Origin of the sequence: uncultured Maricaulis sp. (assembly GCF_905480005.1) — a bacterium.
Lineage (GTDB): Bacteria > Pseudomonadota > Alphaproteobacteria > Caulobacterales > Maricaulaceae > Maricaulis.
The window spans coordinates 1-45,856 of the sequence record NZ_CAJQOO010000020.1 but is presented as its reverse complement, the minus strand read 5'-3'; the positions used below and the strand labels follow the sequence as shown (position 1 = coordinate 45,856).

The 45,856-nt window shown below is 62.3% G+C and carries 31 protein-coding genes and 1 pseudogene; 18 read left to right on the top strand and 14 right to left on the bottom strand.

The annotated features are described in order from the left end of the window. On the top strand, positions 1–946 hold a 946-nt coding region (gene glk / locus QZ266_RS03070), incomplete at its 5' end, for a glucokinase (protein ID WP_295691556.1). Further along, entirely contained in the window at positions 943–1,575 is a 633-nt protein-coding gene (gene eda, locus QZ266_RS03065; protein WP_295691554.1) for a bifunctional 4-hydroxy-2-oxoglutarate aldolase/2-dehydro-3-deoxy-phosphogluconate aldolase, read from the top strand. The genes glk and eda, both read left to right, overlap by 4 nt. 97 nt (positions 1,576–1,672) lie before the next feature. Here the strand turns inward: eda and QZ266_RS03060 are convergent, their stop codons facing one another. The 3 genes from QZ266_RS03060 to QZ266_RS03050 form a co-directional block, all read right to left on the bottom strand. After that, entirely contained in the window at positions 1,673–3,298 is a 1,626-nt protein-coding gene (locus tag QZ266_RS03060; protein WP_295691552.1) for a sodium/solute symporter, read from the bottom strand. Between the two features lie 111 nt (positions 3,299–3,409). After that, a complete protein-coding gene (locus tag QZ266_RS03055; RefSeq protein WP_295691551.1) occupies positions 3,410–4,666 on the bottom strand; it encodes a glutamate-5-semialdehyde dehydrogenase in 1,257 nt (418 codons plus the stop codon). A 46-nt stretch (positions 4,667–4,712) separates the two neighbouring features. After that, positions 4,713–5,492 (bottom strand): pyrroline-5-carboxylate reductase, encoded by a 780-nt coding sequence (locus QZ266_RS03050; RefSeq protein WP_295691549.1) that lies wholly within the window; start codon positions 5,490–5,492, stop codon positions 4,713–4,715. A gap of 317 nt (positions 5,493–5,809) precedes the next feature. Between QZ266_RS03050 and proB the strand changes: the two genes are divergently transcribed. Both proB and QZ266_RS03040 read left to right on the top strand, forming a co-directional pair. Further along, a complete protein-coding gene (gene proB / locus QZ266_RS03045) occupies positions 5,810–6,967 on the top strand; it encodes a glutamate 5-kinase (RefSeq protein ID WP_295691548.1) in 1,158 nt (385 codons plus the stop codon). 152 nt (positions 6,968–7,119) lie between these two features. Then, complete coding sequence (locus QZ266_RS03040) at positions 7,120–8,037, top strand: acyl-CoA thioesterase II (RefSeq protein ID WP_295691547.1); 918 nt, start codon at positions 7,120–7,122, stop codon at positions 8,035–8,037. 3 nt (positions 8,038–8,040) lie between these two features. Here QZ266_RS03040 and QZ266_RS03035 read toward each other — a convergent pair whose 3' ends face one another. Both QZ266_RS03035 and QZ266_RS03030 read right to left on the bottom strand, forming a co-directional pair. Continuing rightward, positions 8,041–8,610 (bottom strand): carboxymuconolactone decarboxylase family protein, encoded by a 570-nt coding sequence (locus tag QZ266_RS03035; protein ID WP_295691546.1) that lies wholly within the window; start codon positions 8,608–8,610, stop codon positions 8,041–8,043. Positions 8,611–8,614: 4 nt separating this feature from the next. After that, positions 8,615–9,787 (bottom strand): acetyl-CoA C-acyltransferase, encoded by a 1,173-nt coding sequence (locus QZ266_RS03030; protein WP_295691545.1) that lies wholly within the window; start codon positions 9,785–9,787, stop codon positions 8,615–8,617. A gap of 424 nt (positions 9,788–10,211) precedes the next feature. On the opposite strand from QZ266_RS03030, the gene QZ266_RS03025 reads away from it, so the two are divergent. From QZ266_RS03025 to QZ266_RS02990, 7 genes and pseudogenes are all read left to right on the top strand, one after another. Continuing rightward, on the top strand, positions 10,212–11,672 hold the full coding sequence (locus tag QZ266_RS03025; protein WP_295691544.1) for an MFS transporter: 1,461 nt from the start codon (positions 10,212–10,214) through the stop codon (positions 11,670–11,672). Then, positions 11,669–12,826: a thiolase domain-containing protein gene (locus QZ266_RS03020; protein WP_295691542.1), complete on the top strand. Its 1,158-nt coding sequence runs from the start codon at positions 11,669–11,671 to the stop codon at positions 12,824–12,826. Before QZ266_RS03025 ends, QZ266_RS03020 begins: the two co-directional genes overlap by 4 nt. After that, complete coding sequence (locus tag QZ266_RS03015; protein ID WP_295691540.1) at positions 12,823–13,233, top strand: OB-fold domain-containing protein; 411 nt, start codon at positions 12,823–12,825, stop codon at positions 13,231–13,233. Before QZ266_RS03020 ends, QZ266_RS03015 begins: the two co-directional genes overlap by 4 nt. 2 nt (positions 13,234–13,235) lie before the next feature. Further along, the gene (locus tag QZ266_RS03010) at positions 13,236–14,444 is read left to right on the top strand and encodes an acyl-CoA dehydrogenase family protein (RefSeq protein ID WP_295691538.1); all 1,209 of its coding nucleotides are present in this window, start codon (positions 13,236–13,238) and stop codon (positions 14,442–14,444) included. Positions 14,445–14,461: 17 nt separating this feature from the next. After that, positions 14,462–15,574 (top strand): annotated as a pseudogene (locus tag QZ266_RS15310) (acyl-CoA dehydrogenase family protein). 59 nt (positions 15,575–15,633) lie between these two features. After that, positions 15,634–16,926 carry an MFS transporter gene (locus QZ266_RS02995; protein WP_295691532.1) on the top strand — a complete coding sequence of 431 codons (1,293 nt, stop codon included), beginning with the start codon at positions 15,634–15,636 and terminating at the stop codon, positions 16,924–16,926. Positions 16,927–17,047: 121 nt separating this feature from the next. Beyond that, entirely contained in the window at positions 17,048–19,984 is a 2,937-nt protein-coding gene (locus QZ266_RS02990) for a TonB-dependent siderophore receptor (RefSeq protein ID WP_295691530.1), read from the top strand. Between the two features lie 64 nt (positions 19,985–20,048). Here QZ266_RS02990 and QZ266_RS02985 read toward each other — a convergent pair whose 3' ends face one another. Further along, positions 20,049–21,305: a TetR/AcrR family transcriptional regulator gene (locus QZ266_RS02985; protein WP_295691528.1), complete on the bottom strand. Its 1,257-nt coding sequence runs from the start codon at positions 21,303–21,305 to the stop codon at positions 20,049–20,051. Between the two features lie 264 nt (positions 21,306–21,569). On the opposite strand from QZ266_RS02985, the gene QZ266_RS02980 reads away from it, so the two are divergent. From QZ266_RS02980 to QZ266_RS02970, 3 genes are read left to right on the top strand one after another with little or no spacing between them, the layout of a single operon-like run. Next, positions 21,570–22,616 (top strand): phosphotransferase family protein, encoded by a 1,047-nt coding sequence (locus QZ266_RS02980; RefSeq protein WP_295691526.1) that lies wholly within the window; start codon positions 21,570–21,572, stop codon positions 22,614–22,616. A 47-nt stretch (positions 22,617–22,663) separates the two neighbouring features. Next, positions 22,664–23,488 (top strand): SDR family NAD(P)-dependent oxidoreductase, encoded by an 825-nt coding sequence (locus QZ266_RS02975; RefSeq protein ID WP_366523931.1) that lies wholly within the window; start codon positions 22,664–22,666, stop codon positions 23,486–23,488. Then, positions 23,488–24,264: a thioesterase family protein gene (locus tag QZ266_RS02970; RefSeq protein WP_295691522.1), complete on the top strand. Its 777-nt coding sequence runs from the start codon at positions 23,488–23,490 to the stop codon at positions 24,262–24,264. The genes QZ266_RS02975 and QZ266_RS02970 overlap by 1 nt, the downstream gene beginning before the upstream one ends. 40 nt (positions 24,265–24,304) lie before the next feature. On the opposite strand, the gene QZ266_RS02965 is transcribed toward QZ266_RS02970, so the two are convergent. After that, entirely contained in the window at positions 24,305–26,068 is a 1,764-nt protein-coding gene (locus QZ266_RS02965) for a class I adenylate-forming enzyme family protein (RefSeq protein WP_295691520.1), read from the bottom strand. 226 nt (positions 26,069–26,294) lie between these two features. Here QZ266_RS02965 and QZ266_RS02960 point away from each other — a divergent pair, with 226 nt between their 5' ends. After that, positions 26,295–28,334: a 3-hydroxyacyl-CoA dehydrogenase NAD-binding domain-containing protein gene (locus tag QZ266_RS02960; protein ID WP_295691519.1), complete on the top strand. Its 2,040-nt coding sequence runs from the start codon at positions 26,295–26,297 to the stop codon at positions 28,332–28,334. A gap of 35 nt (positions 28,335–28,369) precedes the next feature. Here the strand turns inward: QZ266_RS02960 and QZ266_RS02955 are convergent, their stop codons facing one another. Together QZ266_RS02955 and QZ266_RS02950 are read right to left on the bottom strand one after the other, a co-directional pair. Then, positions 28,370–29,545: a CaiB/BaiF CoA-transferase family protein gene (locus tag QZ266_RS02955; protein ID WP_295691517.1), complete on the bottom strand. Its 1,176-nt coding sequence runs from the start codon at positions 29,543–29,545 to the stop codon at positions 28,370–28,372. Further along, positions 29,542–30,012 carry a MarR family winged helix-turn-helix transcriptional regulator gene (locus QZ266_RS02950; RefSeq protein WP_295691516.1) on the bottom strand — a complete coding sequence of 157 codons (471 nt, stop codon included), beginning with the start codon at positions 30,010–30,012 and terminating at the stop codon, positions 29,542–29,544. Before QZ266_RS02950 ends, QZ266_RS02955 begins: the two co-directional genes overlap by 4 nt. A gap of 374 nt (positions 30,013–30,386) precedes the next feature. Here QZ266_RS02950 and QZ266_RS02945 point away from each other — a divergent pair, with 374 nt between their 5' ends. The 3 genes from QZ266_RS02945 to QZ266_RS02935 all read left to right on the top strand — a co-directional run bounded on the left by QZ266_RS02945 (position 30,387) and on the right by QZ266_RS02935 (position 36,654). Next, the gene (locus QZ266_RS02945; protein ID WP_295691514.1) at positions 30,387–32,927 is read left to right on the top strand and encodes a TonB-dependent receptor; all 2,541 of its coding nucleotides are present in this window, start codon (positions 30,387–30,389) and stop codon (positions 32,925–32,927) included. A gap of 146 nt (positions 32,928–33,073) precedes the next feature. Beyond that, on the top strand, positions 33,074–35,032 hold the full coding sequence (locus tag QZ266_RS02940; RefSeq protein ID WP_367178200.1) for a sulfotransferase: 1,959 nt from the start codon (positions 33,074–33,076) through the stop codon (positions 35,030–35,032). Positions 35,033–35,040: 8 nt separating this feature from the next. Further along, on the top strand, positions 35,041–36,654 hold the full coding sequence (locus QZ266_RS02935; RefSeq protein WP_295691511.1) for a BCCT family transporter: 1,614 nt from the start codon (positions 35,041–35,043) through the stop codon (positions 36,652–36,654). 213 nt (positions 36,655–36,867) lie between these two features. Here the strand turns inward: QZ266_RS02935 and QZ266_RS02930 are convergent, their stop codons facing one another. The 5 genes from QZ266_RS02930 to QZ266_RS02910 all read right to left on the bottom strand — a co-directional run. After that, complete coding sequence (locus QZ266_RS02930) at positions 36,868–37,845, bottom strand: zinc transporter ZntB (RefSeq protein WP_295691509.1); 978 nt, start codon at positions 37,843–37,845, stop codon at positions 36,868–36,870. Position 37,846: 1 nt separating this feature from the next. Then, positions 37,847–38,815, bottom strand: coding sequence for a mechanosensitive ion channel domain-containing protein (locus QZ266_RS02925; protein ID WP_295691508.1), 969 nt, complete (start codon positions 38,813–38,815; stop codon positions 37,847–37,849). A 96-nt stretch (positions 38,816–38,911) separates the two neighbouring features. Then, complete coding sequence (locus QZ266_RS02920) at positions 38,912–42,997, bottom strand: translocation/assembly module TamB domain-containing protein (protein ID WP_295691507.1); 4,086 nt, start codon at positions 42,995–42,997, stop codon at positions 38,912–38,914. A gap of 2 nt (positions 42,998–42,999) precedes the next feature. After that, positions 43,000–44,718, bottom strand: coding sequence for an autotransporter assembly complex family protein (locus QZ266_RS02915; protein WP_295691505.1), 1,719 nt, complete (start codon positions 44,716–44,718; stop codon positions 43,000–43,002). A 70-nt stretch (positions 44,719–44,788) separates the two neighbouring features. After that, positions 44,789–45,856, bottom strand: a 1,068-nt coding sequence (locus QZ266_RS02910) for a radical SAM protein (protein ID WP_295691503.1), incomplete at its 5' end; no start/stop codon positions are given.

The following is a 45,856-nucleotide window of genomic DNA, read 5'->3' as shown; positions in this document are numbered from 1 at the left end:
CGGCGGCACGAATGCCCGTTTCGCCATTGCGCGCGGAAACGTGACGCAGGGGTTTGAGCTCGATCAGGTGCGTCGCCTCAAGAATGAGGACTTCGAGCATCTGCGCGATGCCGCCATGGCCTATCTGGAAAGCTGCGATGGTGATCGTCCGGACCGCGCCTGTTTCGCGGTCGCCTCGCCGATCCGTTCCGGCCGGGTCCAGCTGACCAATGCGACCTGGAGTTTCCGGCCGGACGAGCTGGGCGGAGAGCTGGGTATGGCAACCCTGATGGCGGTCAATGATTTCGAGGCCCAGGCCCGCGGCGCCCCGCTGACACCGACCGCTGACATTGTCGAGATTTCCAACGGACGCCCCGTCGATGGCACACCGATTGCCGTTCTAGGCCCGGGCACCGGACTTGGCCTGGGCCTGCTGGTTCCGGACGGGGATGCGGTCAAGGTCGTCGCTACCGAGGGCGGACATGCGGGTTTTGCGCCGCGCACGGATCTGGAGATTGAAGTCGGCCGTGTCCTGGCGCGCGAATACGGATTTGTGTCCTGGGAGCGCATCCTGTCGGGTCGCGGTCTGGTCAACATCCATCGTGCCCTGTGCCAGATCGAAGGCAAAAGCTGGCCGGGTTATCGTCCGGAAGACATCACCCGTGAAGCGCTCGCCGATCCGGAATCGATGGGCGCCCAGGTGGTGGAATTCTTCTGCGCGGCACTGGGGGGCTATACCGGTGATGTCGCGGTTCTGACGGGCTCGCGTGCCGGGATTTATCTCGGCGGCGGTATCCTGCCCCGCATTCGCAGCCTGCTCGAGGCCAGCGCCTTCAAGTCGCGCTTTCTGGGCCGTGGCCCGATGACGCGATATGTCTCCGATATTCCAATTCGTCTCATCCAGTCGGACGGGGCCGCCCTGCGTGGTGCCGCCGCGCTGGCAGAACAGGGCAATCGTCTGTCATGACCCCCATCACGCTTGAAACTCTCGTCCGCGCTGCCAGCGTCATCCCGGTTTTGACCGTGGGTGATGTTGAAAAGGCCGCGCCCCTCGCACGGGCGCTCAAGGCGGGTGGCCTGAGCGTGCTGGAAATGACCATGCGGACCCCCGCGGCTCTTGAGGTGCTCGCGGAGATGAAGCGCGCCGAGCCGGACATGATCATCGGCATGGGCACGATCCGGACACCCGAGCAGGTGGCCGATGCCATGGCGGCCGGCGCCGATTTTCTGGTTTCGCCCGGTCTGTCGCCGCAACTCATTCCTGCCTTGTTGGGCTCGGGCCTGCCGGTTCTTCCAGGCGTGGCCACGGCCGGTGAAGCAATGAGCGCGGTCGAAGCCGGTTTCGAAGTGCTCAAATTCTTCCCCGCCGAACAGGCTGGCGGTCGTCCCTATCTCAAATCCATCGCCGGCCCGCTGCCCGATATCCGCTTCTGCCCAACGGGCTCTATCACGCGTGAGATGGCGCCGGACTATCTGGCTCTGCCCAATGTCGTCTGTGTCGGAGGCTCCTGGATTGCGACCGGAGCGATGATCGAGGCGAATGACTGGGAGATGATTACAGCCAATGCCGCCGCGGCAGCCGCGATGAAGACCTGACGGTCCTTTTCCCGCCGGCTCCGGGCCTCCCGGGAACAAAAAAAGCGGCGACCCGACAGGGTCGCCGCTTTCTTGTTGGGCGGAGTGTTGTCCGCGACTAGCCGGCTTTGACGCGCTTGCGCATCTCGTCGAAATAGTCGGTGACGTCCGGCCCCGGCTTGGCGGTCGCCTTGGAGACGACAAACAGCGTCACCAGGCAGGCGATGAAGCCCGGAACAATCTCGTACATGACGCCCGAGAGCTGCAGGCCGTAGATCCAGACCAGAACTGTCACGGCGCCGGCGACCATGCCGCTGATCGCACCGATACGGGTCATGCCGCGCCAGAACAGGCTGGCCAGGATCACCGGCCCGAAGGCGGCGCCGAAGCCGGCCCACGCATTCGACACCAGGCCGAGAATGTTGGAGTTCGGATTGAAGGCCAGCCCGATCGCGACCAGCGAGACGGCCAGGACCGAGAGTCGGCCCACCAGAACCAATTCCTTCTGGCTCGCATTCCGGCGCAGGAAGACCTTGTAGAAATCCTCGGTCAGAGAACTCGACGAGACCAGCAATTGGGACGAGATCGTACTCATGATCGCTGCCAGGATGGCGGCGAGCAGGAAGCCCGCAATATAGGGGTGGAAGATGACCTGGGAGAGCAGGATAAAGATCGTCTCCTGATCACCCAGCACCACATCGCCATCGGCGAAGGCGCCGGCGGTGTCGAGCGCGTCCAGCTCCCCCATCGTGGTCGTCGCATCCGTCGGCGCTTCGACGACGCGGGCCACATTCAGGCCTTCAGCCGTCTGGATGCCCTGGCTTTTGACATAGGCAAGCCCGGCGGCACCGGTCAGCACGGCGCCAATCACCGTGATCAGCATCCAGCTCATGCCGATACGGCGCATGATCTTGACGTCCTTCAGAGACCTCACGGCCATGAAGCGAACGATGATGTGGGGCTGACCAAAATAACCAAGGCCCCAGGCCATGGTCGAGATGATGCCGATGACCGCCAGGCCCATACTCTCTTGCGGGATCATCGACAGATAGTCCTTGTCCCATCCATTGACGTCGACGCTGAGCGTGCTCAATGCGTCAACAGTCGGACCGAAGCCGCCCAGCTGCATGATGGTCACGACCGGGACCAGGATCAGCGCGATGAACATGATCACGCCCTGCACGAAGTCGGTCAGGCTGACCGCGAGGAAACCGCCAAACAGGGTATAGGCCACCACGACGCCTGCGGTCAGGAAGAGACCAAGCTGGTAGTTGAGGCCGAAGGAGGCGTCGAAGAGTTTGCCGCCAGCAACCACACCGGCCGAGGTGTAGATCGTGAAGAAGACCACGATCACGATGGCGGAGATGACACGAAGAAGACGCGACTTGTCGGCGAAACGCTTCTCGAAATAGTCCGGAATGGTGATCGCGTCGTCGGCAATCTCGGTATAGACGCGCAGTCGCGGTGCCACGAGCTTGTAGTTGAAATAGGCACCGATCATCAGGCCGATCGCAATCCAGGATTCCGAAATGCCTGTCAGCAGGATCGCGCCCGGCAAGCCCATCAGCATCCAGCCCGACATGTCGGACGCGCCTGCGGAGAGCGCGGCAACGGCAGGGTGAAGCTGGCGCCCGCCCAGCATGTAGCCGGACACGTCATCCGTTGACTTGCGATAGGCGTAGAGGCCGATCGCCATCATCAGGACGAAGTAGAGCGCCAGCGAGATAAGAGCTTCAATATCCATGGACTTGCCTTGGGTTCAGCGAAACGAAGGGTGGAAAGTCGGGGTATTCGGTGTGCGGCTCAAGGGGGCGTCGCTTGCCCCCCGGGTGCAGGCCGGTGATCGGGCCAGTGCTCAGGGCCTCGTCTGGCCCTCGCCGTGCACCAGGTATTTGAACGAGGTGAGCTGTTCGAGGCCGACCGGGCCACGCGCATGCATCTTTCCGGTGGCAATTCCGATCTCGGCCCCCATCCCGAATTCGCCGCCATCGGAGAACTGGGTCGAGGCATTGTGCATGACGACAGCGCTGTCGATCATCGACAGGAAGCAGCCGGCTGCGTCCATGTCTTCGGTGACGATTGCATCGGTATGGGCCGAGGAATGCGCGGCCACGTGATTGATGCCCTCTTCGAGACCCTTCACGACCTTCACGGACAGGCAGGCGTCGAGATATTCGGTATCCCAATCGCTCTCATCCGCCGGCTTGATGCGCGGGTCGATCGCGACGGCGGCGCCATCGCCGCGGAACTCGCAATCGGCCATGCGGTCAACCAGACGCGGCAGGAGATCGGCCGCGACGGCTTCGTCGACGACCAGGCTCTCTGTCGCCCCGCAAATACCGGTCCGGCGCAATTTTGCGTTCTCGACAATGGCAGCAGCCTTGTCGAGATCAGCCGCTGCGTGGACATAGGTGTGACAATTGCCGTCCAGGTGGAGAAGCGTCGGCACGCGCGCCTGGTCCCGAACCAGCGAGACGAGACCCTTGCCACCGCGCGGGATGACCAGGTCAACATACGCCGTGCATTGCAGAAGGTGCTGAACGGCGGAACGGTCCGAGGTGTCGATCATCTGGATCGCGTCTTCCGGCAGGCCGGCGTCGCGCAGGCCTTCCTTCATGCAGTCGACAATGATGCGGGTGGAGTTCAGGCTCTCCGAACCGCCACGCAGAATGACCGCATTGCCGGACTTCAGACAGAGCGAACCGGCGTCGGCGCCAACATTGGGGCGCGATTCATAGATCATCCCGATAACGCCAAGTGGAACCGCGACGCGTTCGATACGCAGTCCGTTCGGGCGATCGATCCGGGCCAGGATGCGTCCGACCGGATCGGGCAGGGTGGCGATGGACTCGATCGCCGAGGCAACGCCTTCAATGCGTTGGTCGTCCAGCATCAGGCGGTCGACAAAGGCGGCCGGCTTGCCGGCTTCCTTGACGCTGTCGACATCAATGCGGTTGGCCTCGAGCAAGCTACCCGCCCGTGACCGCAAGGCGGATGCAGCAGCAATCAGAGCGGCATTCTTGCGGTCCGTGGACGCGGTCGCGAGAACGCGAGAGGCCTCGCGAGCCTGACGGCCGAGTTGTTCGATATAGGCTTGCATACGATCTGACATGGTTTCCTTGGGGTCGGATGGTTGTTGTCTAGCGGGTTGCGACAAATCAGCGAAGCTCGACGGCCCGGTCATAGGCAGCGCGGATGGTGTCCTCCAGCAGCGTGTCCAGAAGTCCATCGCGTCGCAAGGCATTGATGCCCGCTTCCGTCGTGCCTTTCTTGCTCATCACCGAATTGCGCAAATCGGTGACATCGTCCTGGGAGCGCGTGGCCATCTCGACTGCCCCGCCCATGGTTTCCAGAACCAGGGCCCGCGCGGTCTCGGGCGAGAAGCCCATCGCTTCGGCGGCCGCGATATAGCTGCGCGTTATCTCGAAGACATAGCCCGGGCCGCTACCGGCGACGGCGGTCAGGCGATCGAGCTCGTCTTCGCTGTCCAGCCACACGGCGGTGCCTGTGGCCGTGGCCAGTTGGTTGGCGAGCTCGCGGTGCGCCTCACCGCATGCGGCATTGGCGTAGAGCCCGTTCACACTGCGTCCGATCAGGGCCGGCAGATTGGGCATGATGCGCACGACAGGCTTGTCGCCGACGATCTTTCCGATCGAGGCTGTTGAAAAGCCAGCGGCGATCGAGACATAACAGCCATCCTCGGCCAACAGGCCGGTATAGGCGGGCAGGGCGTCCGGAATCTGCTGCGGTTTGACGGCGATGACGATGGCGTCAAAGCGCCGGCCATTCAGCGCATCAGAACCGGTCGCATGCTCCGTTCCCGGCGGCAGGGCGCGACCGCTCCGGTTCACGGCGGCAAACCGGGCCGGCATGGCGTCGAGCCAGCGACGCAGCATGGCACCGCCCATTTTCCCGCATCCGACCAGCAATATGTCCATGCCCGGCTCCTTCGATGAATGTTGGTCTGGCATCTGTTTGGCGCCGTCCACACATGAAAATGCCCGATCCGCCTGAGCGGGTCGAGCTCTGTCGGAGCGGTGTATAACAAAAACAATTTCGAATTCAAATTATATATGCGGTCGCAAGATCAGACCGGTATCGGCTGCCCCGCACAAGAAATTAGGTTTAATGCGGCAGCAATGCGGCACCCTGAAAAAGTCTGGTGCATAATTCGGGGTTGATAAATTTTGAATGCTAAATACTTTGCGCCTCAGTTTGCGCCGCACCATTCCGGCGCTTCGATCAGGAGATAAGTGTGAGCCAGCGTAAACGCATCGTCGTGAAGATCGGGTCCAGCCTGCTGGCCCATGATTGCCGGCTGACCCTCCGCTATGCCTTCATGAATGAGCTGCTGGCGGACATCGCCCGTCTGCGTGACGAGGGGCATGATGTTGTCCTGGCCTCGTCCGGCGCGGTCGCGCTCGGCCTGAACGCCATCAATACGTCGCCGGAAGAGGCGGGTGTTCTCGACAAGCAGGCCGCGGCGGCCTGCGGTCAGCCACTCTTGCTCAACGCCTACAAGCAGGTCGCGCACGAGCATGGGTTCGACATTGCCCAGATCCTGGTCACCCTCGACGATCTGGAGGAACGTCGTCGTTTCCTTAATACAAAGAACACGATCCAGCGACTGTTCGAGCGCGACGTCATGCCGATCGTGAACGAGAATGACACCGTCACCACCGAGGAAATCCGCGTCGGCGACAATGATCGCCTCGCAGCCAAGGTGGCACAGATGATCCAGGCCGATCACCTTGTCATACTGACAAGTATTGATGGCCTGTATGATCGCGACCCGTCGGACCCCGAAGCCGAGTTCGTCGATACAATCGAAGATGTCACTGAATATCTGGAGGTCACCTCCGGCACGAGTTCGCTCGGCTCGGGCGGCATGTTGACCAAGATCCAGGCTGCCAATCTGGCCCAGAATGCCGGGTGCACGACTCTGATCGCCGAGGGGACGATTGACCGCCCGGTCTCGGCCGTCCTGTCCGGTGAACGCCGACACACAAAGTGTGTGGCAAAGGGGACGCCAGCCTCGTCCTGGGCCGTCTGGCTCACCAACCGTCTGCAGCGTGCCGGTAGCCTTGTGCTCAACGATGTCGCTGCCGAAGTTCTGGCGACCAGCGCAAGCGGGGTCAGTCACGAGGATATCGTGAAAATACACGGCGCCTTCACCAAGGGCGATGTGCTCCACATCTATTCCGAGAGCGGCGACGAAGTTGCGCGCGGTCTGACCAATTTTTCCTCGGATGAAACAATGATGCTGGCCCGTCATACTGATCAGGACGTCAAGGAATTGCTCGGTTATCACGCCCGTCCGGAGATCGTGAACCGAGCCAATATGGTCATCCTCGATGAGCAGCACCTGCCCTGGGATGCGCCGACCAAATCCTTGCGACTGGTCTCGTCCTAGCCTGTCGCCAACCGGCATTATCGGCTGAAACAGGGTTGGCTCGGCCCGGGCCGCCGCGTTTCTCTGCTTGCCGCCGTACCGAAAGCTGGAAATTTATGCGGCCGCGGTCCAGACTTGTCAGCACGCACGAAGATCGAGCTGAGGATGCCGCCATGGATGGGGCTGACACGTCGCAAGGCGAAAAGAAGAAACGCCGGGATTACACGTCGGCCGAACTGGCCTCGGGTCTGGTTCACCTGCTCGATGTGGAGGAGATCGATGTTGATCTCTATCGTGGGAGACGCAATCCGGGTGGCAGGGGCCGGGTGTTTGGCGGTCAGGTGATCGGCCAGGCACTCAATGCTGCCGTAGGCTCGATCGATGATGAGCGCCAGGTCCACTCGCTTCACGCCTATTTCATGCGCCCAGGCGATGAGGACTTTCCCATCATCTATCGCGTCGAGCGCGATTATGACGGTGGCAGTTTCTCCAATCGCCGCGTCATTGCCATGCAGCGCGGCAAGCCCATCCTCAACATGACGGCCTCATTCCAGCGACCCGAAGCGGGCCTGACCCATCAGGTCGATCTGGGCGATGTCGCCATGCCGGACGAGCTCCCGACGGAGGTCGAACTCCTGCGCAAGATGAAGGATCAGATTCCTGAGCCCTTCTATCGCTTCATGACCCGGCCACGTCCGATCGAGATGCGTCCGGTCGACCCTTGGTCGCCGGTTGATCCGCGAAAACGGGAGCCGCGGCGGCAGATCTGGATCCGCGCCACCGATCTGGCCAGCGACAACCAGGTGATGCATCGCGCCATTCTCGCCTTCGCGTCGGACATGGCGCTGCTGAGTACCTGTATGCAGCCCCACGGCATCAGCTGGATGACCCGCAAGATGCAGTCGGCCAGCCTCGATCACGCAGTCTGGTTCCATGAGGATGTCGATATGGCTGACTGGCTGCTCTACGACACGGACAGCCCGTGGTCGGGCGGTGGTCGTGGTTTCAATCGTGGCCAGCTCTTCACCCGCGATGGCAGGCTGGTGGCTTCAACGGCCCAGGAAGGCTTGATCCGGGTCCGCGACGACTAGGGATCAGCCGCGCCGGTCGAGATCCGGGTCCAGCGACTGGCCCTTATCGAGCTGGACGCCGAAACTGTTCAGCATCATCGAGACCTGCGTGTACTGGGCCGTGGTGAAGACCACATCCATGCGCTGCTTTTCGTTCAGAAAATCGAGCGCTGACCAGCTGCGGTCGCTGATGAAATGATCGCGGACCAACTCGTCCGTCGCTTGCAGGAGGGCGACGTCGCGTGCGGACCAGGCCGCGGCTTCAGGGCCGGCCTTGATGCGCTCGACCTCGTCTTCGGTGAGGCCTTCGCGCAGGCCGATCGTGACGTGCTGGCTCCACTCATAGCCTGAACCGCACAGATAGCCGGTGCGCAGAATGACCAGCTCGCGATCACGCGGCGTGAGAGCATTCTTGTCGGACATCACATAGCCAGCCCAGACATTGAATCGCTTCAATGCCCGGGGGGCCCGGGCAAGGGTCTTGAAGATGTTTATGACCCAACCCGACTTTAAAAACGGCGCGAGCGCCTCGCGCTGATCCTCGGTCAGATCATCAAGATCGACCGGGGTGATGCGCGGGGCGCTCAACCGCATCGGACTACAGGACCTCGAACAGGCCGGCCGCACCCATGCCGCCACCAACGCACATGGTGACGACGACGTATTTGGCGCCCTGGCGCTTGCCTTCGATAAGGGCGTGCCCGACCATGCGGGCGCCGGACATGCCATAGGGGTGGCCGATCGAGATGGCGCCGCCATTGACGTTCAGCTTGTCGGCGGGGATGCCCAGCTTGTCGGCGCAGTAGAGCACCTGGACGGCGAAGGCCTCATTGAGTTCCCACAGGCCGATATCATCGACCTTGAGACCGAAGCGCTCGAGCAGTTTCGGCACGGCCACGACCGGTCCGATGCCCATTTCGTCCGGCTCGGTGCCGCCAACGGCCATGCCCATATAGCGGCCGAGCGGGGCGAGGCCGCGCTTGGCTGCCAGCTCGGCTTCCATGACCACACAGGCCGAGGCGCCATCGGAGAGCTGCGAAGCATTGCCGGCGGTGATGGTGCCGCCTTCGATGACCGCATTAAGGGCCTGCAGCCCGGCCAGCTCGGTCCCCGGGCGGTTGCCCTCATCCTTTTCGAGGAAGACCTCCTGCTGGGAGGTTTCACCGGTGGCCTTGTCGACGACGATCTTGGTCGACTTCATCGGCACGATCTCATCGTCGAACTTGCCGGCCGCCTGGGCCGCGGCGGTGCGCTGCTGGGATTGCAGGCCGTACTCGTCCATACGCTCACGCGAGATGCCGTAGCGCTTGGCCACGATCTCCGCGGTCTGCAGCATGGGCATGTAGATGTCCTTGTGCATGGCCAGGAGTTCCGGGTCAGGCTGGACGCGCATCTCCTTGGTCTGCACCATGGAGATCGACTCGACGCCACCGGCGACGACCACATCCATACGGTCGACGATGACCTGTTTGGCGGCGGTGGCGATCGTCATCAGGCCGGAGGAGCACTGGCGATCCATCGACTGGCCGGCAACGGTTACCGGCAGGCCGGCCCGCAGGGCGGCTGTGCGGCCGATCGTGTGCTGCACACCCTGCTGCAGGGCGGCGCCGACGATCACGTCCTGGATTTCGGCCGGGTCAACCTTGGAGCGCTCGACGGCCGACTGGATTGCGTGGCCGCACAGCGTCGGCGAGGGCGTGGCATTGAAAGCGCCGCGATAGGCCTTGCCGATCGGGGTGCGGGCGGTGGAGACGATGACGGCATCACGCATTGTGGGATCTCTTTCATTGCGGAAATGGAGCGTTCGGGGAGGGTGTGGCGACGGGATCTGGGCGCGCGACCTTGTCAGCTTCGAAGACCCGGCTTGTTGGGTCTCTTGCTTGCAGATTGCTGTTTGCCTGCGCCCACTCTCTCCTCTGCGCCAACGGATTGTGATGAAGTTCTAGTCGCCTGCACTGGTGCAGGGCAAGAGAAAACCGGACCAGCTTCTCAAATTTGGTCAGTCTCGCCGACTTTCATAATGTCAGGCCCCTCAAAGCGCTTGTTATCTCTGACTCTTGTCGCTTTTCAAAAAACAAGTATGCTCATACCGCACGCATGAAAGTGTGAAGTGCCTCCTTTGCAGAACGAGGCGGTCCTGACATCAAGTGCGGCATGGGGCAGACGTCGAAACGACGCGCCCGGACGGAGGATGAATGACCGAAACTGCGACGCCCATTTCGGCGCCACCGATAAAGTACGTCACCAAGTTGCTGTATGGCGTGGGATCGATGGCATACGGCGTCAAGGACGTCGCCTTTCGCGCCTATCTGCTGTGGTATTATAATTACGTGATTGGCGCGGACGCGGCGATGGTGTCGCTCGCCATCCTGGTCGCGCTCGTCTTCGACGCTGTCTCCGACCCGATCGTCGGGCAGTTTTCCGACAGTTTGAGAACGAAGTGGGGCCGTCGGCACCCGCTCATGTACATGTCGGCCATTCCCGCGGCGGCGTCGTTTTTCTTTCTCTGGCATCCGCCCGAGGCGCTGGATGGTTGGGGCCTGTTTGCCTATCTCGCTGTCCTGTCCTCGGCAGTCCGGACCTGCATCACATTCTACGAAATCCCCAGCTCGGCCCTCGCGCCTGAACTGTCGAGTGACTATGACGACCGTACCTCGATCGCCAGCTATCGCTATTTCTTCGGCTATCTCGGTGGCTACGGGATGTCGATCCTGGCCCTCGCAGTCTTCCTGGCGCCAACCGCCGAATACCCGATCGGTCAGCTCAATCCGGTGGGATACTGGACGTTCGGACTTGTCGGATCGGTGTTGATGTTTGGCACGGTCATGATCTCGACCGCGGGGACCCATCACCGCATCAAATATCTCCGGAAGCTTCCGCCACCCCAGCGCCGGAATCCGCTGGAAACATTCATGCTGATGCGACGGACTTTCAGCAATAAGGCGTTTCTCGCAATTCTCGGATTTGGCCTTCTCAAATACACCGCGATCGGTATGGCGGCCGCTCTAAGTCTATATTTCGGGACCCTGTTCTGGGGTTTCGACAATATCGAGATGGCGATCATGTCCGCCGAGCCATTGGTGGGGGCTGTCCTGGCGCTGATCTTCGCACCGGTCATCGCCAAGCGACTTGGCAAGCGGAATGCGGCGTTCTGGCTGGCGATTGCCGCCATCTTTCTGGGGACGTTGCCGTTCATCCTGAGGCTGAATGGCCTGTTCTATGCCGATGATGATCCGCGTGTTCTTCCTACCTTGTTCGGCATTCTCGCCTTGTACTCGGCCTGCGCAATTTCCTCGGCCATCCTGGTTCATGCCATGATCGGCGACGTGATCGATGCGAGCGCGCTCAAGACCGGGCGGCGGGCCGAGGGACTGTTCTATGCGGCCAACAGCTTCATGCAGAAATGCGTCACCGGCTTTGGCCTGATGGCAGCGGGCATCCTGTTGACGATCGTTGACCTTCCCGAGCGCGCCCAACCGGGTGAGGTCGATCCGGCTTCGGTCGACCTGCTGGCGACCCTCTATATTCCCAGCATCGCCGTTCTCTATATCGCCGGCGCGCTCTTCCTCCATTTCTATCGGATCGATCGCGCCAGTCATGAGGCCAATATTGCAGCGCTCAAGGCGCGTGATGATGCCAAGAGGCCGGCCCCATGAGCCTTCGTAACGCAGCCTGCATCGCGGGTGCATTCGAACATCCCACCCGACTGGCGCCGGACATGACCACGCCGCAGCTGCATGCCGAGTGTGCGGCCGGGGCGCTGGCTGATGCCGGCCTCTCGCTGAGCGACGTTGATGGCTATTTCTGTGCCACCGATGCGCCCGGCTTCGGGCCGATCTCGATGATCGACTATCTCGGCCTGACCGTGCGCCACACGGACTCGACCGAGATGGGAGGCTGCACCTATATCCAGCACGTCGCGCATGCAGCCCAGGCGATCGCCACGGGCAAGTGTTCCGTGGCCCTGATCACCCTGGCCGGTCGGCCACGATCCGAGGCCGTGCAGCGCTTCCGACCCGGCGCGCCGGAGAGTGCGTTCGAACAATGGGTCGGCCTGACCAATCACACCAGCTACGGCATGTGTGCGGGCCGTCACATGCATGAGTTTGGCACCACGTCGGAACAGCTCGCCTGGATCAAGGTCGCGGCCTCGCACCATGCCCAGCACAATCCCCACGCGATGCTGCCGAAGGTGGTCACGGTCGAGGATGTCGTGAACAGCCCGACGATCGCCGACCCGCTGCACCGGCTCGATTGCTGTGTGACGACGGATGGCGGCGGCGCTCTGGTCGTTGTCTCTCCGGAGATCGCGAGGACGCTCAATCGGCCGGTGATCTCGCTTCTGGGAGCCGGTGAGGCGACCAAGGGACCATCCGGTGGCCTGGCGCTCGATCTGACCACTTCGGCGGCGGCGCAGTCCGGCCCGCGCGCCTTTGAAGAAGCAGGCGTAACCCCGGCTGATATCAAATACGCCTCGATCTATGACAGTTTCACCATCACCGTTCTGCTGCAGCTCGAAGATCTGGGTTTCTGCGCCAAGGGCGAAGGCGGCAAGTTTGTCGCCGATGGCAATCTGATCTCGGGTAGCGGCAAGCTTCCCTTCAACACGGATGGTGGCGGTCTGTGCAACAACCACCCCATGTTTCGCGGCGGCATCACCAAGGTGATCGAGGCTGTACGCCAATTGCGTGGTGAAGCTGCGCCGGCGGTGCAGGTGCCCAATTGCGACCTCGCTGTCGCGACGGGGATTGGCGGTTCCCTCGGAGCGCGGCACGGCGCCGCCACCATTATCCTGGAGCGTCAGTCATGAGCACCCGCAAGCTTCTGGCCCCGCAGCCAAATCCGGAGACGGACGCCTTCTGGGATGGGCTCGGCGAGGGCGTGCTTCGCATCAAGACCTGTGAATCCTGTGGCCAGCCTCATTACTATCCGCGGCATATTTGTCCCCATTGCGGGTCGGAGAAAACGCGCTGGCTGGAGAGCGCCGGTTGCGGCGAAATCTACAGCCTGTCGGTCATGCGGCGCGGCGAGGGTGCGCCCTTTGCCGTGGCTTATGTGACGCTCGATGAGGGGCCCGCGCTGATGACCAATTTGGTCGCGGACGATCTGGATACCCTGGCGATTGGCCAGCGTGTGCGCCTGGCGCCGCAAGCCAGCGATGCCGATACCGTCGGGGATGGTCCATCCCTGCCCTTTTTCACCCCAAGTGGAGATTGATCATGGCGACAACCGAAATCACGGCGCCGGAGACCGGGACGGAAGACTTCCGCGCTGAGGCCGCCGCCTGGCTCGCGGAAAATTTCGCCCCGTCCCTGGTCGGCAAGGAAAACCTTCTTGCCGTCATTGAAGGAGATTCGGATCCGGACCCGGAAGTCGCGGCCTGGAAGAAGGCCATGGGGGAGAAGGGTTGGGGAACGCCGACCTGGCCGAAAGCCTATGGTGGGGGTGGTCTCGACTCCAAGCAGGCGCGAATCCTCCAGGACGAGATGGCCAAGATCAATGCCTGGAACCCCATCGGTGGCCTGGGCGTGATGATGCTCGGGCCGACGCTTCTGGAATTTGCTTCCGAGGAACAAAAGCAGCGCTATGTCCCGCCGATCTGCCGCGGCGAGATCCGCTGGTGCCAGGGCTATTCCGAGCCGGGCGCCGGCTCCGACCTCGCCAGCCTGCAGACCAAGTGCGAGGACAGGGGTGATCACTGGCTGATCAATGGCCAGAAGACCTGGACGTCGGGCGGGCAATGGGCCGACTGGTGCTTCGCCCTGGTGCGCACCGACACCACCAAGAAGCATGAGGGCATCTCCTTCATCCTGCTGGACATGAAATCGCCGGGTGTCGAGGTGAAGCCGATCCAGATGATCTCCGGCGCCTCGCCCTTTTGCGAGACCTTCTTCACTGATGTGAAAGTTCCCAAGGACCAGATCGTCGGCGAGATCGGCCATGGCTGGACGATCGGCAAGCGATTGCTCCAGCACGAACGCACCAATCTCTCCGGCGGTGGCCGGATGGGCCGTGGCGGCGGTCCCTCGCTGGCCGATATCGCCAAGAATTATGTCGGTGTGGACGATCAGGGCCGGCTCGCGGACAGCGATCTGCGCAGCCGCATCATCAAGCACGACATGGAGGCGCGGGCCTTCCAGGCAACCGCGCGCCGGGTGACGGCGGAAGCCAAGAGCGGAGAGGTCTCGCTGGCGTCATCAATTCTGAAGAATGTCGGCGCCCGCATCACCCAGGAGCGCGCTGAGCTGACGTTGGAAATCATGGGCATGCAGGGACTGGGCTGGGAGGGCGATGGTTTCCATCCGCTGGAGCTGGGCTCCACCCGCGGCTGGCTCTGGGGCAAGGCCGTGTCGATTTATGGCGGCACGACGGAAATCCAGAACAATGTCATCGCCAAGCGCATCCTCGGGATGCTGGACCATCAATAGGACGGGGAGCAAACGCTATGGCCGTTTTGAATGAAGAACAGACAATGCTGCGTGACATGGCGCGGGACTGGGCCCGCAAGGAGTCGCCGGTCAAGGCCTATCGGAAGGTTCGCGACGCCGCCGAAGCGATCGGTTTCGACCCGCAGGCCTTTGCCAAGATGGCGGAAATGGGCTGGACCGGAGTGATCATTCCGGAAGTCCATGGGGGCTCGGATTTTGGTTATCTAAGCCTTGGACTCGTGCTCGAGGAGTGTGCGCGCACGCTGACGGCCAGCCCGCTCAATGCCTCCTCACTCGCGGCGACGAGTGCGCTGCTTCTGGGCGGCTCCGACGACCAGAAGGCAGCCTGGCTGCCCGGTATGGCCAGCGGTGAGACGATTGCCGCTCTGGCCGTGGATGAAGGTCCCCGACACGCACCAGACCAGATCAAGGCCCGCGCCGAGTAGGCCGGTGACGGCTGGATACTGAGCGGGGAGAAGTGTTTCGTCGCCGAGGGGGATGCGGCCAACCTGCTGATCGTGGCAGCGCAATATGAAGGCGGTGTCGGTCTCTTCCTGGTGCCGGCCGATGCCTCCGGCGTCACGGTCTCGACCCGCAAGCTGATCGATTTCCGCTCCCACGCGGCGATCACGCTGGACCAGGTCGCCCTGCCCGCGAATGCCCGGCTTGAATCCGGTGACGAGGCGCTGCTTGACGCTGTGCTCGACCGGGCCCGGGCCGGTGTTGCGGCGGAAATGCTGGGTCTCGCCGTGCAGTCATTCGAGGACACGCTGGACTATCTCAAGACCCGCTCCCAATTCGGCGAAATCCTGTCGCGCTTCCAGGCGCTGCAGCACCGCATGGCCAATCTCTTCACCGAGATCGAGTTGATGCGGTCCGTCGTCGAAGGGGCGATGGAAGCGATTGATGCCGGGCGGGATGACGTCCCGACCCGTGTCTCCCTAGCAAAGGCGACCGCCTGTCAGACCCTGAATCTCGTCTCGCGTGAACTGATCCAGCTGCATGGCGGAATCGGAATGACGGACGAGCATAGTTCCGGCTTCTATCTCAAGCGGGCCCGCATTCTCGAGGCCCAGTATGGCAATGGGGCCTTTCATCGCGAGCGCTTTGCCCGATTGAACGACTATTGAATGAAACGCCCACACCGCCTTCGCCCGCTGGTCCACCCGTGACCGGCGCGGTGGGGGATGTGACGACGCCCGAGGGGCGCGAGCAAGCCTATAGCGATTACGTCGAGGGCAATCTTCGTCGCAATTACATCGCACACTTTACCCACGGCATGCTGGGCATGACGGGGTTTCGCCTGATCTTTGCCCCGACCTTCGTGCCCGCCTACCTGCACATGCTGACCGGCTCACCCATTTTTGTCGGTCTCGGTCAGGCGTTGATCCAACTCGGCGCGATTGCCTCTCCGGTGATGGGGGCTGCCCATATCGAGCACCGACGCCGGGTGATGCCGGCGGCCATGACGATTGGCATTCTGATGCGGTTGCAGTTGCTGGGGCTGGCGGTGGCAGGTTGGTTCCTGACGGGGTCGGTCCTGGTCGCCGCAACCTTTGCCTTCCTGCTCTTCTTCGGCTTCTTCCTCGGCTCCCAACGCGTCGCTTTCCAGGTGCTCTTGTCGAAAGTGATCCCGATCCGCATGCGCGGACGATTGCAGGCCTGGCGAAACATCGCCGGTGGTGCAATCGCCGCGGCACTGTCCTGGTGGGCTGGGGTACATCTCATCGAGACAAATGCGCTGGGCAATGGATATGCGACGACCTTCATGGTCGCCTTTGTTCTGACCAGCCTGGGTCTCGGTGCGCTCTGGCTTTTTCTGCGCGAGCCGGAAAGCCCGACGGTGAAGCTCCAGATGGGTGTGCTGGCGCGGGTGCGCGAATTCCCGCAATTGCTGGTCGATCGCGATTACCGCAACTTCCTGATCGCCCAGATGCTGGCCACGGCCGGGCGGATCGTCATTCCCTTCTGCATCATCTATGCGGGTCGCAAGCTGGAGATTGATGGAGCCACGATCGGCCTGCTCTCGCTCGCCTTTCTCGGCGCCGATACGGTCACCAACCTGCTTTGGGGCACGCTGGGGGATCGTTATGGATTCCGGCTGGTCTTCATCCTCACCGTCGCGACCTGGGCGCTGTCACTGTTCGGCATGATCTTCGCCGAGGAAACCTGGCATTTCCTGTTGGCCTTCTTCGGACTGGGGGCCGCGGCGTCCGGCTATATGATGAGCTCAACGACGCTGGTGCTGGAATTCGGCAATCGCGATGACATCCCGATGCGTCTCGCGCTTTCCACGACGGTTGAAACGACCATGGCCACGATCGGGCCGGTGGTCGGCGGGGTCATCGCCAGTTTCGCCGGCCTGCTCCCGGTTTTCGTGATTTCGCTGGTCAGCCTGATTGCGAGCTTGCTCGTTCTAGTTTCCGCAGTACGCGAGCCGCGTCATCTGGGCGCCGAGTCCCATGATGCAGTGCAGCGTTGAATTCGCCTAATATAACTAGGGAAACGCCCCCTATCTCCTTGACTTGTGAAAATGCGATTGATCTAATCGAATGTGCGGTATGCAAAAAAACAAAGCAACCGCACCAGTCTGGGAGGAGATTATGACTGTTAAAGGTCTCATGCGTACGAGCAGCGCGTTGACGGCACTTGCCATGATGGCAGGTCTGTCCGCGACGGTGCAGGCGCAAGACGATGTGATCATCGTTACGGGTTCCGCGATCCGCGGCACCCCTGAGGACGCGGCGCTGCCTGTCGACGTCCTGTCTGCCGAAGAACTTGCTCGTCTGGGCAATCCGTCGCCGGTTGAGCTGATCAAGGCTCTTCCGGTTTCCAGTGGTGTTATTGGCGACACCAACCAGTTCGACAGCCGGTCGCAAGCCACCGAAGGCATGGCGTCCGTCAACCTGCGTGGCCTGAGCCCGCAGCGCACGCTGGTCTTGCTGAATAATCGTCGCCTTGTGCCGGCCGGGACGGGCGTCCCATTCGTCGATCTCAACCTTTTGCCCGCTGCGGCAATCGGCCGGATCGAGATTCTCAAGGATGGCGCCGCGGCGATCTACGGGTCTGACGCGATCGGGGGCGTGGTCAATTTCATCACCCGGTCTGACCAGGATGGATTCCGTTTCGGGGGAGACTATTCCTTCATTTCCGACACTGACGGCGATTACACGCTGCAAGGCAGTTTCGGACATCAGGGCGACAATTTCAGCCTTCTCATAGCCGCGGGCTATCAGCATCGTTCGGAGCTTCTTGCCCGGGATCGCGATTTTGCGGTTCAGGATTTTGAATCAAATCCGGAAGGTGGCTGGACGGGCGGCGGTAACCCGGCGACCTTCCTGCCGCTCGGCATAACTCCGGCCGGTTTCGGTCCGATCGGCGGCCTGCGCGCCGACCCTGATTGTGCCGCACTCGGTGGTTATGTCACCGCGATCGGATGGTGCCGGACCCAATATACCGGCTTCGACGCCCTCGTCGAAGAAGAGGACCGCTACCAGATCTGGACTGAGCTGGCTGTGGATCTCACCGACACGGTCGAGTGGGAGATGAGCCTTCTCTACGGGCATGACGAGGTGCCGCACTACCGGACCTCGCCGACCTATCTCCTGACCCAGGCGCCGACAGCAGGCGTGGGTGGGTCTCCCAGCGGATTTGTTGTGTCGGCTGCGAATCCCGGCTTCCAGCAAATGGTTGCCGAGAACCCCGGGATCGTTCCTGCCGGTACGCTTGCCGTACTCTTCCCGACCCTTTTGTTCCGACCGCTTCTTGCCGGCGGCAATCCGGCTTTCGCCGGAAACCCCGACAATCTGGGCTCGGCTACGGGCATTCGCCAGAATGAAAGCTTCCGGATCTCGACCGGGCTCAATGGTGAGCTGAATGACACGACGTCCTTTGACTTCAATGTCACCTATCACCGGTATGAGCGCTACTATGACGGTTATGACAGCTTTGGTGACCGCGTTCAGCTGGCGCTGAACGGTCTGGGTGGTCCGAATTGTGACCTGGCGACCGGGACGGCCGGCGTTGGCGGGTGTCAATTCTACAATCCGTTCGGCAACCAGGCGACGGCCAACGCCGTCACCGGTGCGGAACGGCCCGGGTCCGAGCCCAACCAGAACAGCGCAGAACTGATCAACTGGTTCTTCGTGCGGGGTTCGACCACGCTCGAGACCGAGCTCTTCGTTGCTGAAGGTACGATCAGCGGTGAGACCGGATGGGAGTTGGCCGGTGGGCAAGTCCTGTATGGCTTCGGTGGTCAGTACCGCCGGGAAACCTACTCGGCCGTGTATGGCGACAATAACAATATTGCCGTCAATCCCTGCCGCGATACGCCTGTAACCGGAAACACGACATGTGATCCGCAAACTGGTGCCTGGGCCTTCCTCGGCTCGAATGCCAATGGCGATGCTGACGGGGATGTCTATGCCCTGTTCGGTGAGTTGCAGCTGCCGGTTACGGATGACTTCAATGTCCAGCTTGCGGCTCGCTATGAGGATTATGGTGGCCAGACGGGCTCAACTTTCGATCCGAAGGTTACGGCGCGCTGGCAGATTTCCGAGGGCTTCGCCCTGCGCGGATCTGTCGGCACCACCTTCCGCGGCCCACCGCCACAGCAAACGGTCAACAGCAATGTGACCTCGCTGCAGGTGATCGCCTCAAGCTTCCGTCCTGTGGACGTCTTCGGCAATCCGGCCCTGGCGCCGGAATCGGCGACGAATTACTCGATCGGTGCCTTGTTCGCGACCGATAACTTCACGGCCAGTGTCGACTATTTCCGATACGATATTCAGGACACAATCAGCACAGAGCCTCTCTCGGGCATGGTCGCGACCCTGTTTGCGGATCCGACAAACTGTACGAACCCGGCCTTCGATGGTCTCAGGGAGCGGTTCCAGTTCAATGATGGCGGCGGCGTTGCCGGCGCCGGGACCTGCGCGGCGGCGAATATCGCTCGTGTCCGGACCCAGGTCGTCAATGGCGGTGATCTTACCAGCTCCGGTATCGACTTCATCATGAACTATGATTTCGGCGATGTTCTGGGCGGCTCGCTCAATGCCGGCATCACGGCCACCTACATGCTCGGCAATGAGCTTGGCGACGAAGTCGTCGAGGGTGTTGTCGTCCAGGAGGGCTTCGACGGCGTCGGCTTCATGAACTTCCAGACCACCGCTTACCCGGTGCCGGCCTGGAAGGGACGTGGTTTCCTGGAGTATACGGTCGGGAATATCGATACCCGCCTGACCTTCACCTATTCGGACAGCTATCGTGACCAGCGTGCCGATCTGGGTACGGGCCCGTTCGCTCCGAATCCGTACATTGCGGGTAATCCGGTGCTGATGCAGGGGGCCACGATCGACAGTCAGCTGACGACCGATTTCAACCTTCTCTATCATGTCGGCGACGCATCGACCTTCTCGTTCACGGCCATCAACCTGACCGATGAAGATCCGAGCTTCGCCCGCCAGGACTACAATTATGATCCCTTCACCGGTAACCCGGTCGGCCGGATCATCCGGGTTGGATTCAATACCGAATTCTGATCGGGACTGACCAACAAGAAGAGGGCCCCGACCGAGAGGTCGGGGCCCTTTTTCGTGTCTCGGCCTAGCCCTTGAAGGGTTTGGGCGGTGGAGAGAAGAGGCCGTAGGCCAGGGTCGATGCGTAATAGGCGAAGGCGGCATCGGGATCGATGCCGCGGATCCAGTCACGCAGGTCATAGGCCGAGTTCAGCGCGCCCATGATGGCCTGGCTGGCGACCAGCGGGTCAACGGAGCGCACCGAGCCCTCCGTAATGCCGTCAATCATCATGCCGGCGAAGCGACGGGCCATGCGATTGGAACGGTCCAGAACGTCATTGCGCAAATCAGTCGGCAGGGCCTGGAGCGCTGTCGTGCGAAGAAGCGGGAACTCACTGAAAAGCTGGACATTCAGCAGAGTGGCCATGGATGATGACAATTGCTGCCATTGATTGCCGCCGGCCTTGGTGGCTGCGCGCTGCACCAGTGAGACCCGTCCATAGGAGCGGCGGAAGCACTCCAGCACCAATTCATCCTTGGCTTCCAGATGGTGGTAGAAACTGCCCTTGGTGACGTTGAGTTCCGAGGCAATCTGTTCGACCGAGGCACCGCGATAGCCGCGCTCATTGATCAGGAAGGTGGCGGCGCGCGCGAAATTGCCCGGCATGCCTTCAATCCCGACCTTCAGTTCCGACTCGTCGATAGGCAGGAGTTCCGGCGTCCAGCCAGCGCCTTCGCGTGCGATGCCGTGCTCGAAAATCTCGATCATCCGGTGGATGATCCGATCATAATCGCCGGTCGAGTATTGTGACAGCCAGGCCGGAAGCCAGAACATGTTCTGGACCAGGACGTGGGCCCGGATCGTGCCGAGGATCTTCTCTTCCGGGGTTTTCGGTGCCTCGAAAAAGGTTCGGAGCTTCCGGAATACCTGAACATAGCGCGCCGTCAGTTCGCTGCCGAAGGGTTCGTTCAGGGCGCGTATGTCGGAAATCACCGCAATCGGGCGTTCAATCTCAGCATTGATGCGAGCCTGGAGATCGAAATTGAGGCGAATATAGCGCTCGACCCGCGCCTGCGGGGTCGGCTCGGCGGCGGCTTCTTCGACGAGCGCTTCGATCCGTTCGAGGGCCCGCTCAAGAACAGCCGCGGCCAGCAATTCCTTGCGTTTGAAATAGTAGGTGATGCTGGTCGTGTTGAGCTCGACCAGTTGGGCGACATCAACGAATGTCATGCCGCGCACACCGTGTCGGTTGATCAGTGTTGCCGCTGCGTCGAGAATCCGCTCGCGCTTCTGGTGGAAGCGGCGGGTCTTCGCTGGGTCCTCGGTTTTCGGAGTCGTATTCATATCATTCGCTTAGCAGAGTTTGTTGATATCGTCACGCAGTCGCCCGACAGTTCTGCCAATCACTCCTCTCTGCCTGGATAGCAAAATCGGTATGTATTTTTCCGACCTGCCGCCTGGCGTAGAAGGCATTGCGATTAAATCGTTTCTATCGATCTGCTCTGCCTTGCCTGACAGCATCCTAACCATTTACCGAGGAAACGGTATGGTCTAACTTTGCTGCAGCGCGGAATAGCCGCGCCCGCTATTGCACAATCAGGATGGGCCATGACTGCTGCGCCGGACGCCGTGACGCGTGAAAAGATCGATCTGGAGCGCCTCGCGCTCTGGCTTGAGGCTGCCATTCCCGGCTTTTCGGGGCCGGTCAGGCTGAGCAAATTCCCGGGCGGGCAATCCAATCCGACCTACCGTCTCGACGCTGCCAGCCAATCCTATGTCCTGCGCCGAAAACCTTTCGGGCCGACCCTGCCGTCGGCGCACGCCGTTGATCGAGAGCATCGCTTGATCGCCGCCCTGCATCCGACCGGCTTCCCGGTCGCACAGCCCTACGCCCTGTGCGAGGACGACGCCGTGATCGGCGCCAAGTTCTACGTTATGGAGCTGGTTGATGGCCGCTCACTGGCGGATGGCTCATTGCCCGACGAGACGCCGTCCGCGCGCGGCGACATGTATCGGGCCCTGACACGTGCGCTGGCCGACCTGCACACGCTCGATCATGAAGCCGTCGGTCTCGCCGATTACGGTCGACCGGGGAATTATTTCGAGCGCCAGGTCGGGCGGTGGACCAAACAATACCGGGCCGCGCAGACCGATGATATTCCGGAAGTCGAGGGCCTGATTGAATATCTGCCACGTACCGTACCGGAGCAGACGCGCACGTCGATCATTCATGGTGATTTTCGTATCGACAATGCGCTTTTCGAGCCCGAGGGAACCCGCATCAAGGCCGTGCTCGACTGGGAGCTCTCGACGCTGGGCGACCCGCTCGCCGACTTTACCTACTACGCCATGCAATGGGCGATGCCGTCCGGCGATGGCGGGGCGGGTCTGGCTGGAATCGACTTCGCTGCGACCGGAATTCCGACGCTGGAGGACACCGTCGCGCTCTATTGCGAACGAACCGGTCGCGACAATGTGCCGACGATGGACTGGTATTTTGCCTACAACCTCTTCCGCCTGGTCGGCATCGTCCAGGGTATCAAGAAGCGGATGAGTGACGGCAATGCCTCGAGCGACAAGGCCGAGGCGACTGTCGCCCGGCTGGTCCCGCTGGCGACGGCGGCCTGGGACTTCGCCCGCAAGGCCGGCGCGTGACAATCGGCCAAGCCGCAAACCAACAAATCGGGGGAGCCGACATGTCCATGTTCAGCCTGGCGGGCAAGACCGCCCTTGTTACCGGAGCGGGTTCCGGCATCGGGCGTGCGTCTGCCATCCTCTTCGCCGAAGCCGGTGCCCGGATCCTGGCTTGTGACAAGTCCGAGGCCGTGAACGAAACCGTCGAGGCTATTGTCGCGGCTGGCGGCGAGGCGCGCGCACGCATCATGGATGCCGGTGTCGAGGCCGATGTCATCGACGCCATTGCCGAGGCTGTGGAGGCTTTTGACAGGCTTGACGTCATCTACGCCAATGCCGGTATTACGGGCGGGTTGCCCGGGTTTTTCGATACAACGGTCGAAACCTGGTCTGAGGTGCTCCGTGTCAATCTGATCGGGCCATTCCTCGCGATCAAACATGGCGCGCCGGCGCTGATGAAGTCCGGTGGCGGTTCGATCATCTGTACCGCATCCGTCGCCGGATTGCGCTATGGCGCCGGACCGGTCGCCTACTCCGCGTCCAAGGCCGGGGTGATCAATCTGGTTCAGCACGCCTGTCAGAGTCTGGTCGGGTCGGGCATACGCGTGAACGCGATCTGTCCGGGTCTGACCGAAACCGGAATGACGAAGCCCCTCTATGATCATGCCCGTGCCGCGGGCAAGGAGGGCCGAATCGGCCAGCTCAATCCGCTACAGCGCGGCGGCCTGCCGGAGGAGATCGCGGCGACGGCACTCTTCCTCGCATCGCCGGCATCCAGCTATGTCGATGGACAGGCAATCGCGGTTGATGGCGGATTGTCGACTTCACACCCGGTCGCGCCCTCGACCCAATTGGCGGCTCATGCCGCCCTCGACGCCCTCAAGGATGATTGATGTCCCTTCCGCAAATCCTTGCCGATGCCCGCGCTGGAGACGGCGAATTGACGGCGCAAATCCCCGATACCTGGATGCAGGGTCGAACCGCTTATGGCGGGCTGACCGCGGCGATAGCCCTCGAGGCGGCGCTGCGCTCCCAGCCGGACTTGCCGCCCTTGCGTTCGACGCAGATTGCCTTTGTCGGGCCCCTGTCCGGGGAAGTCACGGTCAAGACCGAGTTGCTGCGTCGCGGTCGGACCGCAGCCTTCATCGAGGCGAATGTCTATGGTGATGGCAAGCTCGGGCTCAAGGCGCTGTTCGTCTTCATGATCGGGCTGGAGTCCAGCATTGATTATGCTGAAACGACGCGGCCCGAGGTCCCGGACTATGCCGAGGCCGCGCCGGCCAGGGCTAATCCCGATCCGAAATTCTTCACCAATAACCTGGTCTATCGTCATGGCCTGCCAATCGAGCATCGCCACACGCCTGACTTCTTGCGTTGGGTTCGCCTGAAGGAGCGCGACGGGCTGCACCCGATGGTGGAACTGATGGCGATTGGCGACGCGCTGCCGCCGGCAGCCATGGCGCTGTTTGAGAAACCGGGCCCGATCAGCTCGATGACCTGGCAGATCAATCTGCTCAATGCCGAGCCGGCCACAACGGATGGCTGGTGGCTCAGCCGTTCGACGGCGGATCTGGCCCGGCATGGCTCGTCGAGTCAGATCATGCAGGTCTGGAATGCCGATCGCGACCTCGTCATCACCGGCATGCAGAGCGTGGCGATCTTCGTCTGAGCCGATCGACGAGCGGGGCAAGTCCCGCCGCGCCCGCTGTTCAGGACTGCTCCGCTTCGAAAAGTGCTCTCAGTTCGGTCTTCACGATCTTGCCATTGGCATTGCGTGGCAGCGTCTCGTCGGAGAACAGGATGCGGACCGGCGTCTTGAAAATGGCCAGACGCTCGCGCACCCAGGCCTTGAGCTCGTCTTCGCTGGCGCTATGGCCCGGGGCGAGGTGGACGACGGCGGCCGGTTCCTCGCCCAGCGTGCGGTGTGGCAGGCCGATGAGGGCAGCGTCGGTGACCGCCGGGTGTTCGTAGAGAACATTCTCGACCTCGGTCGAATAGATATTCTCGCCACCGCGGATGATCATGTCCTTGGCGCGGTCGACGATGAAGCAGAAGCCTTCTTCATCGACGCGGGCCAAATCGCCTGTGCGGATCCAGCCATTGATGAAGGTCTCTGCCGTCGCTTCCGGATTATTCCAGTAGCCAGCCACAATCTGAGGGCCGCGCGCCCACAACTCACCCACTTCGCCGACTGGAAGCTCGCGGCTGCCATCAGGCGCCATGATCTTGATGTCCGACACGGCGACGGGCGGGCCGCAACTGTCAGGCCGATTGAGATAGTCCTCGGAGGAGTGGCTGGTCACGGTCGCCGAGGTTTCGGTCATGCCCCAGCCATTGCCGGGCAGGGCGCCGAACACTTCCTTGATCTTGCGGACCAGATCCGGGGCCGAGGGCGCGCCGCCATAGGCAATCGCCTCGAGAGAGGAGAGGTCGTATTTCTCGCGATCGGGATGTTCGATCAGCTGCCAGGCGATGGTTGGCACGCCGCCTGTCGTATTGACCTTCTCCCGTTCGATGATCTGGAAGGCCTGGACGACATCCCATCTGGGCATGAAGACCATGCTGTGGCCGGCGAAGATCGCTCCCATCAGGCCGGCATTGCAGGCCGTGACATGGAAAAGCGGAATCACGGTCAGCATGACTTTCGGTGTCGGCGCCGGCGGGGTCTCGCCACGCCTGAGGCAGGCCCGGGCTGCCGCATAGGCAGAAGACAGAATATTGGTCAGGATATTGCGATGCGTGCCCAGGGCCCCCTTGGGATTGCCGGTTGTGCCACTGGTGTAGAAAATTGTGGCAGGATCGTCCGGCTCGATCTTGACGATTGGGAGGTCGCCATCGGGCAGTTCGGCATATCGACCCGGCGTGCCGATCAGGTCTTCGAGCCGACGCGCCGGGCTTCCCGGTGCGCTGTCGTCGCGGCTGACCAGAATGTGCGCGAGGTCCGGCAGCTTATCGACCTCCGGAGCGATGCGGGCCCAGCGTTCTGCGTCGCAGATCAGGGCCTTGGCACCCGAGTTTTTGAGGCCATAGCCGAGTTCCGCGCCCGTCCACCAGGCATTGAGAGGGACGATGATCGCGCCCAGACTCGTGACGGCGAAGAAAGCGACCGGCCATTCCGGCAGGTTTCGCATGGCGAGGCCGACCCGGTCGCCCTTGCCAATGCCCATGGCGGCAAGCTCGGCCGCCAGGGCGCGCGTGGCCCGGAACCAGGCCTCATAGCTGACACGCTCGTCCTCGTGGATCGTGAAGGTCTGATCGCCGTGACCTCGCGCGTGGCGGGCCAGTTCGGGGAGGCTGCCGAGGGCGTGTTTCCAGGTCCGGGTTTCGACGCCGCGAATGGTGACGGTGTCCATCGCGAACTTGGCGTCAGGTGCGCACAGAAGCGCATTCGCCTGCTCTAGCGTGCAAGCCGGCCAGTCGCCTGGCGCAAGCAGATCGCCAGCCTCTGGGGCCGCTGTGTCCTGATTTTCCATCCCCCACAAAATCCTGTTTCGGGTTTGCTTCCATAATTGTTGTGCCGACGATAATGTCGAACGATATTTATCACAAGGGCTACGCATCCCGCCCTAGCGCGGCCTGTGCTTGTCTACTATATCGAAGGCAGGGTATGTAGCCTTGTCAGTGCGTTGCGGCCAGGTTTCGTAACGTGAAACACGCCACTGGAACGCCCCGGAGCGGGCGGTGAAACAGGAGAACGGGATGTCGGTTGTCACAACGCGCCAGGACGGGGACGTGCTCGTCGTCACCTCGAACAATCCGCCGGTCAATGCACTCGGTCAGGCGGTCCGAGCCGGGCTCGCCGAGGCGATGGCGACGGCGGCCTCGGATGACTCGATCAAGGCGGTGGTGATTACGTGTGAGGGTCGGACTTTCTTCGCCGGCGCTGATATCACCGAGTTCGGCAAACCGCCGGTCGGACCGTCGCTTCCCGAGGTGATCGATACGATCGAAGCCAGCAAGAAGCCGGTGGTCGCGGCCATTCACGGCACCGCACTGGGGGGTGGTCTGGAAGTCGCGCTGGGTTGCCATTACCGGATCGCGGTCGCGTCCGCCAAGCTCGGCCTGCCGGAAGTGAAGCTTGGTCTTCTGCCGGGTGCCGGCGGAACGCAGCGCCTTCCCCGAGTGGTTGGCGTCGAGGCGGCCCTGCCCATGATCGTCAAGGGCGATCCAATTCCCGCGGCTGCCGCTGAGCGTATCGGTCTCGTCGACAAGCTTGTGGCCGATGACCAACTGGCAGAGAGCGGTGTGGCTTTCGCGAAGCATGTGATCGGGTCGGACAGCCATCCGGTTTCCAGCGCGCGCGCCGACAAGATCGAGTCCGGCTTGGGCGAGGAATTCTTCGATAGTTTCCGCAAGACCGAGATGCGCCGCCTCAAGGATTTTGAAGCGCCGGAAGCCTGTCTCCAGGCGGTCCGCGCCGCCGCTGAAATGCCTTTCTCGGATGGCGTGAAGAAAGAGCGTGAGCTCTTTGGCAAGTTGGTGACGGGGACCCAGTCCCGGGCCTTGCGCCATGTCTTCTTTGCCGAGCGCGCGGCCAGCAAGATCGATGACATTCCGGCCGACACGCCGGTTTTGCCGATCAATCGCGTCGGCATTCTCGGCGCGGGCACAATGGGCGGCGGCATCGCCATGAACTTCCTGTCGGCCGGTATTCCGGTGACCCTTCTCGAGCGCGAACAGGATGCGCTCGATCGCGGCGTGTCCATCATTCGCAAGAATTATGAGCGCTCCGCCGCTCGCGGCAAGTTCACCGCCGAACAGGTCGAGCAATGCATGGGTCGCCTGACGCCGACGCTCGAGATGGAGGATCTGGCCGATAGCGATCTGGTGATCGAGGCTGTCTTCGAGAATATGGATGTGAAGAAGGAGGTCTTCACCAAGCTGGACGCGATCGTGAAGCCGGGCGCCATTCTCGCTTCCAATACCTCCTATCTGAATGTCGACGAGATGGCGGCTGTCACCACGCGGCCTGACCATGTGCTGGGCCTGCACTTCTTCTCGCCTGCCAATGTCATGCGCTTGCTGGAGATTGTTCGCGCCGCGAAGACGGCCCCGGCGGTTCTGAAAACGGCGATGGCGTTGTCCAAGAAGATCGGCAAGGTCGCCGTGGTCTCGGGCGTTTGTCACGGATTCATCGGCAACCGCATGCTGTCCCCGCGTCAGCAGGCAGCCAATGCCATGCTGATGCAGGGTATCAAGCCGTGGGAGGTCGACAATTCGCTGACCGATTTCGGCATGCCAATGGGGCCGTTCCAGATGGCCGACCTGGCTGGCCTGGATCTCGGCTGGAACAGGGAGGCATCCAACAGTGAAACCATTCGCGATGTCCTGTGCGAGCGTGATCGTCGCGGTCAGAAGACAGGCAAGGGCTTCTACGACTACGACGAAAACCGTCGCCGGACGCCGTCCGCCGAGGTCGAGGAGGTCATAGCCGGCTTTGTCGCCAAGGCCGGCGAAACGCCGCAATCCTATTCAGCCGAGGAAATCCGCAACCGGCTGCTCTTCCCGATGGTGAATGAGGGCGCGAAAATACTCGAGGAAGGCATGGCCCAGCGTGCTTCGGACATCGATACCGTCTGGATCAATGGCTATGGTTGGCCAGCCTATACAGGCGGACCCATGTTCTGGGCGGATATGATTGGTCTCGACGTTGTCGTCGAAGGTCTGAAGAGCTTTGGACACGAGGTTTCGCCCTATCTCGCTGACAAGGCGGCCAAGGGTGATCGGTTCAACGGCTAGGACCGGCAGCGCCAGCACGCGGGTCGGGGCGGGCCCTATTCCTTGCCGGGTCCGCTCCAGCCTTTTCGGCGCAATTCGGCCTTCACGGCCTCGGTGTGTTCGCCGAGACCGGGCGCGCGTGTCGTGGCGCCTGTCTCGCTGTCTGACATGCGGATCGGCGAGCGCAGACCGGGGATACCATCCGACTCGATCGACAGGCCGCGGGCCTGGACTTGCGGATCCTGGAAGGCTTCGCCGATCGTATTGATCGGGCCGGCAGGGACACCATTGGTTTCAAGCATCGCCAGCGCGTCCTCGCGGGACATGAGGATGAGCTTGTCCGCCATCACGGCTGCGAGGTCTGCCCGGTTGCCAACGCGCTGGGCATTGGTCTGGTTGGCCTCGCGAACGGCCTCGTCCATCGCCAGGGCCCGACTCAACCGGTCGAACTGGCTGTCATTGCCGCAGGCGATGATGATGTGTCCGTTCGAACAGGTGAATTCCTGATAGGGCACGATGGAGGGGTGGGCATTGCCGATCCGGCGGGGCGGTGTGCCCGTGGCAAGATAGTTCATCGCCTGATTGCCCAGTACGCCGATCATCGAATCGAGCAACGCCATGTCGATGAATTGCCCGCGCCCCGTGCGCTCACGCTGCGCGAGCGCCGCCTGGATGGCGATCGTGGCATAGAGGCCGGTGAACACGTCGGCGAAGGCGACGCCGAGGCGCTGGGGCGGCCCGTCGGCTTCGCCGGTGATGTCCATGACGCCGCTCATGGCCTGGATGGCGAGGTCATAACCGGCCCGGTGGGCATAGGGACCGGTCTGGCCAAATCCGGTAACCGAGCAATAGACCAGCCGCGGGTGCTCGGCGACGAGACTGGCATGATCGAGCCCGAATTTCTCCAACCCGCCAACCTTGAAATTCTCGACCACGACATCGGCGTCGGCGATGAGCGCGCGAACGAAATCGAGATCCTCTGCCTTGCGGAAGTCTGCGGTGACCGAGCGTTTGCCGCGATTGCAGGAATGGTAATAGGCCGCCGATCGCCCGCTTTCATGATCGATCCAGGGCGGGCCCCAGCTGCGGGTGTCGTCGCCGGCCGGGCTTTCCACCTTGATCACGTCGGCGCCGAGATCAGCGAGGGTCTGTCCAACCCAGGGGCCGGCCAGGATGCGGGCGAGCTCGACCACTTTCAGGCCGGTCAACGCGCGATCCGGCGCGGAACTCATTGCGTGATTTCGCCGGTATCGAGGAAGGGCGCAGCATCGAGTCCTTCCGCGTCCATCAACTCGGCGATTCTTTGCAGTGAAGCGATCAGCATATTCTGTTCCCAGGGCTGCAGTTTGCGGAAGGAACGCAGGAAGCCGGCCTGGAGAAGCTCCGGGGCATTTTCACCGGCCGCGCGGCCGGTATCGGTCAATCTGGCCATGACCACGCGCTTGTCCGTGTCGCTCTTCACGCGTTCCACCAGCCCGGCCTGGGTCAAGCGATCGAGGATCGAGGTAATGGTCGCCTGGCTGAGCGACACGGCTCGTGCAATCGCGCTGGGCGACAAGTCCCCGCGCTTGCGAAGCGTGTCGATCACGACCAGCTGCGGTGCGGTAAGCCCGGTCGCTTTGACCAGGCGTTTTGATTGCAGATCAATGGCGCGGGTAATGCGCCGAAGGGCCACAAGGATTTCGTCGTGATCGCTCATGCGTGTCGCCTGTTTGGTTCTGCCTTTTGATGTATCGCCAGCCTTGCCGCATTCCAACAGGTTTGCGCGTGTCGCGTGCAATTCATCTGTTTTGATCTCGAAGAAGCAAGGCCCGCCATTGTTTTGATCTCAAAGAAGCAAGGCCAGCCATGGCGAGAGCAAAACGAAACCGGATTTCGATCTGTCCTGTCGCATTCTTGTAACGGTAGCGATTTTCCCGTTTTAATTCAGTAACTTTCAATTGATCGGAGAGGCGCCCTGCGCTGATTGGTGTTTCGAGCTGAAAGTTTCAACTCAAAGCATGCTGGCCAGCGCGTACCGGAAACTCTACACAGCCCTTCAACCGTAACGCCACAAGGGACTGTCACCACGTCATGCTGAAGCAACGGGCACTTTCTACAACCATTCTAACCGCCGCGACCCTGTCGATTGCCGGAGCTGGCCTCGCCGCCGCCCAGGTCGACGTCGTCACCGTGACCGCCACCAAGCGCGAACAGAGCACCCAGGACATTCCTCTCGCCGTTAACGCGATGAATGAGGAAACGCTGGACGAGCTCGGCGTTGATGTCTTCACCGACTACCTGCAGCAGCTGCCAGGCGTCACCGCCGGCGGCTCCGGTCCGGGTCAGGCCACGATCTATATCCGCGGCCTCGCTTCCACGACTCCGAACCTGACCACGGCCGGTGTGGCCGGTCTGGCGCCGAACGTCGCGCTCTATCTCGATGAGCAGCCGGTATCCCAGCCGGGTCGTAACCTGGATGTTTATGCCGCCGACCTGGCGCGCGTCGAGGTTCTCCCGGGGCCGCAGGGCACGCTCTACGGTTCGTCCTCGCAGGCCGGTACGGTCCGCCTGATCACCAACCGCCCGGACCCGTCCGGCTTCTCCGCTTCGTCGAATTTCGCGGTCTCCTTCACCGAAGGCGGCGAGATGTCCAACAAGGTCGAAGCTGTCGTCAACATGCCGGTGGCTGACAATTTCGCCATTCGCGGCGTGGTCTATGTCGATCAGCAGGGCGGCTATATCGATAATGTGCCGGGCACGCGCAGCGCACGCGAATCCGCGCGGTTCCGTGCCGCCGGCACGATGCGTGACAATGGCGTTCCGGTCAGCGCGACGCGCGCCGGCTTCCAGTCCACGGCGGATCTCTCCGGTGTCACTTTCCTCGACGCCAACAATTCCGACCTGCTGGAAAAGGATTTCAACGACACGACCTATTCCGGTTTCCGTCTCAGCGCCCTGTATGACTTCAATGCGGACTGGTCCCTGACCGTCATGCACATGCAGCAGCAGCTGGACTCCGAAGGCGTGTTCTTCATGGATCCGACGCTCGATGACCTGGAAATCCAGCGCTTCGAGGAAGATGAGCTGGACGATTATTTCCACAATACGAGCTGGACTCTGGAAGGCCGCCTCGGCGCCCTGGAAATGGTCTATACCGGCGCCTACACGGATCGGAATACCGATCAGCGCGTCGACTATTCCGATTACCTCTTCGTCGGCCAGTATCTGCCCTACTATATCTGTGACGGCTCGGTCTCTTATCCGGGAGCGGCCGCGCCCTCCGGTACTTGTCAGGCGCCGAACCTGTTCGTGCAGTCGGACACGCGCACCAAGGTCTTCACCCAGGAATTGCGTTTCAATACGCCGGAAGATCGCCGCATCCGCGCCACCTTCGGCGGCTTCTACTCCGATATGGAAGTGGCCGAGCGCAATGACTTCACCTATCCGGGTTCGGTCAATGCGATCTCCTTTGACGGTGTGACCACAGGCTTCGCTCCGAACTACCCGCTGACCAATACCGCGGTGACGGGTGAAGTCGGTTCGGCCTCGCCGGGCTATTTCTCCGACGCGGGTCCTTTCCCGGCCGGCGTCATCTTCCGGAATGATGTCCTGCGCACCGACGAGCAGTACGGCCTCTTTGGTGAGACGACCTTTGATCTGACCGACCAGTTCTCGATCACGCTGGGCGCTCGTTATTACGACATCGAAGTTGATCTCGTGGGTAGCGCGAACGGCTCCTTCTTCAACTTCGGTCAGACCGATGATGCCCAGGTCTTCGGCACCAATATCTCGACCCTCTATGCGGCGAACAATCCATTCGGCAATCCCGATGTCGCCGCAACGGATGGCTTCATTTTCAAAGGGACGCTGGAATGGCGCCCGACCGACGGCGCGCTCTTCTACGCGACCGTTTCGGAAGGTTTCCGTCCGGGTCTCCTGAACCGTCCGGGCGGCGCAGCCGGCCCTGGTGGCTACACCGTGCCGTTTGCCCTCGATACGGATGAAGTGGTCAATTACGAGTTCGGCTGGAAAACCGACCTCTTTGACAACCAGGTCCGTTTCAACGGTAACGCCTTCATGGTCGAGATCGAGAATCTGCAAACGACGATTTTCGACCCGTCCATCACCAACCTCTTCTTCTCGGATAATGCCGCCAATGCGGAAATTCGCGGTCTTGAGGGTGAAGTGACCTGGGCTCCGGCCGATATTCAGGGCCTGACCGTTGTCGGTGCCTTCTCGCTGCTCGACACCGAGATCACGGATGTTCTGACCCCGACCACCGATGTGCTGGTCGGCTCCGAGCTTGCATTCGCACCGAGCTACCAGGCCAATGTCCGCGCTCGTTACGAGTGGTCTCTGGACAATGGCGTGATGGCGCACGTGATGCCGCAGGTGACGATCACCGATGACAGCGTTTCCGACGTCATCGAAATCAACAAGGCGGACGTCGAAGGCTATGCCTCGATGAACTTCACCACGGGTCTGACCGGTGAGACCTGGTCGGTCGAATTGTTCGCCAACAATCTCACCAATGAACGCGGTGAGATTTCGAACAACTTCGTCAATGACCGCGAGCGCGTGACGATTATCCGTCCGCGTACGATCGGCCTGCGCGTCGGGGTGCAGTACTAGGCCCTGACATGCCGCTGGCCTGAGGCCACAATGGAAAGCGTCCCCTTCAAGGGACGCTTTCTGTTTTCTGCAAGACCGGTGGAGACCCCTGCGTGTCGGAAGAGACGGACATCCATGTCCAGGCGCTGACCACAGCGCAAAAGCAAATGTATGAAAGCCGTTTTGATGCGGCTCTGGAGACCTTGCAGCCGGTTCTGGATGCGTCACCGGACCATACTGATGCTCTCTACATGCAGGCGGTCTGTGCCCGTTATCTCAAACGTCATGATGAGGCGCGTGCCGCCCTCGACCGGATCAAGCGTACCGCGCCGGATTTCGGTCGCGCCTTCCAGGAGGAAGGTCATCTCCTGCGCGTGCTCGGCGAGACGGATCGAGCCCTGATCGCCTTCCAGCGCGCGTGCCGATTCAATCCGGCACTGGTGGCCAGTTGGCAGGCGCAGGCCGAGCTGCATCAGGCGGCCGGTCGTCCGATGGAAGCCCGCAATGCCACGGCCCAGGCCGAGCGGATCAGTGCCTTGCCGCGTGAACTGGTTTCGGTCACGCATCTCCTGCATGAAGGCAAGCTGCTCAAGGCGGAGAAGCTCTGCCGGGCCTTCCTTCAGAAAAATCCGCACCATGTCGAGGCCATGCGGCTTCTTGCCGAGCTGGGCAATCGTTTCGGCGTCCTCGAGGATGCGGATTTCCTGCTCGAGAGCGCGATCGAATTCGAGCCGGACAATACCCAATTGCGGCTCGACCACATCCAGGTCCTGCGCAAGCGCCAGAAATTCACCGCGGCCCTGGATCAGGCTCGCCACCTCTTCGAGGCTGACCGCGATAATCCGGTCTTCAAATCGCACTATGCGATCGAATGCATGCAGACTGGCAGCTATGACGAGGCGCTGGCCCTGTTCGACGAAATTCTCTCTGCCCTGCCCGAGGATCCGGCGACACTGACCTCGCGCGGTCATGCGCTCAAGACGCTTGGCCGACAGGACGAGGCGATCGCCAGCTATCGAGCCGCCTTTGCGGCCAAGCCTGATCATGGTGATGCCTGGTACGGCCTGGCCAATCTCAAGACCTACCGCTTCACGGATGATGAGCTTGCCCGCATGCAGGGTCTCGAGGCGGGCACCGAGCTGGCGTTCCAGGACCGGGTTCATATCAGTTTCGCCCTCGCCAAGGCCTCGGAGGATCGCAACAAGATCGCCGATGCCTTCGCCTTCTACGAGAAGGGCAATACGCTGAAGCGGGTCCAGGCCCGCTACACGACCGAGCAGATGGAAGAGGAGTTGCGGGCCCAGGCAGAGATCTGTGATGCAGCCCTGTTTGCGGCCCAGTCGGGGAAGGGGTGTGAAGACCCGGACCCGATCTTCATCGTTGGCCTGCCGCGCGCCGGCTCAACCCTGCTTGAGCAAATTCTGGCCTCTCACAGCCAGGTCGACGGCACGCTGGAATTGCCGAATATCCTTGCTCTCTCGCATCGCCTTCGGGGTCGACAGCGGCTGAGCGACAAGACCCGGTATCCACGCATCCTCCACGAGCTGAGCGAAGACCAGCTTGCGGCGCTGGGCCGGGACTATCTTGACAATACCCGCATCCACCGTGGCGGCGCGCCGCGCTTCACCGACAAGATGCCCAATAATTTCCGGCATATCGGCCTGATCAAATTGATCCTGCCCAATGCCCGGATCATTGATGCCCGCCGTCATCCGATGGCCTGCTGTTTCTCCGGCTTCAAGCAATTATTCGCGGAAGGTCAGGAGTTCACCTATGGTCTTGAAGAGATCGGGCATTACTATCGAAATTATGTCGCGCTGATGGATCATTGGGATCGGGTCTTGCCCGGTCAGGTCCTGCGTGTGAACTACGAAGACGTTGTTGCCGATCTTGACGGACAGGTGCGGCGACTTCTCGATTTCTGCGACCTGCCGTTCGAGCAGGCTTGCCTCGACTTCCATGCGACCGAGCGCGCGGTGCGAACCGCAAGTTCGGAACAGGTGCGCCAGCCGATCTTCGACAGCGGCGTCGCGCAATGGAAGAAATTCGAACCCCATCTCGACCCACTCAAACAGGCTTTGGGTGACGAGATACTGGCCACGGCCAATCCCGTACCGGCCGCGTAAGGAAGACCATGCCTCGACGCCAATACAAGACCGATTACGAGACCGGACAGGACAATGTATCCCTGCTCGGGCTCGATGTGCACAATCCAGTCTTCTTCATCTCTGCGGTCGCCATGATTGCTTTCGTGGCGTGTGCGGTTGTCTTTCCCGAGGCGATGTCCGCGGCGATGATTGCCTCGCGTGACTGGGTTCTCGCGACTTTTGACTGGTTCTTCGTGCTCGGCGTGAACTTTGTCTTCCTGTTCTGCCTGGTGGTGATGGTGTCGCCCCTCGGACGGTTGCGAATAGGCGGGACCGACGCCAAGCCTGACTTCTCGACCAAGTCCTGGCTCGCCATGTTGTTCTCGGCGGGCATTGGTATCGGTCTGATGTTCTGGGGTGCCGCGGAGCCGCTGGCCTATCACACGAACTGGTTCGGCACGCCGCTCGGTGTCGAGGCTGGGTCCGAGGAATCAGCCCGATTGGCGCTCAGTGCGACCATGTTCCATTGGGGACTCAATGCCTGGTCCATCTATGCGGTGCTGGGATTGGCGCTGGCCTATTTCACTTTCTCAAAGGGATTGCCGCTCACTGTCCGGTCGGCTTTCTATCCGCTTCTCGGCGAGCGCATCTGGGGCTGGCCGGGCCATTTGATCGATTTTCTTGCCGTTATCGCGACCCTGTTCGGCCTTGCCACATCCCTGGGCCTCGGCGCGCAACAGGTTGCGAGCGGGCTGGACTTCCTGTTCGGGATCGACCCGGGCATTATGACCCAGATCGTCGTGATCGCCTGTATCACCTCGGTCGCGATCATCTCGGTGGTGCGTGGTCTCGATGGCGGGGTGAAGGTCCTGTCCAATATCAACATGATCCTGGCCGGGGTGTTTTTGCTCTTCGTCTTCATCGTCGGGCCGACCATGCTGATCGTGACCGGCTTCTGGGATAATACGGTCGCCTATGTCAGCGACTTCCTGCCCTTGTCCAACTGGGTCGGGCGCGAGGATACCGATTGGTTCCACGGCTGGACGATCTTCTACTGGGCCTGGTGGATCTCCTGGTCGCCCTTTGTCGGCATGTTCATCGCCCGGGTGTCCAAGGGGCGAACGGTCCGTGAATTCCTGGTCGCGGTGATTTTCGTGCCGTTCCTGATTACCGTTGGCTGGTTTTCCACCTTCGGCGAGACGGCCATCTTCCAGTTCGAGAACGGGATCGGTGAGTTGGCCAACGGCGTCGATGATGTTTCACTCGTCCTGTTCCAGATGCTGGATCAAATGCCGTTTGCCGCGATCACATCGGGCATTGCGATCGTCCTGGTCTTCGTGTTCTTCGTGACCTCTTCGGACTCCGGTTCCCTGGTGATCGACTCCATCACCGCGGGCGGCAAGCTGCACGCTCCGGTCCCGCAACGCATTTTCTGGGCGCTGATCGAGGGCCTGGTCGCGGCCGTATTGCTGTATGGCGGCGGCGCCCAGGCACTGCAGGGATTGCAGGCCGGGGCGATCACGGCCGGCTTGCCCTTTACCGTGGTGCTGCTCGTGTGCTGCTTCAGTTTGTGGAAAGGGCTCTGGTCCGATCTGCGTGCCCTGCGCGCGATCGAGTCTGCCGCAGCCACATCGGCAAAAACGAGCGAGGCCGAAGCCTGAGGCCGGTTGCCGGACATTTGACCCGCCGCGTCGGCATGATCGAGGCGGCGGGAGGTGGAGGAGCGAAGGCCTGACCAGGCTTTCGGTCACGCGTTTGGCGCCGTTCAGCGGGACGGTGTTCCGGTCAGGTCGACCATCGGTCCGGCCGGCAGCCCGGGCGCGGACTATTGGCGCGGTGATCCGGTCGCCGTGACCGTGGGGCCAGCGCCTGGTTCAAAGCCATTTCAACAGGCGGAACACCCAGATCTGGACTGCGCTTATCGCGGTCAGGATGGCGAGGAATATCCAGAAAGCGCTGGGCAGGTCAGCCCCGGGTATGCCGCCGACATTGATCCCCAATAGGCCGGTCAGGAAGCCGAGCGGCAGGAAAATCGCCGCGATCAGCGACAGGACGTACAGATTCTTGTTCATCCGGTCGGCCAGCGCATTGGACAGCTCATCCTTGACGATTTGGGCCCTTTCCCGAATGGCGTCGAGATCTTCCAGATAGCGGGTGATGCGATCCAGGTTTTCCTGCAGCCGCCGCCGGTGGGCCGTGGACAGCCAGGCGAGCTCCGTTGTTCGAAGGTAGGCGATGACATCGCGCTGGGGTGCGAAATAACGACGGAAGATGATGGCCTGCTTGCGCAGTGCCGTGATGGCCTGTCGTTCAGAGTTGGACGGGTCTTCCATCACGCTTTCCTCGACCGCGTCGAGACGCTCATGCAGCTCGGTCATCACAGGCTCCATGCGCTCGAACAGGCGGGCCGAGAGAAGACCGACGAACTCGCCGGAATCCTTCGGGCCATTGCCGGAGGCGAGCCGGTCCTGGATATCCTTCACCGCCTTGAGGGGGCGTCGTTGTACGGAGATGATGCGATGAGGGTCGACCCAAAGCCGGATCGAGACCATGTCTTCCGGCTGGGCATCGGCATTCAGATTGACCCCGCGCAGGATCATCATGGCCCCCTGCTCGAACTCGAGCAGGCGCGGGCGCGTCTCTTCGGCCAGCAGGGCATCAATGATCAGCGGGTCGAGATAGTGGAGTTCGCGCTCGATCCATTCCCGTGACCTGTCATGGCTGGCATCCAGATGGACCCAGGCGAGGGTTTCGTCCTGAATTGCGTGAGCGACCGCTTCGCCGCTCAGTCGACGAGCACTGCCATCGCCAGCAATCGAGGCGGCGTAGAGAATTTCGGTGCTATCCGTCATCTCACGCCTTCGTTGGAGATGGCGATGACTTGAGGTGCACATCGCGCTGCGGGAATGGAATTTCAATTCCGGCATCACGGAATTTGCGCCAGATCGTGAACATGACCTCGCTCTGAGGCGCCCAGCGCCCTTTCACGACATCTTCGATCCAGAACAGGAGGATGAAATCGACCGAGCTGTCGCCAAAATTGCGCAGGAAGCATTGTGGCGCCGGGTCATCAATCGTGGACGGATGTTCGCGCGCGGCTTCGAGGATCAAGGTCTGGGCCTGCTCCAGGTCGGCCCCGTAGGATACGCCGATAGCGACTTCGATCCGGCCGCGCGTATTGGTCAGCGTCCAATTGGTGACGCGATTGGTGATCAGGTCCTCGTTGGGAACCAGGATTTCCTTGCCATCGACGGTCTCGATCAGCGTGTAGCGCGCGCTCGATTTGCGAACGAAGCCTGTTACGCCATCGGGCAATTCGATCAGATCGTCCTGCTCCACTGACCGTTCCAGCAGAAGGATCAGGCCGGAAATGAAGTTCGAGGCGATCTTCTGCAGACCAAATCCGAGTCCGATCCCGAGCGCGCCGGAGAAGATGGTCAGGGAGGTCAGGTCCAGGCCGATCAGGTCCATCGTCACCAGGAAGGCTATGACGTAGAGCGCGATCTGAAAGACTTTGGTGATCAGGATGCGCGTCGTTGTTCGCATTCGCGCCAACTTGTTCAACCGACCTTCCACCAGAGCCGAGATGATGGCGGTGGTCCAGAAGACCAGGGCAAGCACCAGCATCCCGCGCAACGCATCATAGGCGTTGATCGAGAGGCTGCCGACCGAGAAGGTCAGCATGGGCGCTCCGAGATATTCGCGCACGATGTCGAGATGCCCTGTCGTGCTGGCATAAACGATCGCGACCAGGGTAATGAACAGCAAGATACCGGCCCAGGCGCCATTCGGCTTGATGAGCGACAGCAAGAAAGTCTTCATGCGAGCGTCTTTCCGGTGGGAGCAGCGGTCATTGGTCCGCCGGGCTGTCTCAAGCCGTACTCCGCGTGACTGCGCGAGGCAAGTGCGTGCGAGGCCTCAATAATCGCGACGCCAGCGGATGGCGACAGAGGCGTCGGTATCGGCCGACACGCGGGACAGGACAGACAAATCGGCCGTCAACGACCACTCAATGAGCGCCTCATTGATCGCGGCGGCCCCATTGCTGCCGACCTCGACATAGACATTGTCACCGAAGCGCCGTCCGCCCACGACCGAGAGATTGCCGTCTTCATTGGTTGAGATGTCAAGGCGGTCAATACCGGCCAGGTCTCGCAATTGCCCGACGATGTCGAGCAGGTTCTGGCCGGACAGTTGCGCGGCCAGCTGAGCGGCCTCGAAGGCGCCCAGTTCACTGACCGACTGATCGAAGAGGAGGCGGGCGAGGATCTCGTCTTCGGGCAGGGCCGGGTCACTGGACAGGGTAATGGTCGGCGCCTGCACCGAACCCTCAACCTGGGCCGAGGCGCGGAAACCGGTGCGGCTGTGCACGGCGGTCAGGTCGACCCGGGCATCGCTCGGCGCGCCGTCGAAGGTGACCACCCCGCTGGCAAGACTGAAACGGCGATTGAAGACAAAGGCTGTTCCGCCAACCAGATTGGCCGTGCCGTTCAGCGACGGTTTGGACTCCGGGCCGGTGACATGCAGATCAACACCCCATTCAGATGAAAAGGCGCGCGAGGAGACATAGAGTCCGTTCTCTGCCCGGACCCGGTAATCAAGTCGGATCGGGAGGCGTGTTTCGCTCGCGACGCGCCTGTCCTTGGGCAGATTGATCTCGACCACATGCAATTGCGGTATGGAGCCGGCACCATTGAGTGTCGGCTGGGTGCGGAGTTGGTCGATCCGGCTTTCGCCGCTGACGAGCAGGCCTGCTTCGTCGAGTGTCAGGGTGAGGTCTCCGCTGGCCTGCAAGGTCAGCTCCGGACGTCGGACGGCCACGAAGCGATCGAAGGTGAAAAGACCGTCTCCACGCGCCTCTCCTTGCGTGTCCAGTACCAGGCGCCCGCTGCCCGAAAGCCGGCCCTCGCGATTGTCGGAGGCTGAAAAGCGGGTGAGCTCGGCGCTGTTCTCGGTAAGGATGAGATCCAGCTCGACCGCGGTGATCAGGCTGCCGGCCGTGGTGGCATTGATCTGGCCGTCCCGCAGCGACGCGGTGCCGTTCAGCCGCGGCTCGCCGACGGTGCCGGAGACGACGAAGTCGCTGTCGATGCGGCCGCTCTCCATCAGGATATCCGACGGCAGAAGCAGTGCCGCCAGGGCAATCAACTCCCCATTGGCAGTGATCTGGCCGGACAGGGGAGCATCCGCTTCGCCCTGCGGCCTGGCAATGTTGAGGGTCGGACCGGCGCGATTGAGGTCCCCGCCGGCCTCCAGGCCTCCGCCGGTCAGGCGAAGGCTGGCGCTGGCTTCGTCCTGTAGCGATGCGGTCAAGACCATGTTCATCGCGGGCATGTCCGGCAAATCCCCCGCGAGCAGATCGCTCGCTACCAATTGCGCCGACCCGCGCCAGACTCCGTCGCGTTGGCGCAGATCCGCGGCGCCGGAGAGCATGCCCTGGGTGGCCGGCATGGCGGCGATGTCGGACAGCACACTGACAGGCAGGCTGTCGATGGTGAGGCTCGCAATCGGGTTGATGCCGGCCGTCTGCAGATCGAGATCGAGACGTCCGCCGCCCAGTGTGAAAGACGCGAATGCAATGACACCATCGGCGCCGGTGGCAAAGCGAATGGGTTCGAGCGTCGTCCAGTTATGGGCGGCCCACTTGCCGGACGGGGAGAGGCTGATGGAGAGTCCGTTCGCATCCACTGCGGCAGTCCCGGTGGCGCTGAGATCGACATTCGAACGCATGCGGCCATCGGCGCTGGCCGCAAGTGCCATGCCGGACAGCGGACCTGAGAGGGTCAGGCTGGCGGCATTGAGGTCAGCCGCGCCAAGCCGCTGGGACTCCAGGGTCAGTTCGGCATCAACCCGGCCCGCCAGCAGGTCATCCATCCGACCCGCATAGCTGGCATTGAGCGCCATCAGCTCGTCCCGCACGGCATTGAGGGTAACCACCAGGTCGTCATTCTCGATGCCGGCGGATCCGTCAAACCGGGCATCCCCGAATTGACCGCTGGCCAGGGTCAGCGCCAACCGTTCTGCCATGGCCTCCACTTGCCCGTTCATTGTCAGGGCTGTTCCGGCCTGGTCTTCTGCGGAGAACACCCATTCCAGGCGTGTCGGTTCGGAACGTTCGCCCAGCTGGCCGCGGACGCCGAGGCGGGGCGCGCGCAGATCCAGCGGTCCTGCCTGCAAACGGCGGGCGGTGGTCACCGCCCGGATGCGAAGCGCTTCGGGGTCTCGGACCAGGCGGAAGGCCGTGGCAAGGCCGCCCTCGATCTCGGTGGCCGAAACGGGAAGTGCGCCGACCAGGGCAAGGTCGCCGCCAACCTGCCAGTCCTGTGCGTCGCGAGCATCGCCGGTCAGGGTGAGGTCGATCGCCGGGCTGCGGGCATTGAAGCGTGAAACTGTCCACCCATCCTCGTCTCCCGACAGGTCGAACTCTGCTTGCAAACCGTCGAGAAGGCCCTGTGCGCTATCCGGCCAGGTGATGGCGCCGGCGTCGATTTCGGCGGTCAGCCTCCGGTTCGCGGTGAATGTGAGGCGCGCCGCGGCCGGGCCGGCCAGCATGTCGTGCAATTGCCGTGTCTCTGTCACCGCGATCTGCGCCGCGCCGATCGGCCAGCTCTCGCCGGGCGGCAGTTGGCCGTCTGCGGTGAGCGTGAGGAAAGGCGCGCTCAGCGAGAAGCCGGGCTGGGCCTGCCATCCGGTTTCGCGACCGCGATCAAGCAGGCGTCCGTTGATCCGAAGGGTCTCGCCGAGCAGGCGGTCCGCATCCGCCTGGCCGGTCGTCAGTCCGGCGATCTCGATGTCTATATCCAGCTGAGGGTTGCCGCCCGGGAGGCTGATCTCAACCCGCCCACTGAGCTGCTCCGCGCCGAGCGGGTCGAAGGCGAGACCCTGAAGCTCGGGTGTGAGAACGATGCCGGGGGCTTCTCCGCGATGGATGACAGCTTGTCCCGTCAAAGAGTCCGCTGTGACTTGACCCGCGGTCACCCGCTCGAGGGCAGCGGGGCTGATTGTGTAGCTGGCGAGAATTTCCGGAGCGGTGACCTCGCGCAGGGTGACGCGGCTGCCGCGGCTTTCAAGCGTAACTGTATCGATTGTGAGGCTGTCTGCGCGGCGGCCTGATGTCATTGCCGTGACCGTCTCGATTTCTGCAGCAAGCGGATCGGGAACCAGACCCCAATTGGCGAGTTGGACCTGCGAGTTCGTGGTCCAACCGGCCGTATCCCAGGCGAGATCAGCCTGTGCCCAGATTTCGTCGTCCGCCAGCAATTCGATCGAGCCGCGTCCGGCATCGGCATCGCCCTCAACATGTCCGTCCAGTCGAACGGGGCGGCCTGACATGCGCAAGAGCGCGGCCAGCGTCCCGTCGGCCTCGCCCGTGGCACTCAGTGTTCCGGAGACCTGGTCGGCCGACAGCATGAACTCGGCGCCCAGTCGGTCGCCGGGTGCATCAAGTCTGTTTGCGTCGAGCGTGATCCGGCTGGTCTCCGGCCGCAGGCGTGCTGAGACGTGGAGCGACAACTCGGTCGCTGGTCCGGCGAGACCCTCGACCAGGATCAGGCGGGACAGGGTCAGGGCGCCGAGATCGATTGCCGGTAGAGTGGGGATGTCTGCGCCTGCGCCGGACGGGGTGTCTGATTCCGACGGCGCCAGAACCGGGCGGCGATCCACCGAGACCTGCGCAACGGTCAATTCATTGATCCGGATCGGCCGTGAGATCAGACTGCGGGCCTGCCAGTCCAGCGTTATGTCTTCAGCTGTCAGCCAGATGCCCTCATCATCATGCAGGGTCAGCGTGTTGATATGCAGGCGCGCGAGCGGATCCCCGCTCAGTCCGGACACGCTGACGCGACCGAGACCGGGAAGGTCGCGCCCATCGAGCTGACTGTGGGCCAGCCATCGTCCCGGCGAATTCCCGGCCGCAAGGCGCAACCCGACCGCCATCAGGGCGAGGATGAGCAGCGTCATCCCGGCGAGGGGCGCTATGCGGCGTATGAGGGCGGGCAGCGCCATGTTCAGAAGGCCTGCCCGAGGCTGAGATAGATCTGGAAGCCGGGCTCGCCGGTGCGGCGATCCAGCGGCGTGGCGAGATCGATGCGGACCGGCGCGAAGTCGAAATAATAGCGGGCGCCAATCCCGATTGCACTGCGCATGCCGCCGAATTCCGGTGCGTTCAGGTCGGAGGCGATGGCATTGTCAATGAAGGCAACTGCCCCCCATTCCGGCGTCACCCGCCAGCGCAATTCCGTGCTCAGTTCGACAACGGACAGGCCGCCAAAGGGCTCGCCATCCGATCCGGCCGGGCTCAGCGACTGATACTCGAATCCGCGCGCTGACCCTCCGCCACCGGCATAAAAACGGTCATCGGCGGCAAGCGTCGTCACGGATGTGCCCAGTATCGAGCCGACCCGCGCGCGGACAGCCGCTACCAGCGTGTCGTTCAACTGGTAATAGCCCGAGGCGCGGCCTTCCACGCGGACATACCGTCCGTCCTCATCGCCGAAAGTGATGGCAGGGGTGACGCGCAAACTGGCCCTGAGGCCGCTCGTCGGGTCGAGCGCGTCATTCCGGCTGTCATATCCGCCACTCAGATCGAGGGCGGCGGTTACGATATCACGCTCGCCCACGGCATCGGTGATCCGCGAGCTGTCGAGCGACAGGCCCGCGCCGTAGACTCGGCGTTCGCCGGACCGGCGGGTGATCTCGATTCCCGCTTCGATTTCATCCTGATCGTAAGCATCGGTGGTTTCGCGGGTGAGCCCGGAATGCAGGAAAAGCGTCTGGGCATAACGGCGCCAGTGGGGGCGTTCCAGGCGGGCAGTCGCGGACTGGTTCAGCGTCGCGAGTGTGCTCGACAAGGTCAGGGTTTCATCGCTGCCAAAGACGTTGCGCCGGATCCAGCGCAGATCCGCGCCGGCGCCTTCGCTGGTCGAATACCGCAAGCCGGTTTCGACAGTATGGCGATCGGCGGCGGTCAGTTCGACCTCGACATTGCGCGTATCGCGACCCTCGACCGGCGTGCCGAGCGTGACCCGGGCCGAGCGTACGCTGGCCAGGCTGTCGAGTCGGCGCTGATAGTCCAGCATGCCCTCGCGTGAGGCGGTTCCGCCGCGCTCGAGTGGTGAGATGCGAGCGATGAATTGCGGGTTCCATCCACCGGTTTCGCGGCTGATGTCGCCGTAGCGCGAGAACGGGCCGGGCTCGAACCGGAAGGTGATCAAACCGTCGGAACCGGCGTGGTCGATTATCACTTCGCGCTCAAGCAGGCTCGCGTCCGGCCAGCCTTCATTCTGCAGCGCGCGAAGCCCGCGTGCCTCGGCATCAATGACGCTCTGGGCCAGCAATGGGCTTCCGTTTGGCAGATTCATGGCCGCGAGCGCGTGCGTTCTGGCGTCCCCATCGCCACCGGTCCGGGCATCAAGCTGGCCGATCGTGAATTGCGGACCCGGCAGGACACGCAGGCGGGCGCTGCCGGAATCATCGACGAAAGTATCCACCCGGGCTGCGTAATATCCGCGCGAGCGCAACAGGCGACGTGCCCGGTCCGCGGCGGTCCGGGCATCGCGCATGGCGCTGGTCTCGGGCGTGTCCGGCGCCGTGTCGCGCTCACCGATGGCGAGCTCGAGGGCTGCCAGGAGGTTCGCATCGCGGACGCCCTGGACATGAGCCAGCGGCTCGGCGTGCGCCACCGAACAGGTCAGAAGGACGAGGGCTGGGAGGAGGGCGGCTTTCAAACCGGGTCACCTTGGAACGTAATCCCGTTTTATAAGGCTCGTGACACGAGCTGTCCCCTCTTTTGTGGTGTCAGACTGCGGTGCTGTGGCGATTTTCGGCAAGTCGGAGCGCCGGGTCGAGACGGGCGGCGATATTGCGCACATAGGGTCTGCCAAGCGCCGTGACGACAAGGCGCTCCGATTCGATCTGTGCGAGTCCATCCGCGATGAGGGGTGCGAGGGCGTCCACATTGTCGGTCGGGGCCAACTCGGTCTCGAAGCGGCACAGCAGATCCGCAAGCCGCGTTGCGGTGGCGAATTCGGTCGGCGATCGTTCCACCCCGCGTGCCAGCATGTCAGCGCCTGACATGACCGCCTCTGCATAGCGCACCGGATCGGCGATGGTCTGGACATAACCCTGCGGCGTCTCGCTGATGGCCGAGGCGCCGAGCCCGATGAGGAGGTCGCAGGAATCAGTCGTGTAGCCCTGGAAGTTGCGCCGCAAAGTGCCTTTGGCGGCGGCGATAGCGAGCGGGTCGTCGGGGCGCGCGTAATGGTCAAATCCGATCGCGTCATATCCGGCATCGCCAAGGGTCGCGGCGGCTGCCAGCATTTGCTCGAAGCGTTCCGACGCTCCGGGCAGGCGGGAGTCCGGGATGGCACGCTGATGCTTCTTGAACCAGGGCACATGAGCGTAACCGAAGACGGAAATACGGTCCGCCCCCATCTCGGCCAGCGCTGTGGCAGTGGCGATCACGCGTTCGCGGGACTGCGCGGGCAGGCCATACATCATATCCATATTGATGGCCCGGATCCCGGCAGCGCGCAGTCTGTCGGCGGCAGCCTCCACCATGGCGCGAGGCTGGACCCGGTTGATCAGAAGCTGGACTTCGCTGGACAGATCCTGGACGCCGAGGCTGGCCCGGTTCACGCCATGGTCGGCCATGGCCGTGCACAGCTCCGTCGTGACACCGCGCGGGTCGAGCTCGACCGCTATCTCGGCATCGCTGGTGATCGTGAATTGCTCGCGCAAGCGGGTCATGATGTGCGCGAACTCAGCCGGTTCCAGCATGTCCGGCGAGCCGCCGCCGAAGTGGATGCAAGTGACGCGGCTGCCGACCGGTGCATACCCGGCCCGACGCCGAATATCGGCATCGAG

Coding starts and splice junctions, on each gene's coding strand:
- eda (WP_295691554.1), top strand. CDS start 943: ATGACCCCCATCACGCTTGAAACTCTCGTCCGCGCTGCCAGCGTCATC.
- QZ266_RS03060 (WP_295691552.1), bottom strand. CDS start 3,298: ATGGATATTGAAGCTCTTATCTCGCTGGCGCTCTACTTCGTCCTGATG.
- QZ266_RS03055 (WP_295691551.1), bottom strand. CDS start 4,666: ATGTCAGATCGTATGCAAGCCTATATCGAACAACTCGGCCGTCAGGCT.
- QZ266_RS03050 (WP_295691549.1), bottom strand. CDS start 5,492: ATGGACATATTGCTGGTCGGATGCGGGAAAATGGGCGGTGCCATGCTG.
- QZ266_RS03040 (WP_295691547.1), top strand. CDS start 7,120: ATGGATGGGGCTGACACGTCGCAAGGCGAAAAGAAGAAACGCCGGGAT.
- QZ266_RS03035 (WP_295691546.1), bottom strand. CDS start 8,610: ATGCGGTTGAGCGCCCCGCGCATCACCCCGGTCGATCTTGATGATCTG.
- QZ266_RS03030 (WP_295691545.1), bottom strand. CDS start 9,787: ATGCGTGATGCCGTCATCGTCTCCACCGCCCGCACCCCGATCGGCAAG.
- QZ266_RS03025 (WP_295691544.1), top strand. CDS start 10,212: ATGACCGAAACTGCGACGCCCATTTCGGCGCCACCGATAAAGTACGTC.
- QZ266_RS03020 (WP_295691542.1), top strand. CDS start 11,669: ATGAGCCTTCGTAACGCAGCCTGCATCGCGGGTGCATTCGAACATCCC.
- QZ266_RS03015 (WP_295691540.1), top strand. CDS start 12,823: ATGAGCACCCGCAAGCTTCTGGCCCCGCAGCCAAATCCGGAGACGGAC.
- QZ266_RS03010 (WP_295691538.1), top strand. CDS start 13,236: ATGGCGACAACCGAAATCACGGCGCCGGAGACCGGGACGGAAGACTTC.
- QZ266_RS02990 (WP_295691530.1), top strand. CDS start 17,048: ATGACTGTTAAAGGTCTCATGCGTACGAGCAGCGCGTTGACGGCACTT.
- QZ266_RS02985 (WP_295691528.1), bottom strand. CDS start 21,305: ATGAATACGACTCCGAAAACCGAGGACCCAGCGAAGACCCGCCGCTTC.
- QZ266_RS02980 (WP_295691526.1), top strand. CDS start 21,570: ATGACTGCTGCGCCGGACGCCGTGACGCGTGAAAAGATCGATCTGGAG.
- QZ266_RS02975 (WP_366523931.1), top strand. CDS start 22,664: ATGTTCAGCCTGGCGGGCAAGACCGCCCTTGTTACCGGAGCGGGTTCC.
- QZ266_RS02970 (WP_295691522.1), top strand. CDS start 23,488: ATGTCCCTTCCGCAAATCCTTGCCGATGCCCGCGCTGGAGACGGCGAA.
- QZ266_RS02965 (WP_295691520.1), bottom strand. CDS start 26,068: ATGGAAAATCAGGACACAGCGGCCCCAGAGGCTGGCGATCTGCTTGCG.
- QZ266_RS02960 (WP_295691519.1), top strand. CDS start 26,295: ATGTCGGTTGTCACAACGCGCCAGGACGGGGACGTGCTCGTCGTCACC.
- QZ266_RS02955 (WP_295691517.1), bottom strand. CDS start 29,545: ATGAGTTCCGCGCCGGATCGCGCGTTGACCGGCCTGAAAGTGGTCGAG.
- QZ266_RS02950 (WP_295691516.1), bottom strand. CDS start 30,012: ATGAGCGATCACGACGAAATCCTTGTGGCCCTTCGGCGCATTACCCGC.
- QZ266_RS02945 (WP_295691514.1), top strand. CDS start 30,387: ATGCTGAAGCAACGGGCACTTTCTACAACCATTCTAACCGCCGCGACC.
- QZ266_RS02940 (WP_367178200.1), top strand. CDS start 33,074: ATGTATGAAAGCCGTTTTGATGCGGCTCTGGAGACCTTGCAGCCGGTT.
- QZ266_RS02935 (WP_295691511.1), top strand. CDS start 35,041: ATGCCTCGACGCCAATACAAGACCGATTACGAGACCGGACAGGACAAT.
- QZ266_RS02930 (WP_295691509.1), bottom strand. CDS start 37,845: ATGACGGATAGCACCGAAATTCTCTACGCCGCCTCGATTGCTGGCGAT.
- QZ266_RS02925 (WP_295691508.1), bottom strand. CDS start 38,815: ATGAAGACTTTCTTGCTGTCGCTCATCAAGCCGAATGGCGCCTGGGCC.
- QZ266_RS02920 (WP_295691507.1), bottom strand. CDS start 42,997: ATGGCGCTGCCCGCCCTCATACGCCGCATAGCGCCCCTCGCCGGGATG.